Origin of the sequence: Maribacter algae, assembly GCF_047345745.1 — a bacterium.
Classification (GTDB): Bacteria; Bacteroidota; Bacteroidia; order Flavobacteriales; family Flavobacteriaceae; genus Maribacter.
Window position 1 is genome coordinate 1211102 of sequence record NZ_JBLFES010000001.1, and the last position, 57671, is coordinate 1268772.

At 40.3% G+C, this 57671-nt stretch carries 50 protein-coding genes and 1 tRNA gene (1 of these 51 cut by a window edge); 31 read left to right on the plus strand and 20 right to left on the minus strand.

From position 1 onward, the window contains the following. The 4 genes from ACKWBX_RS05375 to ACKWBX_RS05390 form a co-directional block, all read right to left on the minus strand. Positions 1-218, minus strand: partial view of a hypothetical protein gene (locus ACKWBX_RS05375; protein WP_413967622.1) — the start only. It extends 547 nt beyond the left edge of the window; the window shows 218 of its 765 coding nt (coding positions 1-218); it begins with the start codon at positions 216-218; its stop codon lies beyond the left edge, outside the window. Beyond that, positions 215-1447, minus strand: a complete 1233-nt coding sequence (locus tag ACKWBX_RS05380; protein ID WP_413967623.1) for an MFS transporter — start codon at positions 1445-1447, stop codon at positions 215-217. Before ACKWBX_RS05380 ends, ACKWBX_RS05375 begins: the two co-directional genes overlap by 4 nt. Positions 1448-1483: 36 nt before the next feature. Beyond that, positions 1484-2542 (minus strand): CpcT/CpeT family chromophore lyase, encoded by a 1059-nt coding sequence (locus tag ACKWBX_RS05385; protein WP_413967624.1) that lies wholly within the window; start codon positions 2540-2542, stop codon positions 1484-1486. An 83-nt stretch (positions 2543-2625) separates the two neighbouring features. Beyond that, complete coding sequence (locus ACKWBX_RS05390; protein ID WP_413967625.1) at positions 2626-5313, minus strand: TonB-dependent receptor; 2688 nt, start codon at positions 5311-5313, stop codon at positions 2626-2628. Between the two features lie 440 nt (positions 5314-5753). On the opposite strand from ACKWBX_RS05390, the gene ACKWBX_RS05395 reads away from it, so the two are divergent. Next, positions 5754-6608: a DUF1838 family protein gene (locus ACKWBX_RS05395; protein WP_413967626.1), complete on the plus strand. Its 855-nt coding sequence runs from the start codon at positions 5754-5756 to the stop codon at positions 6606-6608. A 48-nt stretch (positions 6609-6656) separates the two neighbouring features. Here the strand turns inward: ACKWBX_RS05395 and ACKWBX_RS05400 are convergent, their stop codons facing one another. Continuing rightward, complete coding sequence (locus ACKWBX_RS05400; protein ID WP_413967627.1) at positions 6657-7109, minus strand: c-type cytochrome; 453 nt, start codon at positions 7107-7109, stop codon at positions 6657-6659. A 370-nt stretch (positions 7110-7479) separates the two neighbouring features. Here ACKWBX_RS05400 and ACKWBX_RS05405 point away from each other — a divergent pair, with 370 nt between their 5' ends. From ACKWBX_RS05405 to ACKWBX_RS05415, 3 genes are read left to right on the plus strand one after another with little or no spacing between them, the layout of a single operon-like run. Beyond that, positions 7480-8370: a DUF1838 family protein gene (locus ACKWBX_RS05405; protein WP_413967628.1), complete on the plus strand. Its 891-nt coding sequence runs from the start codon at positions 7480-7482 to the stop codon at positions 8368-8370. Next, entirely contained in the window at positions 8367-9866 is a 1500-nt protein-coding gene (locus ACKWBX_RS05410) for a flavin monoamine oxidase family protein (RefSeq protein WP_413967629.1), read from the plus strand. Before ACKWBX_RS05405 ends, ACKWBX_RS05410 begins: the two co-directional genes overlap by 4 nt. A 14-nt stretch (positions 9867-9880) precedes the next feature. Beyond that, entirely contained in the window at positions 9881-10603 is a 723-nt protein-coding gene (locus tag ACKWBX_RS05415; RefSeq protein WP_413967630.1) for a CpcT/CpeT family chromophore lyase, read from the plus strand. Positions 10604-10828: 225 nt separating this feature from the next. On the opposite strand, the gene ACKWBX_RS05420 is transcribed toward ACKWBX_RS05415, so the two are convergent. From ACKWBX_RS05420 to ACKWBX_RS05440, 5 genes are all read right to left on the minus strand, one after another. After that, complete coding sequence (locus ACKWBX_RS05420) at positions 10829-11662, minus strand: hypothetical protein (protein WP_413967631.1); 834 nt, start codon at positions 11660-11662, stop codon at positions 10829-10831. Positions 11663-12009: 347 nt separating this feature from the next. After that, complete coding sequence (locus ACKWBX_RS05425; RefSeq protein ID WP_413967632.1) at positions 12010-12321, minus strand: hypothetical protein; 312 nt, start codon at positions 12319-12321, stop codon at positions 12010-12012. A 115-nt stretch (positions 12322-12436) separates the two neighbouring features. Further along, positions 12437-13120 (minus strand): helix-turn-helix transcriptional regulator, encoded by a 684-nt coding sequence (locus ACKWBX_RS05430; protein ID WP_413967633.1) that lies wholly within the window; start codon positions 13118-13120, stop codon positions 12437-12439. A 398-nt stretch (positions 13121-13518) separates the two neighbouring features. Then, the gene (locus ACKWBX_RS05435) at positions 13519-14325 is read right to left on the minus strand and encodes an alpha/beta fold hydrolase (RefSeq protein ID WP_413967634.1); all 807 of its coding nucleotides are present in this window, start codon (positions 14323-14325) and stop codon (positions 13519-13521) included. Positions 14326-14331: 6 nt separating this feature from the next. Beyond that, complete coding sequence (locus ACKWBX_RS05440) at positions 14332-15798, minus strand: amidohydrolase family protein (protein ID WP_413967635.1); 1467 nt, start codon at positions 15796-15798, stop codon at positions 14332-14334. A 129-nt stretch (positions 15799-15927) separates the two neighbouring features. Here ACKWBX_RS05440 and aceE point away from each other — a divergent pair, with 129 nt between their 5' ends. The 3 genes from aceE to ACKWBX_RS05455 all read left to right on the plus strand — a co-directional run bounded on the left by aceE (position 15928) and on the right by ACKWBX_RS05455 (position 20882). Beyond that, on the plus strand, positions 15928-18606 hold the full coding sequence (gene aceE, locus ACKWBX_RS05445; protein ID WP_413967636.1) for a pyruvate dehydrogenase (acetyl-transferring), homodimeric type: 2679 nt from the start codon (positions 15928-15930) through the stop codon (positions 18604-18606). Positions 18607-18625: 19 nt separating this feature from the next. After that, positions 18626-20251: a 2-oxo acid dehydrogenase subunit E2 gene (locus tag ACKWBX_RS05450; RefSeq protein WP_413967637.1), complete on the plus strand. Its 1626-nt coding sequence runs from the start codon at positions 18626-18628 to the stop codon at positions 20249-20251. Positions 20252-20369: 118 nt separating this feature from the next. Further along, complete coding sequence (locus ACKWBX_RS05455) at positions 20370-20882, plus strand: DUF3598 family protein (protein WP_413967638.1); 513 nt, start codon at positions 20370-20372, stop codon at positions 20880-20882. 44 nt (positions 20883-20926) lie between these two features. Here the strand turns inward: ACKWBX_RS05455 and ACKWBX_RS05460 are convergent, their stop codons facing one another. Further along, a complete protein-coding gene (locus tag ACKWBX_RS05460) occupies positions 20927-21574 on the minus strand; it encodes an NAD(P)H-dependent oxidoreductase (RefSeq protein WP_413967639.1) in 648 nt (215 codons plus the stop codon). Between the two features lie 3 nt (positions 21575-21577). Next, entirely contained in the window at positions 21578-22852 is a 1275-nt protein-coding gene (locus ACKWBX_RS05465) for an MFS transporter (protein ID WP_413967640.1), read from the minus strand. A gap of 250 nt (positions 22853-23102) precedes the next feature. Between ACKWBX_RS05465 and ACKWBX_RS05470 the strand changes: the two genes are divergently transcribed. The 18 genes from ACKWBX_RS05470 to ACKWBX_RS05555 all read left to right on the plus strand — a co-directional run bounded on the left by ACKWBX_RS05470 (position 23103) and on the right by ACKWBX_RS05555 (position 44288). After that, on the plus strand, positions 23103-24365 hold the full coding sequence (locus ACKWBX_RS05470; RefSeq protein WP_413967641.1) for a 3-isopropylmalate dehydratase large subunit: 1263 nt from the start codon (positions 23103-23105) through the stop codon (positions 24363-24365). Between the two features lie 3 nt (positions 24366-24368). Then, entirely contained in the window at positions 24369-25715 is a 1347-nt protein-coding gene (locus ACKWBX_RS05475; RefSeq protein WP_413967642.1) for a flavin monoamine oxidase family protein, read from the plus strand. Positions 25716-25727: 12 nt separating this feature from the next. After that, on the plus strand, positions 25728-26252 hold the full coding sequence (locus tag ACKWBX_RS05480) for a 3-isopropylmalate dehydratase small subunit (protein WP_413967643.1): 525 nt from the start codon (positions 25728-25730) through the stop codon (positions 26250-26252). Between the two features lie 8 nt (positions 26253-26260). Beyond that, the gene (locus ACKWBX_RS05485; RefSeq protein WP_413967644.1) at positions 26261-27037 is read left to right on the plus strand and encodes an HpcH/HpaI aldolase family protein; all 777 of its coding nucleotides are present in this window, start codon (positions 26261-26263) and stop codon (positions 27035-27037) included. Between the two features lie 3 nt (positions 27038-27040). Next, positions 27041-27352: a hypothetical protein gene (locus ACKWBX_RS05490; protein ID WP_413967645.1), complete on the plus strand. Its 312-nt coding sequence runs from the start codon at positions 27041-27043 to the stop codon at positions 27350-27352. A gap of 11 nt (positions 27353-27363) precedes the next feature. Next, positions 27364-28197: an SDR family NAD(P)-dependent oxidoreductase gene (locus ACKWBX_RS05495; RefSeq protein ID WP_413967646.1), complete on the plus strand. Its 834-nt coding sequence runs from the start codon at positions 27364-27366 to the stop codon at positions 28195-28197. A gap of 82 nt (positions 28198-28279) precedes the next feature. Continuing rightward, positions 28280-30352: a hydantoinase/oxoprolinase family protein gene (locus tag ACKWBX_RS05500; protein ID WP_413967647.1), complete on the plus strand. Its 2073-nt coding sequence runs from the start codon at positions 28280-28282 to the stop codon at positions 30350-30352. Beyond that, a complete protein-coding gene (locus ACKWBX_RS05505) occupies positions 30353-31780 on the plus strand; it encodes an FAD-dependent oxidoreductase (protein WP_413967648.1) in 1428 nt (475 codons plus the stop codon). A 122-nt stretch (positions 31781-31902) separates the two neighbouring features. After that, entirely contained in the window at positions 31903-33522 is a 1620-nt protein-coding gene (locus ACKWBX_RS05510) for a hydantoinase B/oxoprolinase family protein (RefSeq protein WP_413967649.1), read from the plus strand. Between the two features lie 11 nt (positions 33523-33533). Next, complete coding sequence (locus ACKWBX_RS05515; protein ID WP_413967650.1) at positions 33534-34721, plus strand: methyltransferase domain-containing protein; 1188 nt, start codon at positions 33534-33536, stop codon at positions 34719-34721. Positions 34722-34886: 165 nt separating this feature from the next. Beyond that, entirely contained in the window at positions 34887-35249 is a 363-nt protein-coding gene (locus ACKWBX_RS05520; protein ID WP_413967651.1) for a hypothetical protein, read from the plus strand. Further along, complete coding sequence (locus ACKWBX_RS05525) at positions 35249-35662, plus strand: nuclear transport factor 2 family protein (protein WP_413967652.1); 414 nt, start codon at positions 35249-35251, stop codon at positions 35660-35662. The genes ACKWBX_RS05520 and ACKWBX_RS05525 overlap by 1 nt, the downstream gene beginning before the upstream one ends. Before the next feature lie 233 nt (positions 35663-35895). Then, positions 35896-36375, plus strand: coding sequence for a biotin/lipoyl-containing protein (locus tag ACKWBX_RS05530; RefSeq protein WP_413967653.1), 480 nt, complete (start codon positions 35896-35898; stop codon positions 36373-36375). Between the two features lie 33 nt (positions 36376-36408). Then, complete coding sequence (gene accC / locus ACKWBX_RS05535; protein ID WP_413967654.1) at positions 36409-37881, plus strand: acetyl-CoA carboxylase biotin carboxylase subunit; 1473 nt, start codon at positions 36409-36411, stop codon at positions 37879-37881. Between the two features lie 23 nt (positions 37882-37904). Beyond that, positions 37905-39446, plus strand: coding sequence for an acyl-CoA carboxylase subunit beta (locus ACKWBX_RS05540; RefSeq protein WP_413967655.1), 1542 nt, complete (start codon positions 37905-37907; stop codon positions 39444-39446). Between the two features lie 48 nt (positions 39447-39494). Then, positions 39495-40856: a methylmalonyl-CoA mutase subunit beta gene (locus ACKWBX_RS05545; protein ID WP_413967656.1), complete on the plus strand. Its 1362-nt coding sequence runs from the start codon at positions 39495-39497 to the stop codon at positions 40854-40856. After that, the gene (scpA, locus tag ACKWBX_RS05550; protein ID WP_413967657.1) at positions 40849-43023 is read left to right on the plus strand and encodes a methylmalonyl-CoA mutase; all 2175 of its coding nucleotides are present in this window, start codon (positions 40849-40851) and stop codon (positions 43021-43023) included. Before ACKWBX_RS05545 ends, scpA begins: the two co-directional genes overlap by 8 nt. A 17-nt stretch (positions 43024-43040) precedes the next feature. Next, on the plus strand, positions 43041-44288 hold the full coding sequence (locus tag ACKWBX_RS05555) for a tetratricopeptide repeat protein (protein WP_413967658.1): 1248 nt from the start codon (positions 43041-43043) through the stop codon (positions 44286-44288). Between the two features lie 44 nt (positions 44289-44332). Here the strand turns inward: ACKWBX_RS05555 and ACKWBX_RS05560 are convergent, their stop codons facing one another. Both ACKWBX_RS05560 and ACKWBX_RS05565 read right to left on the minus strand, forming a co-directional pair. After that, positions 44333-45604: a hypothetical protein gene (locus ACKWBX_RS05560; protein ID WP_413967659.1), complete on the minus strand. Its 1272-nt coding sequence runs from the start codon at positions 45602-45604 to the stop codon at positions 44333-44335. 5 nt (positions 45605-45609) lie between these two features. Then, positions 45610-46338, minus strand: coding sequence for a phosphatase PAP2 family protein (locus ACKWBX_RS05565; RefSeq protein WP_413967660.1), 729 nt, complete (start codon positions 46336-46338; stop codon positions 45610-45612). A gap of 244 nt (positions 46339-46582) precedes the next feature. Here ACKWBX_RS05565 and ACKWBX_RS05570 point away from each other — a divergent pair, with 244 nt between their 5' ends. The 3 genes from ACKWBX_RS05570 to ACKWBX_RS05580 all read left to right on the plus strand — a co-directional run bounded on the left by ACKWBX_RS05570 (position 46583) and on the right by ACKWBX_RS05580 (position 48331). Next, entirely contained in the window at positions 46583-47725 is a 1143-nt protein-coding gene (locus ACKWBX_RS05570) for a DUF2254 domain-containing protein (RefSeq protein WP_413967661.1), read from the plus strand. Positions 47726-47826: 101 nt separating this feature from the next. Next, positions 47827-48129: a ribosome hibernation-promoting factor, HPF/YfiA family gene (hpf, locus tag ACKWBX_RS05575; protein WP_413967662.1), complete on the plus strand. Its 303-nt coding sequence runs from the start codon at positions 47827-47829 to the stop codon at positions 48127-48129. A gap of 49 nt (positions 48130-48178) precedes the next feature. Further along, the gene (locus tag ACKWBX_RS05580) at positions 48179-48331 is read left to right on the plus strand and encodes a YqaE/Pmp3 family membrane protein (protein ID WP_413967663.1); all 153 of its coding nucleotides are present in this window, start codon (positions 48179-48181) and stop codon (positions 48329-48331) included. 292 nt (positions 48332-48623) lie between these two features. Here ACKWBX_RS05580 and ACKWBX_RS05585 read toward each other — a convergent pair whose 3' ends face one another. Further along, the gene (locus ACKWBX_RS05585; protein WP_413967664.1) at positions 48624-49109 is read right to left on the minus strand and encodes a YciE/YciF ferroxidase family protein; all 486 of its coding nucleotides are present in this window, start codon (positions 49107-49109) and stop codon (positions 48624-48626) included. 408 nt (positions 49110-49517) lie between these two features. Between ACKWBX_RS05585 and ACKWBX_RS05590 the strand changes: the two genes are divergently transcribed. Further along, positions 49518-49655, plus strand: coding sequence for a hypothetical protein (locus ACKWBX_RS05590; RefSeq protein ID WP_413967665.1), 138 nt, complete (start codon positions 49518-49520; stop codon positions 49653-49655). Positions 49656-50209: 554 nt separating this feature from the next. Here ACKWBX_RS05590 and ACKWBX_RS05595 read toward each other — a convergent pair. The 3 genes from ACKWBX_RS05595 to ACKWBX_RS05605 form a co-directional block, all read right to left on the minus strand. Then, entirely contained in the window at positions 50210-52849 is a 2640-nt protein-coding gene (locus ACKWBX_RS05595; protein WP_413967666.1) for a TonB-dependent receptor, read from the minus strand. After that, a complete protein-coding gene (locus ACKWBX_RS05600; protein ID WP_413967667.1) occupies positions 52846-53598 on the minus strand; it encodes a GLPGLI family protein in 753 nt (250 codons plus the stop codon). The genes ACKWBX_RS05595 and ACKWBX_RS05600 overlap by 4 nt, the downstream gene beginning before the upstream one ends. A 358-nt stretch (positions 53599-53956) precedes the next feature. Continuing rightward, a tRNA-Arg gene (locus ACKWBX_RS05605) sits at positions 53957-54030 on the minus strand. Between the two features lie 73 nt (positions 54031-54103). Here ACKWBX_RS05605 and ACKWBX_RS05610 point away from each other — a divergent pair. Next, complete coding sequence (locus tag ACKWBX_RS05610; protein WP_413967668.1) at positions 54104-54616, plus strand: adenine phosphoribosyltransferase; 513 nt, start codon at positions 54104-54106, stop codon at positions 54614-54616. On the opposite strand, the gene ACKWBX_RS05615 is transcribed toward ACKWBX_RS05610, so the two are convergent. Both ACKWBX_RS05615 and ACKWBX_RS05620 read right to left on the minus strand, forming a co-directional pair. Continuing rightward, complete coding sequence (locus ACKWBX_RS05615) at positions 54613-54765, minus strand: SsrA-binding protein (protein ID WP_413967669.1); 153 nt, start codon at positions 54763-54765, stop codon at positions 54613-54615. The two genes, ACKWBX_RS05610 and ACKWBX_RS05615, sit on opposite strands and share 4 nt — an antisense overlap. Before the next feature lie 71 nt (positions 54766-54836). Further along, the gene (locus ACKWBX_RS05620) at positions 54837-56177 is read right to left on the minus strand and encodes an SPFH domain-containing protein (protein WP_413967670.1); all 1341 of its coding nucleotides are present in this window, start codon (positions 56175-56177) and stop codon (positions 54837-54839) included. A gap of 476 nt (positions 56178-56653) precedes the next feature. Here ACKWBX_RS05620 and ACKWBX_RS05625 point away from each other — a divergent pair, with 476 nt between their 5' ends. After that, the gene (locus ACKWBX_RS05625) at positions 56654-57592 is read left to right on the plus strand and encodes a calcium/sodium antiporter (protein ID WP_413967671.1); all 939 of its coding nucleotides are present in this window, start codon (positions 56654-56656) and stop codon (positions 57590-57592) included. The last annotated feature ends 79 nt before the right edge of the window (positions 57593-57671 follow it).

The following is a 57671-nucleotide window of genomic DNA, read 5'->3' on the forward strand; positions in this document are numbered from 1 at the left end:
ATTATGGAATCACCATCCTTGTAAAAAATACCATAACCTTTCATAGTCAAGCTTTCGGGCCTGCGCCAAAAATCACCACCTGCTTTTTTATGGGCTTTCTGAATAATTTCTGTTGCCGTTAATTCAGGCTTCGTTATTTTTTCAGTTTTGTTTTTAGAGCCGCAACTACTGCTCAATGCTATAATAAAACAACCCATAAGGTTTAGGATTATTTTCATGGGGTTAGGGTTTTAATTTTTGGAATGAACAATGTGACCAATATGGCAGATATAATGTGCAAGAAAGCAACAATGACGAAAATGGGAGAGTAGGAGATAGTATCTACCAACCAACCGATTACCGGAGTAAATAGCATGGCCCCAAAACTACCTGCCGATCCCGTAATACCCCAAACGGAAGCTGCCTCGTTTTTTGGGAAAAGATCAATAGGTAAGGTAAACAAAGCGGCCTGTTTAAATTGTGTCGCGAATAGGGCGAAACTGATAAGTGCTATGGCCCAATAGGCAGATTCAATATACAAACAGCCCAAAACGGGGATAACACCTATGGCACCGATCCAAATAATTCGCTTTCTTGAAGTATCCAGGGAGACTCCGTTTTCCAACAATTTGCTGCTGGCCCACCCACCGGTAAAACTGCCTATATCCGAAAGTACGAAAGGTATCCAGGCGAAGAGTCCAATATCCGTTAGGGAAAATCCTTTTACATCGGCAAGCCATGAGGGTAACCAGAAAACAAAGAAATAAAAGGCCCCGTCCGAAACAAAACGGGCTAAAGCAGCTCCCCAAACTTCTTTGTATTTAAAATAGTGCAGCCAAGGCGTTTTTTCCGCTATCGCTTCGAACGGTCTATCGGACAGAATATAGGCACGCTCCGCTTCGGAAATTTTAGGGTGATTTTCAGGTGGATGATATATCCATCTCCATAAAAATAGCCATAGAAATCCGATAGCTCCGGTAATGACAAAAGCCATTTTCCAACCAAATGATAGTATCAACCATGCCATTAAAGGCGGGGCGATAATGGCACCCATGCCCGGCCCCATATTTAGAATGCCCACCGCTTTGCTACGCTCCTTTTTGGGAAACCATTCCGATACGGCCTTCATGGCCGCAGGATAATTTCCCGCTTCCCCAATGCCCAATAAAAAACGAAATGCACCAAGGCTAAAAAGCCCTCTGCCAAATGCATGGAGGATATTTGCAATGGACCACCATATTACCGCAATGCCGAATCCTTTTTTGGTGCCTACTTTGTCTATTAATCTTCCGGATACAACTTGCATAATGGCGTACGCGAGGAGAAAAGCACTAACGATCCAACCATATTGCTCGTTGTTAAGTCCTAAATCTTTACGGATTACGGGCGCGGCTACAGATAAAGCCTGCCGATCAATATAGTTAATGGTGGTGGCCAAAAAAATGGTTCCGGCGATGTACCACCTCAAGTTATTGCCATATCGCATAGGGTATGCTGGATTTAGTTATGACCCGGGACGAAGCCTTTTTTGGAATGCAACATTTTTAGGAGTATTTAAATCGCATTGTACTCGGATCCACCCGGGGTTGAATCCTATACGATCTGCACCAGGTTCTCCCCAAGAGTAAATCAGGGTTTTTCCTTTCTCATCTCCTTCCTGAATAAAGATAACAAAGGTTTCCCGTTGCATCCCCAATGACCAAGTGTTTCGCATACCCAAAACCATATGCCTGCCATCATCATAATCGAATTCAAATTTACCGCCTTGATCGTGAATGGTGATATAATGCTTGGTTACCGTAGGTCTGCCTCTTTCCTCTTTTGGGAAATCTATCATACAGGCAAAACATCGTGCTTTTTCGAGCATATACCATGAGGTTTGTTGATTATCGGGCAACAGTTCTTCTTTATTGACATCATATCTTGGTAGCTTGAATGCAAAAAGATTTTCTCTGATCCGCATCTCAAAATGCATCACTATTCCGTTACGGGCCATATCTTTATGGCAAGCTAAGGATGGCGATTTACCCACAAATTCATCGCCGACCCTTTCAAAAATAAGCTCACAACGTTCGTTCAATCTGTTGTCATCAGGAGTTAGGCTTTTAAGAAAATCCATGCCCTTATTTTCTAGTGCCCTTTGCGGATTCGCTTCTCTAAGATTAAAACGCCTGGCCTTGATTCGTTTTGCTTCCTCATCGGTACTAAAAATATAGATACTTTGCCCGAATACCTTGTTAAGGTCATTATCAACATAAGCTTCCGTATAAATAACATGTTCACCTAGAGCGGGAACATCAATTCTTTCAACGATAGCGTGAAAACGCAGATGTCTTCCTAGTTCCCCTTCTTTTTTTGCATAATAGGAATCAAAATCCAATTGTTCTACATTGTCATATTCGCCGGGCATGATGTTCATCAAGTATTCCAATTCACGTTCCATAACGGTGTAGCTACGTTCCTGTTCGGTCGTATCCAATACTTTTCCGTAAAAAACACTAGAGGCAAAAATAGTTTGACAATATATCAGAACAATGAGCATAAACATTTTAGACTTTTTCATTTTACTTTTTTTAGTATTTATCCGATAAAAAAAGGCACCACTATAAAGTGATGCCTACTACTTAAACTAACTCAAACTTGACTTTAAAATCTGTACCCTACCGTAAATAATACCCTTTTCGGGTTTTGGAATACGGCAGTAGTCAAACGCCCTTCGCTAGTGGGATTAGCCTGTCTTTCAATCAGTGGGGCATCCGTATTTTGACCGCCGACCACAAGTTGCCTTGCATTGGCCCCATCAAAAAGATTCTTGATACGCATACTAAACCTCAACTCATCTGTACCAAGTGGAAAGGCATAATAGGCGCCAAAGTTGTATTCGGAAATATTGGGCAATTCAAAAAGGTTCAATGCATCTGCAAAACCTCCTGAATATGTGAAACCGCCAAAATCAGCTCCCCATCTGTCCGCGTTATAGCCTATATTAATATTATATATGGCATTGGGTCTATTTTGTGCTTTTAGTCCATTCAAGTTAATACCCGCATTTACTCCGCTTCCAACAAGGTTAAGGCCAAATAAATCACCGTTTTGATCCACTGTAGTAGCGTCCGGTATTCTATCTCCATCTGTATCTACAGTAGTCAACGGAACAAAGAAATCCTCGTATTGCGAATCTTGCAGCGTGAGTGCACCACGTACGATCAATCCTTTAATACTTTTGGGCGTAAAGGTAGCGGCAAACTCTCCCCCCAGTATTTTGTTAGAACCAGCAGGTCTCTCTACGAATTCTCCTAGATTGCCATCAAAAACTGTAGCAATTCTATTATCTATTTTTGTGTTGAAGAAGGTAAAATCCAACGTTAAGTCGCCTAAACCGGCTCTATATCCTATTTCAAGATTATTGACCACTTCGTTATCCTCTGGAACGATACTGGTCGCATTTATAGATCCCGGTAGGGAAAACGCCCTGACATAGTTGGCATAAATTGCGGAAGATTGTCCAATCAAATAGTTCGCACCTAGGGAATAGGAGAAATCGTTGAATTTTAGTTCGTTTTCTACAACATCGTCACTAGGATCAAAATCTATTCCAGAATTTGGGATTTCTTCAGGGTTGGTATCAAAACGTGATTTTAACCAGTCATAACGAAAAGCAACGTTTACGCTCAATTTTTCATTGAAAACCATTTCATCTCCGATGAATATTCCAGTGGCCGATTCACCACGGTTAGATGATGTGTTTGATATATAGGAAGTTGGTGCGGGCTGTGGGAATCCAAAGGAACCTGTACTAAACCCGAACGAAGGACCAACATCTGGATTTCTAAAATCCACGCTAGACCCATAAACAAAGTTAAGTCCTAAACGATCTCTTTCCGCGGTACTGTAATACAGACCGCCACTAATATTGTGCTCAGCTTTTTCGCCTTTTATTTGTTTTGAAATCCTATGTTCGGTAATCAACTCCACGTTTTGATTAAAGGCCTGTCCGTTAAAGCGGCTGACCGTGTCGTCTGCTTCGTAAAAGGTTGAAAAATTGAACTCATTGATGTCTTCGTAAACAAAGTTATTATATCTAAAGCGCTCACTCCAAAACCATCCACCGCCTAAATCGATATTGAAGTCAACACCAACGTTTCCTCCTTTGGTCACCTCTCTGTTGGCACCGGGAGCATCTGTAATTGATGAACCGTCTGCTTGAGTAGCTGGAGTTGTATTGAAAAAACCCTGACGAACGTTTAGAACACCAAAGGCCCTATCTAATGGTCTGGCGTCATTGAAGAAAGTGTTCGCCGGGTGCCATCCTTCTAGAATTCGACCATTTTCCAAATCCCAAGGCGAATCTGTAATGTTTTGGAATTGGTTATTGAAAACACTTCCATATAAACGTATAGAGGATGTTTCAGAGATTAAATAGTCAAAATTTGCTCTAACTTGTGAACCTCTATCCTTTGCAAACTGCTCTTTTACACCTGAATCTTCAAGTACATAACCTCCTATATTATAACGTAGTTTTTCTGAGATGGGTCCGTTAAAATTAAAATCGGCCCTAAAATCTACTTCACCTTCAAACTGATGGCCTTCTCGCGAATTATTGCTGTATTTTGTAATTTGAAAGTTGCCATGATGTTCGGTACCACCCGTTTTTGAAATAATATTGATAGCACCGGCGGCAGCGGCCCTACCGAATAACGTGGCGGCGGCACCACGTACTACCTCTATGTTTTGTATATTCTGGTCTATGCCAAAAAATTCTTGTTGACTACCGGATTGGGAAGCTACAGCAGATACGGGCAACCCATCTATTAGGGTCGTTGAATAGATAGATCCACCAGGAAAACCCCTGATGTTAAAACCACCTTTTCTACCTTGGGTCTCATCTATGATTACACCGGGCGTGTTCTGTATAGCTTCAGTAAATGATTCTGCCTTTAAGGTCGCTAACTCCTCAGAGCCGATGTTGTTAATAGCTGTAGTAGCTTGTAGTTTTCGAACGGGTTTTCTCGTGGAGGAAACTACGACCTCATCCAACAAACTAAGTTCAGGTTGCATAGAGATGTTTACTACGTTACCATTAACCTCTTTTTTTGTGTTCTTAAAGCCAATATATGAAAATACCAATATATCACCCTGATTAGCTTCTATGCTATAAGCTCCGTTTTCATCGGTGACAACACCTTTGTTTGTACCCTGTACTTGTACCGTTGCTCCTAAGATTGGCAAGTTGTTTTCATCGGATACAGTACCTGTAACCGTATTTTGGGCAAAAACCCCTGCCGACACCAGTAAAAAACTGAATAAGCAAATAAAATTTAAGATTTTTTTCATTAGTTCTAAGTTTTAGTTATTGGTTTTCTATTTCGTTAAAAATGTTTTAGTTAATTGGTAATCAGTTATTTTAACATGTAGAATCTTTAAAAAGAAGATAAATACTTTCCGAATATAATAATTAATTACATTAATGGTTAACATAATTAACTATTTTTTTCAATTTTCTAATGAAATCCAGTTAAATTTTCATTATAGGAGAAAATGTAAGCCTTTTTCTCATATGTCAAGACAAGCACAGAGCTCTATAATATTGGATTTTTTAGTGTGTTTTTTATAGGATTGATTGAAGCTCGACTATTCATTTACATTATATTTTGAGAAAAGCAACATAAATTAGTTAATGTTATTAACTATATTTGAAAAGAGGATTAAAAGAGCTAACACATAAAGATTGACTTATGAAAATGATGGGTTTTAATTGTATAACGATAGTGTTTTTGGGATTGTCCTTAATAGGATGTAAAGAGAACAATCAGAATAATTTAGGGGAGAATATGACAGTCTCTGATGAGAGACAACACCCTTGGGCAGAAAAAGCGTCCTACCAAAATGCACCGGAAGTTTTGAAAAATTGGGTAGACGCGCGTGCCGGTACCGGAGAGTCCGTACATTGGGTGGCCGATGGCGCTGTTTATGAATATCCGTCAGGAAAAAAGTTGTTCGGGATGATCGGCTTTGATAGTTCTACCGTTATTTGGCCAGATGAGGCCGATGGTAAGGTAATACACCTTACCCGAAAGACATTTGCCTATACAGATCCGGAAAGTGGCGAAGTGTTAAAAGAATATAATGGACAAGAAGTAGAGCCTATTGCCTATCCTTATCAAATGATTACTTACCGATTAGAGAACGATAGAATATATGGTGATGTGGAGCAGGGAGTTGGGGAACGGGTTCAGATAATCGAATCCAAGGATGGTATTCCATATCGTAAAATGGGGAGCGGTTATATCTATAATGCGCAGGTATATTTGGATTTTCCGCTACCTACGGGAAAGCAATATCAGGCTTGGGAGAACTATGACTTCTTTATTCAACCGGAGGGAAGTGTGGACGAACCACACCAGATGGCTTGGCAACGCTATGGTGCCTTACCGCCATGGGCGGGAATGCCGGATAAGAAAGCCATTATACAATTGCATTCCTGGAGGGTGGAGCGTCATGATGAATTCCCTGAAAAGCTTTTGGCTTGGGCCAAAGCGGATAAACCCAAATGGTTGAATCCACCAAAAGATGTAGCTGAGGTTCGCGCATTACAAAAAGGGGAGGCCGGTGCCGGTTGGGGAAGATGATTTATAACGATACGGAAAAATACCATTCTATTTTGTTGAAGAAAGAGGTTATTTAGTTTCTTCCTTTAAATAATCAATCAGGGCATTCTGTTGTTTTTTATCATTGATTCCAATAAATGCCATAGTGGTTCCGGGCACGAATTCGGTTGGTTTTGCAAGCCAATTACGAATGTTGTCTTCGTCCCAAACAATTCCGGAGTTTTTTAGTGCTTCGGAATAATTGAAATTTTCCAAGGAACCGGCGGGACGTCCAAAAATCCCATAAAGATTAGGACCAACTTTATTAGGCTCCCCCTTTTTTAGGTTGTGACAAGCAGCACACTGAATAAAAGCTCTGGCACCTGTCGATAATTTCTGGGCAGCTTCTTTTTTTAATTTTTCGATCTTCGGCTCTTTGATACTTGAGCCCTCTTTTTTATTTTTTCCTTCGCCGCATGATACAATCAACAAAAGGCCGCTGATCAGATAGATTACACTATAGTTCTTTCTAAAGATTTTCATTTGTTTGTATTAATTGATTTTTCCAAACGCTGATTTTTAAATAACGAATACTTCTTTATGAGTATTTTGGATATATAAGCTCAATATTCATCCAATTTAGAAAAATAATAGTTAATTTAATTAACTATTAATATAATTAATTACTTTTAATGAACTCATTCAGACTTTTTGTGTTAAAGCGAACCTGCCTGCCGGCGAGGCAGGAATCATACATTCTTTAACCGATCGAAAGCTTTTTCCAGTTGCATAGCAGGGCTACGAAAGCAGAAAAAGATAAAAATCGGGTGAAAAAGTGCAATTTTTAGCCAATTGAAAAAGTCTAAATAAGTTCAATAAGTGGAATTGTCCAAAAAATTTAATTATAGGTAACATGAAGACATCTCTTAGCATATGCTTACCGTTGATTCTTATTGCGATTTCTTTGAGTTGCAAAGAGAAAAGTATGGAAAGTACTCCGCCAGAAACTCCTTTAGATGAGAAGGTGAATTTGGACTACGATTTAGAGGATCCAATGGACCAACTTCTAATCTTTCAAAAGTTACAAGGGGATATTTCCGGAAAAAAAACATATTCCTATTCGGAAGGTCGTGTTTTTGGTATTCGCACCGACAGACCCGACAGTTTAAATGTTTTTGGAAAAGAGATCTTTAAATACTCAGGTTGTGGTATGAAAATAATGCGACAATTGGATAATGGCAATATTGAAACCAAGTCCAAAGGTTGGTTGTTGTACCAAGATCCTAATACAGGGGAATTCTTGGATAAAATGACCAACCCTTACACAGGGGAAGAAATAGAAGTACCTCCCTTTAGAGCGGGCATTAGGGGTGGCGTTATGACTCCAAATGGCCCCGAAGTAGATGCTAATTTTAAAATGGAGAGCACAGCAATTAGAGCACCTTTAAATTTAGAGTTTACAGAAATTGGAAATCGTATGCATGTTACAAGGCATGCTTTTACCAAATGGTTTGAGGGCAGATCGCAGACATGGCGAATTGAAATGACCTTGGATACCTATGATTTTGACATGGCTTACCTAGGGAACCGTTCATTCACGCATATTCCATCAGATTACCATTGGACCAGTCAGACCTCATGGCTATCGTTATTGAATATGGCTGGCACTCCTGGACATATGATTTGGACTTCCAGTGGGCAGACCTTCTACGATATGAGTGATTTACCCGAAGCTTTTGTAAAAACAACGGAAGAAAAGCAACCAAGTATATTTAGTGAACCATTAGAATGGGAAGAAGAATGAAAAAGGAACAGGATAAGACCCGGATAAAAAGTATGAATCGTCGTGAGATGCTTCGGAAAACAAGTCTTGCAGTTGCTGCAGCGCCATTTTATTTTGGATTGAAATCTTGTGTAAGCGGTGGTAAAAAATCTTTTGATGCCGATGTAATCATTGTAGGTGCCGGACTATCTGGATTAAATGCAGCACTTACCTTGGAAAATACTGGGTATAAGGTCATGGTTGTTGAAGCGACCGATAGGTTTGGCGGAAGGGTGCATACCGCAAAAGAAAGTGATGTGCCTGGCCATCCTGAATTAGGAGCCAATGGTATAGGTGGAGGGTATGCCCGGTTATTGGATGCTGCACAAAAGTATGGTGTTGAAATAGGGCCTTATAGACCTAGAACAGAGCCCAGAAAAGGAGAGCTATTGTACGTGGTCAAAAATGACCTTATTCTACCAAAAGATTGGAGCACCCATACTGCCAATCCAATGCCTGAAGGATTTAGGGAAGGCTCGCCCACGTCACCCGCTTGGGCCGTTTACAGTAAATTAAATCCTTTGCCGAAAAACGATTTGACCGCATGGCAAAATCCGGAGTATGCCAAATGGGACAGATCGGTCTATAAAATATTGAAGGAAAATGGTTTCTCCGATGAGGCTATCAAGTTAGCGGTCTCAACCAATTCAAGTTATGGGGCGGATGCGAAAAGCATATCGGTATTAGTGTATTTCCAGATTTTGAATTTTATTACACAACAAGCGGCTTCATCCGGTAAAGGAGGTGCGGCCGTAGGTGGGAATCAGCGAATCCCCGAAGCTATGGCACAGGCCTTTAAACAGGATATTTTATTGGAATCCCCTGTGAAATCGATAGTTTCTGAGGCTGACGGGGCCACTGTTACGCTAACGGACGATAAAAAATTGAGGGCACCTTACATACTATGTACGCTGCCGGTTTCTGCATTGCGCAGAATAAAAATGTCTCCTTCTCCAGAAGGGAAACAGGGAAAAGCCTTTCAAAATTTATCGTACACCCCATGTGTTCAAATACACTTTGTACCTACCAAAAAATATTGGGAAGAAGATGGACTGCCGCCCAGCATGTGGTGCGATAATTTAGCGGGGCGTTTTATGGCCTTGAAGAATGATAGTACCGACCCGGACAGAGTAACCAGTTGCGTAGCTTATCTCAATAGTCATGTTGCGCTGTCCGTTGATAAAATGAAACAACAGGATGCCATTGCCGCGGTGACCAAAACTCTGGAGGATATGCGGCCAAGCTTAAAGGGAGCATTGAAATATGTCCACTATTGGACTTGGGTAAGCAATCCCTATGCCGGGGGTGCCTATGCGTATTGGAAACCGGGTGAGATAACGGAGTTTTCTAAGGAAATAGCAAAACCAAATGGTCGTATTCATTTTGCCGGGGAGCATACAGCGGTTTTGGCCAGAGGTATGGAAGGTGCCATGGAATCTGGGGAACGTGCCGCTTTGGAGATAATGAATTTAATCTAAATGAAATTGATACTATGGGAACTTTTATAAAAAAAATCACTGTAGCTTTTTCTATCGCTTTGGTACTGGTTATTTCCGGGTGTAAAGAAAAAGCAAAAGAAGTAGGGAAGACGGAAACCCAAGTAAGCGAGAAACTTACTCTTGATGAACAAATTGATGAAATCATGCGCATGTGGCCGGGTAAATATAACAATGACAAACAATGTGCAACGGCGGAAGCTAACGGGGAAGCTGTATGGCGATTGGATGATTCCGGTGAAAATGGATATTTAAATGTAGAATCGCACTACATTAAATTGGACAAACCGGAAATTGCCGAACATGTATTGTATGTTGAGGAATACAGGGACCATCAACCGGACGCTATATATAGGCAACGTATTTATACCATTTATGAAAAGGACAGCGTAATCCAGGTGAAAATGTGGCCATTTAAGGATAAGAAAAAATACTTAGGGGCCTGGAAAAATCCTTCTATGCTGGATAGTCTTTCCGTAGAGGAAATAAGTTCCTATCCGGATATCTGTGATCTTTTGGTTAAACAAGTAGATGGTAAATACAACATGAAGATGAATGGAAAGGATTGCACCCTTGGGACAAAGACGTTTAATTACGAAGTAATGTTGAGTGAGGATGTTTTTGCCTATCGCGATAAAATCACCGATAAGGAGACAGATTCCGTTATTTCAACGGCGGCCAATTATGCCTTTCATAATTTGAATCGAATAACACAATAATTACGTTCCTATTTTTTAGTAGAAAAAAATTCAGACAGCAATATCGATGGTTTTCTGACGGTTTGGCTAAACGTAGTGCGGAGTCAAGTAAACTTTCCGTTTCCGTCTGGTCTACGAGCAAAGCTTTTTGTTTTGTAATTATTTTTTCTTTTTTACTTGCCAAATCCAAAAGATTTGGCGGACTTAATAAACACGCCCAAGCCTTTAGATAAAGTATTTACCGCTCTATTTGCTATAGGTATTATTTTTCAATTTCTTGATTATCAGCTCGTTAAAATCACTTTTATTTAAAATTCTGTTTTCGTTAGTGTTGGTATTTCTTAAGAAAATAAAGTCATTGGTTTGACCAAAGAAAATCAATTCTTTAGTGGTCTTTATCTCTTTTTTATCATTTATTAAATTAATAGAATAGTCAGCATCTCCATTTCTAATTCTCTCTGCACGTTTTAAATTTATATCTGAATAAACTATAAATGCTACAATCATTAAGATGAAATATACAAATAGTATAACCTTGGGGTTCTTTTTATTTTTAGAGTGTTGATAAAGTTTAAATTTTAAAAGAAATATTATACCCCAAATAATCATTAATAATACTATCATTTTTGAGTTTGGTAAAGACTTGCCGATTTTTCTAAATATTGCAAAGTATGCAACAAGAAGTATAGGTATTAAATTCAAATATAGACTTGTGGCTATTGAAATTATCCAGTAAGTGTGTTTTGAGATTTTTTTGAATGTAGCGTGTTTGATTTTATTAATTCCCTGATAGGGATTAAACCTGTCCATTTCCATCTCTGAATCAATATCCTCATTACTCCCGAATACAACCATTGGAGCTGATATTATAATCATGAAAAGCAACGTTACAATAATTGCAGAACCTACTGGTATAAAGGAAAAAGCTAGTTCTTGTACTGTTAGGTAATATAAAATATCAACTCCGAATTTATCGTAATATAGGCTTTTATCAAAGTAGCCAAAACAAACTAAAATAATATAGACTATTGGTATAGATTCTTTTAAAAAACTTAATGTAGATTTTTTATTTTCAGACATTTATTAATCGGATATCCTCTTTTTATAATTATCGCCAATGCCGCACTATGTGGAGTCCGGCGAATTTCACGGAAATATAGCAAAATCCGTTCAACAATGATTAGTGAATCGGGCTTCCGTGCAATCACATGTCATTGTTCGTCAAGGAGTCCGCGCGAGCGGACGTTGCCTTGTGGGGTTTTGCGGTATTGGGAGTGAAATTCGCCGTACCGGATTGCATACCCGCCTACCGGACGGGCAGGTAGCGTTTTGATATGTCGAGTAATCGAGCTGTAGCGGCGATATTGGCAAAAGAGTCCCTTATCCTACGGATTTTGAGATCTGGTATAGCGCGACGTTGTGCCCAGTTATTTTTCTAGTTTATTGAATATTTCAAAATGCTGAAATATAAATTCTTTTTGATCAATCGTGCTAAAAATCGGAATTAATTCTTTCGCTTTCATAGCTTTTTCAGATGCATTTTTTGCCGACTTTAAATCAGTCCAGTAAACAATATCTAAAAATCTTCCGTCTTCCGCTAATGCCGTTTTTCTTGAAATAAATCCAGGTTGTTCACTTACAAAGTCATTTAGTTTTGTAATTGATTCTTTGGCTTCTTTAGGATTTATTCCGTCTACTGATTTCCACATCACCATTTCAATGATTGTTACTTGTTCCATATTACTTTTCTTTGTGTCTGACTGTTTACAACTGAATACAGTCAAGACTATTAGTCCAATGATTAAATTTTTCATAAGTCAAAAGTAAAATAGGTCGGTGACAGCCCTATGTCAACTATGCTTGGAAACTTTCAAAATATTCTTGAAGATTGAAGTGTTTTAGCTTTTCAAATGGTATTAGAGTATTATTTAAATGAGAGATTCTATCTAACCTAAATTCCCTCAATTCATCTCGCAGGTGGCAAAAAGCAATAACAATCCATACATTATTGGTAAAATAAACAGCTTGTGGTTCAATATTTCGTTTGGTAAGTTCTTCTTTATACAACGAATTATAAGTGATGGAAGCTTGAGTTTTTGAAGAAATAGCATTCTGAATATCTGAAAGCCAATTACTTTCAATGATGTCACCTTTGTGAAAGTTTAAGGTTCTTGACGAAAGCAATTCCACATTTTCTTTCTGAAAATTTTTGAGCGTTGATTTTATTTTGATGAGTAATGAATTGAAATTCTTAGATAGTGATTTATCTCCTTGTTTTTTAATGAATGTCTCGGATATAATTAAACTGTTCGCTTCTTCTTCAGTTAAAGATATCGGTGGCAACCGATAACCATCAACTATAAAGTAACCAACTCCATTTTCTGAGCTAATTGGAACTCCAGCGTCTTGTAATGTTTTAACATCTCTGTATACTGTTCTTAGACTAATTTCAAAACGTTCAGCAATTTCTTTAGCCGTCACTATTTTTTTGGATTGTAACTGCATTAAAATTGCTGTTATTCTTGTTAGTCTATTCATTCGGTTCTAATTGGGCACAACGTGTGTATAATAAATATATGTTGATTATAATCAAATATAATGTATAAACCACATATGCAGTTTATACCACTTATGACGATGGTTCAATCTAACTTTGGTGTGATTGGCTGTGGAAAAGTTTCATATTAAGCCGCCGTTTTAGGAAACGACATATTTAAGAAACTGACTATTTAGTTTCCAGTTCCATTTGTCGTTCTTTTTAACAGTTCCGTTAATTCACGTTTTTCACACGCTTTCTTCGCAGGATTTTAAATAAAAAAGCTGTCCGCTAGTAGTTTATGATTTTTATGACCCGAAACTCGTATACATTTTAAACTTAATAGTTCCGGGTGAGGCAAAATATTTTATCAGTTACAATGGTCTTACTTCAGACTGAATTACTGTAGAAAATCGCGAATGACCTCTGTGCATTTTTCAGGTAGCTCATAAAATAGGAATGCGCCACCTTTGGGGATTGTTACCCGTTCACTATTCGGAATAAGCTCCAATAGTTTTTCCTGCCGACTTACAAAGGTGTCATTTTCGCCTTGAATAAGAAGTACAGGACATTTTAAGCTTTGCAAAGCCGGATTTCGATTCCATCCTAAAACCCCGTAATGGGCATCATAAGGTCTTAGTTTGGACCACATAGTGTTCAAAAAAGGGATAAGCACATCCATGGTCCCGCTATTGGGTAGGTATTGAACAAAACGTTTCCAAGTGGACAGTAAACTGGAACCATCTTTTTCTAGCTCATGGTGCCTTTTTATGGGAAGATTCTTTTTAAAGGCTTCGGACTCTTGTTTGGTCTTGGGTCCACTTGTTCCGGAAAATATAATTTTTGAAACACGATGGGCTTGTAGGTGTGCAATATTCATCGCTAATAATGCACCTCCATGATGTCCTAAAATGTGGCACTTTTCAATTTTTAAATGATCTAGAACGGTTATTGCGGCTTTGGTATATTCTTCTACGCCCAATTCAAAGGCTGGATCATCGGAATTACCGTGGCCCGGCCAGTCAAAAGAAATTAATTGATAACGATCTTTTAAATAAGGAACGAGCCCCGCATACTCTTCCGAAGAGGAGGAAGATTGATGGATTAGAAAAAACGCTTCCCCGGAACCAATGGTCCAATAATGCAATTTTCCAAACGGGCCTTGAACATATCCTTTTTCTATTTCTTTGATGGCGGTCGTGAGCATAGGATTCTAATTAGCTGTTTTGAGCTTTTGACGTAAACGGTTCAAATCATTTTTATCATGAAGCTTTCCGTCTCGTATTACGGCTTCGATCTCTTTGGTATTTTTGATATTTTTTAAGGGGTTGGCATTCAACAAAACCAAATCTGCCATCATACCTTCTTCAATGCGCCCTAGTTCATTTTCCATCTTAAAATATTTTGCAGGCTGTAGGGTAGCGGCATCCAGGGCTTCCAACGGTGTAAGCCCTCCCTGTACCAAGAGTTCCAGTTCTTTATGAAGGCTATGGCCCGGGGTCAAAAAAAAGATAGGCGCATCGGTCCCTGCCATCATTTTCACATCGGCAGCCTTTAAAGTCATGATCATTTTGAACATCCATTTGGCATACGTATCAAAGGCTTCGCTTTTTGGAGATTTCAGATAGCGCGATAAACGTACATTCCAACCCGTGAAAACGGAATCTGGCAGTAGCTCAAAAGAAGTTCTCCATTCCTCCGAACCAAAAAACCGGGAAGAAGCGACCGTCATAATGGTGAGGGTGGGTACTTGCCAAACATGGTTATCGGCCAGTTTTTTAAGCACCAATGCCTTTCTTTCCGCATCTTCGTTATTAAGGGCATAATTGCGCTGGGCATCGTGTATTTGGGTCCTCAGTTTAAAACCGGATTCATTCCTCCCCTCTTGCAATAGCGCCCTACGGACCTGTAGAAGACTATCCCAGTTTTTGCTGAAGGCCAATTCCAAATTCCTTAAATGTTCCATGCTTCGGATGCCGGCCTCGGCAACATCAAGAGCATCCAAACTTAAGGGCACATGCCCTGTAACGGGTATTTGAAGGCTATCTGCCATTTTCATAATATGCATAAAAACGTCTGGCGAGAGCATTTCGTAGAGTTTTAGTACATCTACACCGGCTTCGTGGAGCCTTGAAACTTGATTTTTTGCTGTTTTATAATTGGCCACGGTAACACCAAGTTTTGGAAAACTGCCATTACCGGTATACACGGTGGGTTGCCCATCGAGCAAGGGACCGGTAATTTTTACTCTAGGCGTATTTTTCGGGTCTTTGTCCGCCGCTTTTTTCAACGGGACCGTTAAGTGCAATTCTCCACCGGTATCACGGATACTGGTAATACCGTGGACCAAAAATAGGTCGAACATAGCGGGGGCCAGGTCCCTATTATAGGTCAAATGTACGTGGGTGTCCCACAGACCGGGAATCAGAAATTTACCAGTTCCGTCAATAATTTGGGCTTCTTTGCTAATGACAACAGCTTCTTGCGCGCTAAAAACCTTGGAAATGATATTCCCTTTAATTTGAACAGTTTGCGCTTTTCTGCTACCATTTTGCGCATCGATTACGGTAACATTTTTAATAATCGTTCCACTGAGCGGCTCGTCCGTTGAACAACTAACAAGGAGCGTAGCTGTCAACATAATCGCGCTTAAGAAGTATTTTTTAATCGGTACAAACATTCGTTAAAATTTCACATCCTAAATATAGTTAATATAATTAATAATTAATATTGTTAACTATTTTATTTATATTTGATTTCTTTCCTAAATGGAATTTTCTTCAACTATAGTAAAGATAGTTTGATTGTTATGAATGATACAGCTCAAAAGACCGATTCAGATTGGCAATTGGAATTAACCGAATGGATTGCCTCGTTAGAAGAATTTATTAACGATCAAGGCGATGCCAAAACCACCCAATTAATACACGAACTGCGTTCGTTCGCACAGCGAAAAGGAGTAAGACTTGCGGGAGAAGCGCTCAACTCTCCCTATATAAATACCATCAATGCCAAAGACCAGCCACCTTATCCGGGCGATACGGTAATGGAGAAAAAAATCGAAAACATTAATCGTTGGAACGCCATGGCCATGGTTTTACAAGGCTATGATAGCGGAGAAGGGGTAGGCGGACATATTGCGACCTACGCTTCTGCGGCGAGCATGTACGAGGTAGGGCAAAACCATATTTTTAGAAAACAATCGGAGGAATACGGGGGCGATTTGGTTTCCTTTCAACCACATGCCGCACCAGGAGTCTATGCGCGTGCGTTTTTAGAGGGAAGAATATCAGAAAAACAGCTTAAAAATTTTAGGCGGGAGTTACAGCCCGAAGGCGGTTTACCTTCGTATCCGCATCCGCGGAGAATGCCCGATTTTTGGGAGATTCCATCGGCCTCCATGGGATTGATAGGTGTAAGCTCCATCTATCAGGCCAGATTTCAAAAATATTTGGAAAACAGAGGGTTAAAACCTAAAAAAGGAGGGTTGATTTGGGCCTTTGTAGGCGATGGTGAAATGGATGAACCAGAGACATTGGGAACGTTGAACATTGCCTCTAGGGAACAACTGGACAATTTTGTTTTGGTCGTGAACTGTAATCTACAGCGCCTGGATGGTCCCGTCCGCGGTAATGGAAAAATTATCCAAGAATTGGAGCGTAGCTTTTTGGGCGCCGGATGGAACGTGACCAAGGTTATTTGGGGCAGTGAGTGGGATGCGCTACTGGCACGTGACGATAAGGGGATTTTAGTGGACCGTATGAACAAGGCACTGGACGGTGATTATCAATTGTATTCCGTGCTTCCAGGGGATAAGGTCCGTGAACACTGGGTGAAGGATAATCCAGAGCTGGAAAAACTGATGCAATCCCTTTCCGATGAGGAAATACGGACCATTCGTAGGGGAGGCCATGATTACAAAAAGATTTTTGCCGCATTCGAGAAAGCGGCAAGGCCCAATGGTAAACCGAGTGTTATCTTGATGAAAACGCTAAAAGGCTATGGTATGGGCAGTTCCGGTGAAGGAAAAAATACCACGCACCAGAAAAAGAATATGAATGCCGAGGAACGAATTGAAGCCGCAAAACGATTTGGGATTCCATTGAGCGAAGAAGAGGCGAAACAGGCAAAATTCTATAAACCTGCGGACAATAGCCCAGAAATGCAGTACATGCGCCAAAGACGGGAGCAACTGGGCGGTTATATTCCCGAACGTAAAGACGAAAGCAAACCCATTCAAACGCCTGATGATTCACTCTTTGATGAGTTTTATGCGGGTACGGATGACCGTGAGGTATCCACTACCATGGTTTTGGTACGTATCATTTCCAAACTGCTGAGGCATGATGGTGTAAAGGACTACATAGTTCCGATTATCCCAGATGAAGCAAGAACGTTTGGAATGGACGGCCTTTTCCGTCATGCAGGAATATACCAACCCAAAGGGCAGTTGTATCAACCTGTAGATACGGGAAGTATTTCATATTATCGAGAGAGTACGGACGGGCAAATTCTCCAGGAAGGTATTTGTGAAGCGGGAGCTCTAGCGTCATTTATGGCAGCAGGTTCGGCTTACTCGTTACACGGCCTGCCCATGATTCCGTTCTATATTTTCTACTCCATTTTTGGTTTTCAGCGAGTCGGTGATATGATCTGGGCCTGCGGCGACATGATGGTGAAAGGGTTTTTGATCGGAGGTACTTCCGGTAGAACAACCCTGAACGGCGAGGGCGTACAGCATCAAGATGGGCACTCTCACGTACTGTCTAGCATCGTTCCCAATATGAAAAGTTACGATCCTACTTTTGCCTATGAACTGGCGGTCATCATAAAAGACGGTATCTATCGTATGTATGAACTTCAGGAGAAGATTTTTTACTACATCACGGTAACCAATGAAAATTATGCCATGCCCCTTATGCCGGAGGAAGTTACCAATGGTATAATTAAAGGAATGTATCGCTATCAGAAATCCAGCAAAAAAATTACCAAAGACAGAAAGGTGCATTTAATGGGGAGCGGTTCTATTATGATGCAGGTTATCGAAGCCAAAAAGATGCTGGAGGATATGGGTATTTCCACGGATATCTGGAGCGTGACAAGTTATACCGAATTACAACGGGACGCGTTAGCGGTAGAACGAGAGAAACTACTCTCCACGGCCGCAAAAAAACCAAAAAATTACCTGGAGACCCTGTTGGAAAAGGAAACCGGGGTATTCGTTTCCGCATCGGATTATGTGAAACAGTTGGGTATGGGCATCTCCAAATGGATGCCGGAACGCTATCATGTTTTAGGAACCGATGGCTATGGGTTAAGCGAAGGAAGGTCCGATTTACGAAACTATTTTGAGATAAGCGCCAAATACATTGTGTTGGGTGCCTTGCAATTATTGCATGAAGACGGTTCTGTATCGGTGAAAGAGGTAAAGGACTTTATCAAGGCCCAAAACATTGACCTGATGAAAATGAACCCGGCAGAAGTGTAATGCTAAAAGAGAAGAAAACATGACCGAGCTTAAATTACCGTCATTGGGCGAAGGCATAGAAAAAGGAACCATCATATCCATTTCCGTGAAAGTTGGCGATACCATCGCAACGGAGCAAACCTTGATGGAAGTGGAAACGGATAAAGTGGTGGTTGAGGTACCTGCTGATGCTGCTGGCACCGTTACTGAAATTCTTGTGAATACGGGTGATGAAATTGCAGAAGGCACCCCAATACTAAAACTCTCATCCGATGAAACTGCGGAAAAAGAACAAAAACCCGTTGCCATTTCTGCTGAAGAGGAAGCAGCGGTCAGGACGCTCATAAAAGATTCAAAAGTAGAAAATAAAACATTACCGAAAGTCGCCCAAAAGCCTCTAGTTTCCAACACCTTGAAATTACCCTCGTTGGGTGAGGGAATCGAGAAAGGTATGGTCATCTCCATACAAGTAAAGTCGGGCGATACTGTTGTTGCAGAGCAGACTTTGATGGAAGTAGAAACGGACAAGGTAGTGGTTGAAGTACCGTCCGATGTCTCGGGTACCATAGAAGAAGTTTTAGTGGCCATTGGCGAAGAAATTGGGGAAGGCACACCCATCATAAAACTGAAAAGTGCTGAAAGTACGCAACAGGGAGAGGATGAAAAATTGGAGGTTGTTCCGCCAAAAGCGATAAGAACAGAAGACCCCATTCCGGTTAAAAACCAAGCAAATACCACTGAAGCAACACCTACGAACAGCACAAATAAAAAAGGAAAATTCAGGGCTTCCCCCTTGGCGCGGAAAATGGCCAGGGAGATAGGTATTGATATTACGATGGTTACTTTGTCTAATGGCAGAAGTAGGATTTCGGTGAATGATGTGAAGGAATACAGTAAGGCTTTGAATACGAATAGGACCAAAAACGGTACACCTTCGGTTGAGTTTGATCTACCGGACTTTAGCAAATGGGGGAGCATCCATAAGGAGCATATGTCCAGTATAGCACAGGCTACGAGCAAAAACATGACAATTACCTGGAGTCAGGTTCCCCATGCTTGGTTGCAGGAAAAAGTAGATATTACGGACTTAGAGGCTAAAAGACAGGAACATAAACATCAAATAAAGGCAAAAGGTGGTGCACTCACTATTACCAGTATTTTAGTAAAAGTGCTGGCCAAAGCCCTTGAAGAGTTTCCTGTTTTCAATACCAGTTTGGATACAGATGCTAATGAAATTATTTACAAAGACTATATTCACATAGGCGTAGCGGTAGATTCTGACCGGGGTTTAATGGTGCCGATAATTAGGGATGCCGACCAAAAAGGCATTCTGGAGATTTCCCAGGATTTGGTATCGCTCTCGCAAAGTGTCAAAGAGAAAAAAATTAAACCCGAAGAACTGCAAGGGGGAACCTTTACGATTTCTAATTTGGGGGGTATCGGGACTTCGGCTATTTTTCCTTTAGTGAATCACCCGCAAACGGCTATTTTGGGTGTTGCGGCAAGCCAGACGGAGGCAGTTTGGAGAGATGGAAATTTTGAACCTCGTTTACGCATGCCCCTGACCATAGGTTTTGACCACCGGATCATTAATGGTGCCGATGCTGCTAGATTTTTAAAGTATGTAAAAACACTTTTGGAAGATTGGTTTCTTTGGAATTTGTAATTTTTATTTTTAGCATATAATGATAAATGTCATGTTTTTGAAAAAATTTAATAGTTAATATTGTTAATGATTAACATAATTAACTATATTTAAAACATATCAATTAATACCAAATACCATGAAAGAATTAAAATTATTTCCAAAACATGCCGGAATTTGGGAGGGCAAGTATAGAAGAATTGATGCCAATGGCAAATTGATTGACGAATGGAACAGTAGATTAACTTGCGCTATGTTGCCAGGGAGGAAATACCATCAAGTAAATGAATACATGTGGGACGATGGTTTTAAGGAATGTTTGGATTTTGGGGTATGTCCGTTTGATGACGATGGAAATTTGATTTTTGAAAATCCAAGATTATCCGGGAAAGCATGGGAAAGCGGGGAGAGCGTTATTCTGATTTGGGAATATAAGCACAGACCCGGGTTAAAACTTTTTGAACAGATTGATTTAATTGGGAACGACGACCACCGTATTCGGGTCTGGAAATGGTCCGAGGGCGATAAATTCAATGGAGTCACTATGATCGAGGAGCGTAAAGTTTGCGGACAGGATGGTATTGACCCTCAATTCTGGGAAGATTTACCAAAGAACAGGACTAACGGCCAGGAGTCAAGGTCGGATAATTAATAGCAGCTACCATAACATAAAAAAGACCTTGCAAGAGGTCTTTTTTATGCAAAGTGCTTTTCTAAATAAGTGTTATAATCCAATAAAATTTTCTTTCTTTCCGGGTCGCCGATCCTAGAGACACCATATGCGGCAAAGTCCGGTAATACTTCAAACCCTACCAAACCCAATACCCCTTGGTGAATGTTTTTTAGGATATCGGATAAAGTTCTTCCGTGTACACCTTTTGGAGTATAAAATTCGGCAGGGCTTCCTGTTGTCACACATAAAAACGCTTTCTTTCCTTTAAACCTACCCTTGTCAAAAAAACCGTACGCACCACCATAGGCGAATCCGTAGGCAAGCACGCGGTCTATCCATCCTTTTAGAATAGCGGGCACATCAAACCACCATAGCGGAAAGTTAAAGATAAGTACGTCCGCTTCGAGCAAAAGTTGCATTTCTTTTTTCAATTCAGGAACAAAGCTATCCGTTTCATGGGCATGTAGTTGCTCACTGGCGTATTTGTAGTAATCCGCATCGGATAGCTTAATAAAATCATGTTTACCGCCTACGGGATTAAATTTATCGGCATATAAATCGGACATACTTACTTGGTGTCCCTCTTTTTCAAAATAGGTTTTGGCGGTTATTGCCAATGATGAACAAAATGATTCTTTATTCTCATGGGCGTGAACAATACAAATGTTCATAGGCTATACTTTTTCAGATTCCAAGGGTTCTGCATGAAATTCACGGTATTTGCCCAATAATAGTAGCGGTACGGAACCTACTATAAATGCGATCATGGCGTATCCCAAAATAGTGTCATAACTACCGGTGTTCGCAAAGAATTTTCCAAAGATTACTGGACCGAATCCGGCTCCCATAGCAAAGAAACCATACAAAAAGCCATAAATGGCGGCATAGTTTTTCATACCAAAATAACGCGATACTAAATAAGCCATTAAATCATATTCCACACCGGCGCCAAAACCTAAAATAATGACTGCAATCAGGGCATTGGCATAAGTTAAATCCGCACTTTGCAAAAGATAACAGGAGAGCGCCGGGATGCTAAGCAGGAAAAAAGCGACGGCCGGTGCCCAGAAACGGTCCAAAAGATAACCGCCTACCAATCTGCCCACCAATACGGCATAACCAATGATGCTGGCCAGTACAACGGCATCGGACACCTCAAAACCTTTACTGCTGAGCATCCGCTCCAGATTGGGAATAGGCCCGCCTACAGCAAAGGATATCAGGATAAAACAAAAAGCGAGTATCCAAAATCGCCAGTCTTTTAACGCTTGGGATACGGTCATACCCGCTTTGTTGGTTTTGGTCGGGTTGGTCACCGTTTTACGCATTTTTGCTACTTTATCGGCAACTTTTGGGTCATCGGTATCCCTAAAAAAGAAATAGGCTAGGGGCAATGCGATCAATAATGGGAGTAGGCCAACACCAAGATAGGCCAATTTCCATCCAACAGTATTGATAAGCGAAAAAGCATATAGCTTGGCCAGTGCACCAAAAAGTCCGGTGCCCAGCAGCGAAAGCCCCAATGCCAATCCCCTGTTTTCATTGAACCAATTATTGATGGCCCTAGTCCAGGTCATGGGCAGGGTACCTGCGCCCGCAATGGCCAAAATACCCCATAAACTGTAATAAAGCACCGTAGAACCTGTGTTGAAATTGAATGCGATAAAACTAAGACCGAACAGAAAAAGCGACCAAAGTGCGGTTTTGCGCGCGCCAATTTTATCGGCAACATATCCTACCAAAGGGCTTGCAAACAATGCTACGATGGTGAAAACAGTTATCCCCCCCATAACGGTACCCATATCCCATCCAAAATTTTTGGTCAACGGAATGGCAAAAACACCAATCGTATAGAAAGGTAACGGAGACATGCCAAGGCCTATCCCAAAGGTGGACGATAGTATTACAGGCCAACCGAACTTGAATTCTTTAAAACTTCGCTTTTTCAATATAATAGTTTTTTAGGTTGATGAACTCAATGAACCAACATGGCCGAACATCAGGTTTTATAAGTGGTTGATTAAATTAAGAATAAAATGGACGCTACCTATTTTTAAGATAACATACTTGTTTTCAGGGAACAATCGCTTTTTGAAATCCAAATGATTAACTTTATTAATAATTAATATTGTTAACTAAAATAAAATAAATATCTTAGACCGAAGAAGTTATTGGACTAAATAATTAAAAATTATGGGAATGACCATTACAGAAAAAATAATGGCGCGTAACAGCGGTCGTGAGAAGGTAGTGCCAGGAGAGTTGGTATGGACAGATATTCATACCGTGATGACGATGGATTATTTAGGAAAAACTTGTTTTGATAAATTCAGGTCTTTGGGTAAAACGGAAGTTTTTGATAAAGACCGTGTAATTTGTGTTTCGGATCACTTGGTGCCGCCCCCAAATCAGAAATTTGCGAATATGTTGAATGAATGGCGTGAAGTTGTCAAAGCACATGACATCACCAATTTTTATGATTTGGGCAGACAGGGCATCGCTCACCAGATTATGGTAGAGCAGGGTCATGTGCTGCCGGGTACCATAAGTATAGGGACAGATTCCCATGCCAATACCTATGGAGCCGTAGGGGCCATGGGAAACGCTATCGGGGTTACAGATGCGGCTGTGGCCATGGCTACCGGGAAGGCCTGGTTTCGAATTCCCGAATCGGTAAAATTTAATATCACCGGTACGTGGCAGCCTTGGGTAATGGCCAAGGATTTAAGCCTGCACATCATGGGGATGATGCACTGGAACGGTCATTTGCTATACAAGGCCTTGGAATTTACCGGCCCCGCGATTGAAAGTTTGAGCATGCCGGGCAGGATGACATTATGTAATATGACCGTTGATTTAGGTGCTAAAAACGGAATAGTGGCCCCGGATAAAATCACGGAAAGATACTTACGGAACAGAACTACGGACAAGTGGGATTTTATAACGAGTGACGAAGATGCGCACTATGACCAGGTTTACGATATTGATATTTCTGACTTGGCGCCCACGGTGGCTTTGCCTGGAAAATTGGACGATACGGTTACCGTAGATCAGCTGATCGGTAAAAAATTCAACAAGGCTTTTGTGGGTACTTGTACCAATGGGCGTTTGGAAGATATTGCCATCATGGCCGAAATTATGAAGGACAAACAGGTACACCGTGACGTGAATATGATTTTGGTTCCTGCGAGTCAGACCGTGTATTTGGATGCACTAAAAGCCGGCCATTTAGAAACCTTGGTCAAAGCGGGTGTAGCGGTTGATACTCCTAGTTGCGCGGCCTGTGCAGGCATTCATACCGGTGTTGCCGGGGATGGTGATATTGTGTTGAGTGCCGGTAACCGAAATATGACAGGACGTATGGGCAGTAAAAAAGCCGAAATTTATTTAACCTCTCCTTCGGTGGTTGCCGCTTCGGCAATTAGGGGAGAAGTAACAGATCCAAGAACTTTTGATATATAAGTTGTGAAAAGAAGAATCTTTATACGAAATTCGGCGATGGCGGGTGCTGCTTTGGGCTTGTTGCCCATTTCATGTGCCAAATCCGCTCCAGATACGGAATATTTGATTCTGGGCGGTGGAATTTCGGGGCTTTTCTTGGCAAACTTATTGGAGAAAGCTGGCAAGGATTATATGCTTTTGGAAGGAAGTAATCGGCTAGGTGGTAGAATGTTCACTAGGACGGATATTAATCGTGATGTTGGCGGAAGAGGTATTGGGGATAAATACCACAATCTACTTCCTTTGATAAAGGAGACCGGTGTGGAGATGATAGACATTACGGACTTTATGAATTCACCAACTGCTATTTACATGAACGGGGAATTGCAACATCCATGGCCTGAGGATAAGGTAAAGCCCTATATGCATCAATTTATGGCCTTGGGCAAATCGGATTACCTGCCCAGTTTGGATGCATGGTATCAAAGTCCAAAATGGGACGAGCCTTATGCACAATTTCTTATGAAAAATGGCTTGTCAGAAGAGGAGGTTGCGGTGGCGGACATCAGTCTAAATTATAATGACGTTTATAAAACTTCGGCAATAAACGCACATCACAGTAGGGCTTTCGGAAAATACAATGGTTCAAAAAGAGCCCTGAATTTTAAGGGAGGGACAATCGCTTTTATCAATAAAATAGTCAAAACTCTGAAGAAACCCGTACTGACCCATAAAATGGTAACCCAAATCGATGATGGAGAAAATGCCGTAAAGGTAACCTGTAAAGATGGTTCGTCCTATAGCGCAAAAAAAGTGATTTCTACTTTGCCGTTTACTACATTACGTGATGTGAAAATGAATATGGGCCTAAATGCAAATCAGGCCAAGGCCATACAAAACTTAGTGTACACGAACATTACCCAGATACATTTGGCACACACCGAAAACTATTGGGAAGAAGATGGTATTCCTTTGGATATGTGGACGGACACCTCCATTGAACGTGTTATGAACGTAGGTTCATCGCCTACCGAAAAACAAATAGCATGTTGGGTCAATGGAAAAGGAACCGCTTTTTTTGATGCGATGTCAGAGACTGAAATAGCGGAGTATACCATAAAAAAAATGAATGAAATACGACCTGCATCCGTTGGAAAATTGGAATATCTGGGAACGCAGAATTGGGGAAAATACGAATACAATAAAGGGGCTTATGTTGAATTTGCTCCAGGACAAGCGGAGTGGTTTTTGGATATGATCAGGCCAGCAGGCAATGTCCATTTCGCAGGAGAGCATACAGCTCATGAAAATCGGGGTATGGAAGCAGCCGCGGAGTCCGCGAATAGAGTTTACAAAGAATTAATAAGTTAAAACAAGTACGAAATGATAAAAGGAAAATGTTGGGTTGCTGATGATTACGTGATGGCCTATGATATTATCATTCAGGAATATTGGACATCTCCCATAGACCCTGCCGAAAATAGTAAATGGGTCATGGCAGGGGTAAAAGAGGAGTTCAATAAGGAAAATGGTTTTAAGGATAAGGGATATACGTTTATTGTGGCAGGACACAACTTTGCCGGAGGAGGAAAATCCATTGAGCACGTGATTACCGGACTTATGGGCGCAGGCATAAAAGTGGTTTTTGCGACAAGTTTTGCACGGCTCCAATTTAGGAACGCCATTAATTACGGTATGCCGTTCGTGACCAGTACGGATATTGATAAAGGCTGCGAAACTGGCGATGAACTGGAGTATGACCCGGATACGGGCATTATTAAGAATCTGACTAAAGGAACGGAGTTTAAATCGGTTCCCGCAGCACCTTTTGTTGCCGAAGTAGGCGAAGCAGGTGGATTGATGAATTATGTGCGTGAAAAAATAGCAAAAGGGGAACCCATAGAATAATCGATAGGATGAAGCAGAATAAACTAAAGAAGATTATAGGAGAAGGTGGCGCCGGTTTTGGAGTAATTTCACCGACTACCGATCCTATTATTTGCGAATATATTGGATTGATGGGCATGGATTTTTATATGCTGGACGCGGAGCATGGGGCCATTACGGCTTCGGATGTGACCAATATGGTACGTGCATGTGAACTTAGGGATACAACCCCTTTGGCAAGAATAAGAAGTGTGGACGCAAAACTCATTCTACAATATATGGATGCTGGTGTTATGGGCGTAATGATGCCAAGTATTGATAATGTGGACGATGTAAAAAGACTGGTAGCGGCTATAAAATACCCGCCTATGGGTAAAAGAGGTTTGGGACCGGTACGTGCGGCGGATTATATGCAGGGACCTATGGGCCAAGAAAAATATGTGTCTTTTTCCAACGAACAAACCTTGGTGCTGCCACAGATAGAATCCATGGAATGTGTTCGCAATCTATCGGAAATGTGCAAAATAGATGGGGTAGATGGTTTTATTATCGGACCAAGGGATCTGGCCATGTCCATGGGCTATTATGACGGGCCGGGGCATGATGAGGTAAAAAAAGTGCTGGATGATATTTTTAGTACAATCAAGGCTTCGGACAAATGGTTCGGGACGGTTGCAGGAACGGCGGAACAAGCTTCCGGGTTAGTGGAAAAGGGAGCATCATTGGTGATGAATTCCGTTCAGGGATTACTAAAGACCTCAGGGAACGCTTTCCTGAAAGGAAGAAAAGAACTCATAAACAAATAAACTATGGCTGCTTTGGTAGTGCTTTTTAATTTAAAGGATGAATCGGCTCGTGAAGCCTATGAAAAATGGGCAAAAACTACCGATGTCCCTACGGCTTCGGCAATGGAATCCGTAGACAGTTTTAAAGTCTTTAAAATGGGAAACATCATGGGTACGGAAAATCCATCTCCATACCAATATTGTGAGGTTTTGGAAATTAACGATATGGGAAAGTTAGGTGAAGAAGTTGGTTCTGAAGCTATGAAGAAAGTAGCGGCGGAATTTCAGGAATTTGCGGATAATCCCATGTTTGTCATCTCGGAACAAATAGCATAAATATTCTTGACATGTACAATTTAAAGGGTAAAACAGCAATTGTCACGGGTTCGGGCCGAATAGATGGTATTGGTGAAGCCATTGTTTTAAAATTGGCGGAGAATGGTTGCAATGTTGTGATTACGGACATTGGAGAGGCACAAGGAGAGAATTTCAGCAAAGAACATATTGGCACTACGGACGATATGGAAACTATCGTTAAAAAAGCAAAAGTAAAGGGTGTAAATGCCATGGCCGTTGCTTGCGATATCCGTTTTGAAAATCAAGTGGCCAGTTTGATAAAGACTACCAGGGAGGCTTTTGGCAGTGTGGATATCATGGTAAACAACGCTGGTGTAGGGTATATTATGGAACCTTTCACGGAATTTAAAGAGGAGAGTTGGGATGCAGTTTTGGATGTAAACCTGAAAGGTGCTTTTTTATGTTCCAAGCATGCAGCGATTGCAATGATGGATCAAGGCAAAGGAGGCGCAATTATAAATATCGCCAGTCAAGCAGCTAAATCAGGTTTCCCCTATGCGGCCGCTTATACGGCATCCAAACATGGTATGATAGGCCTTACGCGATCCAATGCGGTAGAACTAGGCCAACATAAAATACGTGTAAACGCTGTTTGCCCCAACCATATCACTACGGGTTTAGGCCATTGGCAAAACAAGTTTTTCAGTGATAAACTAGGCTTGGAATATGATGATTATCTACAAAGTATCGTAGATAAAAATCCTCTGAAAAGAACGGGTTTGGTCACCGATATCGCAAAAGCAGTGGCTTTTTTGGCCTCTGACCAAGCGGATTACATTACCGGGGAAGCAATGAACGTTTCTGGAGGGGAAGAATACCATTAAGCATTAAACTCAAATACAAATACAAAAATCAAATTCAAAATAACAGAATTTTGAATTTGTATTTGACACTTGAACTTTAAATATGAAACTAGGAATAGACATAGGTGGGACATTTACGGATTTTGTGCTATTTGACGATGATAGCAACCAACTGTATTTTGCGAAGACCCTGACCACATATCCGGACCCCACAGTGGGTATTTTCAACGGAATAAAGGAAATTGAGGATAAATATAATTTTCCGGTCAAGAATATGGAAGGTATCGTGCACGGTACTACTTTGGTGACCAATGCGGTCATAGAACGAAAAGGGGCTAAAACGGCATTTATTACCACCAAAGGATTTGAAGATGTTTTGGAGATAGGCCGTGAAATGCGTTACGATATTTACGATATTTTCTTGACGATGCCCAAACCTTTGGTACCAAGAAACCAAAGAATAGGTGTCGCTGAACGTGTGGATACCCATGGTACTATTTTAACGCCCTTGGATGAAGATGCGCTCGGAAGTCTGGCAAAAACATTGAAAGATAATGGTATAGAAGCCGTTGGCGTATGTTTATTGAACTCGTTTGCCAACACTGCGCACGAAAAAGCTTTGGGAGACTTTCTATCCAAGAATGTTCCCGACATCTATTATAGTCTTTCTTCGGAAATAATGCCGGAAATACGTGAATACGAGAGAAGTTCGGCCACTGCGATGAATGCCTACGTTCAACCCATAACGGATAAATATTTAAAGGATTTTGAAACGCAGTTGCGGGAATCCGGTTTCGATGGAAATATAAATATCATGATTTCCAGTGGAAAATTAACAACGATCGATGGGGCGCGAAAATCCCCTATTCATTTGTTGGAATCGGGTCCTGCGGGTGGTGCCATGGCGGGTGTTTTCTACGGGAAGCATTTGCAGGAGGAAAACCTTTTGTGTTTTGATATGGGGGGTACCACGGCAAAAGCCTGCGTTATTTATGAAGGCAAACCGGAGATTACCAATCATTTTGAGGCGGGCCGTGTAAAACGGTTCAAAAAAGGAAGCGGGCTTCCTGTACGTATCCCGGTAATCGATTTAATTGAAATTGGGGCCGGTGGTGGCAGCATTGCCCGTGTCAATACTATTGGGTTGCTAACGGTTGGTCCGGACAGTGCATCGTCTACGCCGGGACCTGCTTGCTACAATTTAGGAGGAGAAGACCCTACCGTAACCGATGCCGATTTGGTATTGGGGTATTTGAATGCGGATTACTTTCTTGGAGGCGAAATGAAATTGAGTGTTGAAGCCGCTCGAAAGGCTATCGAAAATAAACTGGCAAAACCCATGGGCATCTCTGTTGAAGAAGCAGCTATGGGCGTACATAAGATCGTAAATGAAAATATGGCCAATGCCGCTCGTGTGCACGTACTGGAAAAAGGGATGGATCCGCGTCATTTTAATATGATAGGTTTCGGTGGTGCCGGCCCGGTACATTCTTTTGGTGTCGCAAAGTTGTTGAACGCAAAACGCTTGATTATTCCCGTAGGTGCGGGAGTTACTTCTGCCTTGGGCTTTTTGGTCTCGCCCGTGGCCAGCGAAAAAATACATTCCTTCATTGGGGAACTGGACAGTTTGGACTGGGGAGAAGTGAATGCCTTCTTGGAAGATATGGAGCAGGACGGTTATCATTTCTTGGCGCAATCCGGTATTGATAAAAAAGATGCAAAAGTAGAGCGCGTGGTAGAAATGCGCTATGCAGGTCAAGGACATGAAATTACTATTGAACTTCCCGAAGGAAAATTAGATGCAGGTCATATCAAAGAGATTGAAAAGCGTTTTGTCAAGGAATATGAGTTTCGTTATAACCGTTCCATAAAAGGTATGGCTATGGAAATGGTGACTTGGCGTGTCATCGTACAAGGGCCTACCCCGGAAATGAAGGTAAAACAGTTTTCCACTATCGCTTCGGATGCCGAAGCATACAAAGGAACCAGAAAAGTATATTTTGAAGAAACAGGTTATTTGGATTGCCCCGTATATGATAGATACGCGCTTAAACCTGATGAAGAATTTGACGGCCCTGCCATTATTGAAGAAACGGAAAGTACCACTGTGGTAGGAATTAACAGTACTGTTCAGGTTGATAAGGATAAGAACATTCTCATAGAGTTAAAATACTAGATGCAATACGATATTCTTATAGTCGGTGCGGGAACAGCTGGAATGGCATGTGCCATTGGTGCCGCAGAGCGCGGCTTAAAAGTAGGCGTGGTAGAGAAGGTAGATTATGTGGGCGGAGCCTTACATTGGTCAGGGGGCCACATGAGCGCGGGTGGCGTGCGTATTCAGAAAGAGAAGAATATTGAAGATTCCCCCGAAAAACATTTAGAGGATATCTTTCGCATCAACGGAAAGTCGGGAGATTTTGATTTAATTGAAAAAGCGGTGTATGAAGCACCCAAGACTATTGATTGGTTAGACAGATTGGGGATGGAATGGGCAAAGGATTGCCCTAGAATCATCTACGGTCATGTAGCTTATGAAACGCCAAGGACCATTTACGGACCCGAAAAAGCCATGAGCATATATAAGGTTTTACTTCCCGAATGGGAAAAATACATAACGACCGGTACTATTCAGATCCACTTTAATCATTCGTTTATCGGTCTTTCTAAAATTGATGATAGATACGATACGGTAATATGTAAGACTCCAGAAGGAGAAAAAAAATATACCGGGAAACACATCGTCATTACCACTGGAGGCTATGGTAGCAATCCCGCTTATTTTCAAGAAAAGCATGGGGATATTCCTTTGGTGAGCAGCTGTTATCCAACGGCTACCGCAGACGGCCATATGATTATCGAAGCGCAAGGGGCACAGTTCAGGTTTGGCGAGCATCACTTGCCCAGTCTTGGCGGTATGGAAGAAGAGGAGGGCAGTGGTCGTGTTGATTTTAACAAAGCCTGGGCCATGGTATTGACTTCCGTATACCGCCAACCTCGCGATATTTATGTGAATGCGCATGGGAAACGGTTTATTAGGGAAGACGAAGTAGATGCCGAAACCCGGGAATTGGCTACAATGAAACAACCCGACTGGTGTTTTTGGGTAATTTTTGACGAGAAAGCACTTGTGGCCAAAGACCAAAATGGAAATCATAACCCTTTGATTATTGGTTGGGCGGTAGAGGAGATTCGGGAAGAAGCCAAAAAAGGACGCTCTTTTAAAGCTGCCGATTCTATTGAGGAATTGGCTCAAAAAACAGGTTTGCCCGTTGGGAATCTTAAACAGACCATAGCTGATTATAACCGTATGGTAGAAACTAAAACGGATATGGAATTTGGTCGTGAATACTTGGAAGACCCTATATCCGAAGCACCGTTTTATGCTTTAAAGGTGCATGCTTCGGTACTGGTCACTTTTGGCGGAATCAAGGTTGATAAAAATTTACAAATATTGGATGCCGAGGGCAAACCTATGAAAGGGCTTTATGGAGCCGGCGAGTTTTTGGGACTTGGCGCTACGAGCGGAAGTTCATTCTGTAGCGGAATGGCCATAACACCTGCGCTCGGTTTCGGTCGGTGGTTGGGAAAAACACTCACTTAGAACTTTATATCAGAAACATAGGAAAAATCGATATTACGATCACTAAGTTTTGTGATAAATCAATTCATATATTAATCAAAATTAGTTAACTTAGTTAACTAATTTGAAGCATACACATCAATATGCAAGTAACACAAACAAAATTTGACCCTATTGCCCTGAGTATATTGTGGTCAAGGCTGATAAGTATCGTAGATGAGGCAGGTACAACTCTGCAACGTACTTCTTTCTCAACGGTAACGCGCGAGAGCAATGATTTCGCCGTGGTTTTGATGGATAAAAAAGGACGCTCCATAGCACAGTCCAGCGTTTCCGTACCTTCATTTTTAGGGGTATTGCCCATGTTGACCAAAGCGTTGTTGAAGGATTATTTTCCCGAGGACAGTTGGGAAGAAGGAGATGTAGTAATGACAAATGATCCTTGGCTTTGCGCAGGCCATAAACCGGATATCGGTATCGTATCCCCTATATTTTATGAAAAAAATCTCATCGGTTTTATAGGTACCATTGCACATTCGCCGGATATGGGCGGTGTACTCTGGGGAGCCGGTTCTAGGGATTTGTACGAAGAAGGATTGATGGTGCCGCCCACCAAATTGATTTCCAAAGGGAAACCTAATCAGACACTCTTTACTATTCTAGAGGTAAATGTCCGCGCTGCGGACCAGACCATCGGGGATATTCGCGCGCAGATCGCGGCGAACGATCAAGGTATTAAGTCTTTGATGAAATTAATGGAGGAAAATGATTTAACGGACCTTCAGGATTTGGCAGATGCCGTTATCAACGCCTCGGAAAAAGCGATGCGCGAAGCATTGTTGGCAGCTCCGGACGGAAGCTATACTTACGAATACGATACCGATGGCGATGGTAAAGGAAACGGTTGCCATTTTGAGATTACTATAAATATTAAAGGCGATGAAATTCATGCGGATTATACCGGAACTTCAGGCGCACATCCGTTGAGCATTAACGCGGTATTAAATTACACCTATGCCTACACGGCCTATCCTATTAAATGTACCTTTAGTCCGGATGTTCCCAATAATGACGGTTCATTTTACCCCATAAAGGTAACGGCGCCCAAGGGCTGCTTGGTAAACGCGCAGAAGCCCTCTCCCCTTGGGGCAAGAAATATTACAGGGAATATGTTGCATTCCGTGGTATTCGGAGCTTTGGCCAAAGCGGTGCCGGAACAAGTACAGGCGGACTGTGGCAGTGCCTGTTGGTGTATTGTCTTGAACGGGGAACACAAGGGTAAAGAGTTTGTGGAGTATTTCTTTTTGAACGGTGGATATGGTGCACGGCCTAATATGGATGGCGAACACGTGCTCAGTTTCCCGACCAACGTAGCCAATGTGCCTATAGAGGTGTTGGAAACCGATGTGGCCGTTTTAGTTACCGAAAAATCCCTGATTCCCAATTCAGGCGGAAAAGGACAATTTAGAGGTGGTCTTGGACAGCGTTTTAGTTTTAAGAACGTGGGTGAAAACTCTTTGAATATATCGCTCTTGACCGAAAAAACCCAAACACACGCCAAAGGAATATTGATGGGGCAAGACGGTGAAATGGGGTCAATGGAAATTATTCCACACCGCGAATTTCCACCAAAAGGACTGGATAAATTACATCCGGGTGAAGAGTTGATACTAACGTTGCCGGGCGGCGGCGGATATGGAGACCCTTCAAAAAGGGATAGGAAGGCAATAGCCGAAGATAGAATTTTAGGATATATTAGTTAAAAAGAAAACATATGAGCGTACGAAACTTACCTCCTGTTTATAATAAAATAGCCCAACACGCTGTTTTTCCGGAGATGAACCATGATGAGCGGGCCAGATACAATTTTTTGGCGAATTTGAACAAGCATTTGGCGCACGTATCTACAGGCAATAAAGTAGCTTTTGAAAATCGGGTGGAACCTAAATTTGAAAAGGAGCATGGCAGAAAAATTGCATCCACTGAGGAATTAAAAGAAGCCATTAGTAAAGATTCGCATTACCAAATGTGGTCCTCTTTGCGAAGAAGCACTATGGAAATGCGACAGCAAGCCGGTCGCTCAATTGTTTTGCGTCAGGCCGAAGCATTAAGGGATAAAGTAAAGGCACTCAATAAGGGCAGAGATTCCTTGGTTTTGGATGAGAGTGTTGAGGTGCCTGCTTATTTATTGGCATGCGATAACCATATTATGCCAGGGAGTTATCATACGGAGCTTATCGAGGATGACGTTACGCCCGCGGCAAATTATGACACCGGTCTTTTTGTAACCACGGCTGGCCTTTTAGGACGCTACAGTGATGGAGGTGGAAAAGCTATTGTCAGCTGGGTAAAGAAAACCTATCCCGATTTCAATCCAAAACGAATTTTGGATATCGGTTGCGGTATGGGGCATAATGTCTTGCCAATCGCTAAGGCATTTCCGGATGCTGAGGTCATCGGTATCGATACCGGAGCACCCATGTTGCGCTATGCGCACGCTCGGGCCATGGATTTAGGTGTCACAAACGTCAAGTTTATGCAAATGGATGCTGCCAAAACAACCTTTGAAGATGAATCTTTTGACTGGGTACAATCCACGATGTTCTTTCATGAAACCGGAGGTAAATCCATCTATAAAATTATGGATGAAGTATACCGAGTGTTAAAACCGGGCGGACTCACATTACATATTGAGCAGCCTCAATACACGGATGATATGAGCCTTTTTGAAAAATTCATTCGTGATTGGGATGCATTGTACAATAACGAACCGTACTGGTCAAAAATGCACGATATAGAACCCTTGGATTTAATGAAAGCTTCAGGGTTTAGAGCCGAAGATTTTATGCGAATTGGGGCGAAGGCCGAGAACGATTTGGATGATGGTTCGGAGAAAGCTAATGAACCCGAGGACCATGGCCGTTCCCCGATCTGGAATGTATTTGGGGCGATAAAAAACTAGAGCCTGTTTGAGTTTTTATGATTAGAATTGGTATAGGTCATTTTTGTGACCTTTTAGGCAAAATTTTTAAGCATAGCCTAAGCTACGATTCAAAATTTTAACGCAGAAGGGCGCAAAAAGGGACATAACAAAATAATTGATAAAAATTTAAACAGGCTCTAAACAATGGAAGAAAAACTAGATTACATTAAACTGGCCTCTAACAAGCCCAAGGGAAAACGCCCTTATTTTCATGATGATCCTGCGGTAGAGCGTGTTCTGAATATCACTATGGCGGTAGCCGGTGAATTGGCCGTAATGCGCGAACGTATGGATAGTATAGAGCGTTTGCTGGAGAAAAAGGGCGTCGTGACCCGTGAGGACATAGAAACTTTTGTTCCCGAAACCAAGGAACAGGAAGAACAGCGCCAAACATGGCATGCGGAATACATTGGCCGTGTCTTACGTATTGTTCAACAAGAACAAGAAGAACTGGAGAATCCTGATAAATCTTTGGAGGAGATTGCGAACGATATCAATGAAATGTAATGGAACTACAAAAGAGAATACGTAAGTTCTGGAATGCAATATCCGAGCGTGACATCAATGAAATCAATAACGGCTATTGTCAAGATGAGGACACTTACGTAATTCTTGAAGGTCCGCGTTTAGCGACCAAAGGGATTAAAATGATTTCCAACGGATGGAAAGACTTTGTGCAATCCCCTATTTCCCTTGATAAAATTGTTTGGACGGAAGGTCCTTTTGAGGAAATCGTGGGTGACATGGGATGGATAGGTGGTGTGACTGATTTGTACATCACTGTAAACGGAAAAGAAATCAAGAATACATTTCGTTCTTCTTTTGTCATGAAAAAGATTGATGGAGATTGGAAGATACGCCATGAACATGTTTCCGCAGCACATTCGGACCCCTATGGAATCGGGGATTGGAAAAAATAAGAATAGTTAAAATGCTGGAACCAATCCCTAAAATACTTCATACAAATTTGGAATGCTCAGCTACTATAAAGATTGGAAAACTTTATTAATTCTATCCGGAAAATAGAAATCAAAAGTATGATTATGAACAATTGTTTTTACCTTAACGGCATGATAGCAGAAAATTTTTTAGACGTTGCAATTTGATATTGAGCCAATCATTTTAACAAATCAAAATAACCCTAATTGAAAATATGACAAAATTCCTTGTTAGCTCCGGTGATGAAGAAGTGTATTTATCAAAAGAAGATGCCGCCGGATTGGATGTACTCCACATAAACAATACTCATTACCACATACTACAGGACAATAAGGCTTACGACGTAACGGTACATAAAGCTGATTTTAATACCAAAACCTTGCTGATAGAAGTCAACGGCAATAGATATGATGTAGCCATTTCAGATGCTTATGATCAAATGGTCAAGGAAATGGGCCTATTGATCAACAATGCAAAAAAAGAAAATGAGGTGAAGGCACCTATGCCAGGCCTTATTTTAAATGTTTTGGTGAAGGAGGGACAGGAGATTCCAGAAGGAACACCACTTCTAGTACTTTCCGCTATGAAAATGGAAAATATTATTCTTGCCCAAGCTGATGGCATTGTAAAATCAATCAATGTAAAAAAAGATGACGCCGTTGAAAAAGGGCAGCTCATTATTGAAATGGAGTAAGGGAGTTTAATAGTCAAGCATAAATCGGCATACATGAAAAAAGTATTGGTTGCGAATAGAGGTGAGATTGCACTTCGGGTGATGAAGACGGCGCGGAAAATGGGAATCAAGACCGTTGCGGTATATTCGGAGGTCGATAGGCATTCCCCCCACGTAAAATTCGCGGATGAGGCCGTGTTGTTGGGAAAGGCTCCATCCTCAGAATCCTATCTGGTGATGGATATAGTAATAGAAGCGGCAAAATCCACCGGAGCGGAAGGCATACACCCTGGTTACGGCTTTTTAAGCGAAAATGCGACCTTCGCCAAAATGGTGGAGGATAACGGAATTACCTTTATAGGCCCTAAACCACATGCCATCAAGGTGATGGGAGACAAACTTGCCGCCAAAGAGGCGGTAAAGGATTATGACATTCCCATGGTACCGGGTATCGAAGAAGCGATTACCGATGTGAAATTAGCCAAAAAAATAGCACAGGAAGTGGGTTTTCCGATTCTTATAAAAGCATCTGCTGGTGGTGGAGGGAAAGGAATGCGTATTGTAAATTCTTTGGAAGAATTACCGGAGCAGATGGAACGTGCCATTAGTGAAGCGGTTTCGGCCTTTGGCGATGGTTCTGTCTTTATTGAAAAATATGTAGGTTCCCCACGCCATATAGAAATTCAGGTACTTGCCGATACCCATGGAAACGTAGTGCATTTGTTTGAAAGGGAGTGCAGCGTACAGCGTAGGCATCAAAAAGTGGTGGAAGAAGCACCTTCATCAGTACTGACCCCAGAAATTCGAAAGGCTATGGGCGAGGCAGCGGTAAGGGTCGCGAAAGCATGCGACTATGTGGGAGCAGGAACCGTGGAATTTTTACTGGACGAGAACAAGAATTTCTATTTCTTGGAGATGAATACGCGCCTTCAGGTAGAACATCCGGTTACGGAATTAATATCGGGGGTCGATTTGGTGGAGCAACAGATAAAGGTAGCCCGTGGTGAACGTTTGGAATTTACCCAGGAAGACCTCAAAATAACAGGCCATGCCCTGGAAATAAGGGTATATGCGGAAGATTCCTTGGATAATTTTATGCCGAGTATCGGCACGCTTTCGGTTTATACAAGACCCGAGGGGAAGGGAATACGTCTGGATGACGGTTTTGAGGAAGGGATGGAAGTTCCCATTCATTATGACCCCATGCTATCCAAATTGATAACCTACGGTAAAAATCGCGAAGAAGCCGTACAGTTGATGATTCAGGCTATCGGGGACTATAAAATCGAGGGCGTTGCGACCACGCTTCCGTTCGGGAAATTTGTCTGCGAACACGAAGCTTTTGTTTCAGGAAATTTTGACACCCATTTTGTAAAGGATTATTATTCACCGGAACAGTTAAAGGCGGAATATGCCAAAGAAAAGGAAATTGCCGCGTTGGTAGGGCTTCATCTGTATTTGGAGGATAAGGAAAGGCTTCGGGTGACTAACGCATCCGGTTCAACTTGGCGAAAAAATAGAACATAGACCATATTAGGAAGAGGTATAGGATGAAAGATAAAATACGGACACTTGAGGAAAAACTGGAACAATCCAGGTTAGGGGGTGGTCAGGCCCGGATAGACAAGCAGCATGCAAAGGGCAAACTAACGGCCAGGGAACGGGTTCACTTTTTGCTGGACGAAGGCTCCTTTGAAGAAGTGGGTGCTTTGGTAACCCATAGGACCAAGGATTTTGGTATGGAAAAGCAGATTTTCTATGGCGATGGTGTAGTCACGGGTTATGGAACCATAAACGGTAGGCAGGTATGTGTTTTTGCCCAGGATTTTACGGTCTTTGGTGGCGCGCTGTCCGAAACCCATGCCGAGAAAATATGTAAGATCATGGACATGGCGATGAAAATTGGTGTGCCCGTTATCGGTTTGAACGATAGTGGTGGCGCACGTATACAGGAGGGTGTGCGTTCCTTGGGCGGTTATGCCGATATTTTTCATAGAAATGTGATGGCTTCTGGGGTAATACCCCAAATATCCGCCATTATGGGCCCCTGTGCCGGTGGTGCCGTGTACTCCCCAGCGATGACCGATTTCACCCTAATGGTCGAAAATTCCAGTTATATGTTCGTAACGGGACCCAACGTGGTGAAGACCGTGACCAATGAGGAGGTTACTTCCGAGGAACTGGGCGGCGCTTCCACGCATGCGACCAAATCCGGGGTAACCCATTTAACGGCAGCGAACGATATGGAATGTATTGCCCAAATCAAGCAAATGGTGAGTTATATGCCCCAGAATTGCGAGGAAATACCGGCCGATATTCCGTTTGAAATAGGGGACGAAATTCGGAAGCAACTGGATAGTATCGTACCTGAAAATGCGAGTCAGCCTTATGATATGCGCCACGTCATAGAAGGTATTATAGATGAAGAAACCTTCTTTGAAATCCATAAGGACTATGCGGATAATATTGTGGTAGGTTTTGCACGTTTGGGTGGAAAAAGTATTGGTATTGTGGCCAACCAGCCTATAAGTTTGGCCGGCGTTTTGGATGTGGAAAGTTCAAGAAAAGCAGCACGATTCACCCGTTTTTGTGATTGTTTCAATATTCCGTTATTGGTTTTGGTAGATGTACCGGGATTTCTTCCGGGTACCGATCAAGAGTGGAACGGCATCATCACCAATGGCGCAAAATTGCTGTATGCCCTAAGTGAGGCCACGGTCCCTAAAGTAACGGTAATCACCAGAAAAGCTTATGGTGGTGCCTATGACGTGATGAATTCCAAGCACATCGGTGCCGATTTAAATTATGCCTGGCCCGGTGCGGAAATTGCGGTCATGGGGGCAAAGGGGGCAAGTGAGATTATTTTTAGGAAAGAGATTACCGCTTCGGACAATCCTGTAGCCAAATTAGCGGAAAAAGAGGCGGAGTATGCGGAAAAATTTGCCAATCCCTACAGTGCTGCGGAGCGTGGGTTTATAGACGAAGTGATCCTCCCGAAAAATACGCGTAGAAAATTGATGAAGGCCTATAACATGCTCCAGGATAAAGTAGTTACCTTGCCCAAGAAAAAGCACGGCAATATTCCATTATAATTGGTTTAAAACTTAATTATTCAGCATCACACATCAATAAGCTATAAAATGAGCGAAAAAAAGCTTTTTGAGAATTTTAATCCAGTTTCCGCGAAAGAGTGGAAGCAAAAGATTCAGTTCGATTTAAAAGGGGCGGATTACAATGATACCTTGGTCTGGGAATCTCCCGAAGGTATCAAAGTAAAACCTTTCTATCATGCTGATTATGAGGTGGCTCCCTTTCATCATTCAAAAAATTCGACGTGGAATATTGGCCGGTCCATTTATGTGAAAAATGGCAGATCGGCCAACGATAAAGCAAAACTAGCTCTTGAAAAAGGAACCGAAAGCCTCTATTTTATCGTTCCTTCGGATGAAATAGATAGTCAAGCCCTTTTAGAGGGATTGAACAATGTAGCCATCTATTTTGAGTTTCAATTTCTGTCCGTGGAATATGTAAAATCGATTTTACAATCGGCGAAGAATACTTCAATTCATGTCTTTCTGAATATCGACATCATTGGCCATCTGGCAAAAACGGGCAATTGGTATGAAAACCTACAAAGCGACCATAAAAAACAGTATGCCATTTTAGCTTTAGAAGCAAAACACTGCATTTCGGTAGACATGGGACTTTATCAAAATGCAGGTGCCAATATGGTTCAGCAATTGGCCTACGGAATAGCCCATGCCAATGAATATTTGAACCATGTTTCGGACGGAGTTTCCTCAGCCCAACAATTCACGTTTAAAGTGGCGGTCGGGACCAATTATTTTTTTGAAATTGCCAAGCTTAGGGCTTTGAGACTGCTTTGGAAAACCTTGGCAGCTTCTTATGATATGCATACGGACTGCCATATTATTGCTACGCCCACAAAAAGAAATAAAACCTTGTACGATTACAATACCAATCTGTTGCGTACTACGACCGAATGCATGTCGGCCGTTTTAGGAGGCGCGGACATGGTCTTGAATATGCCATATGATGCTATTTACCATAAGGAAAATGATTTTGGAAATCGCATCGCTTTAAATCAATTGTTATTGTTGAAAGGAGAGAGTTATTTTGATAAAGTGGAAAATGCGGCGGAAGGAGCATATTATATAGAATCCTTGACACGGCAATTGGCCGAAAAGTCCTTGCTGCTCTTTAAACAGATAGAGAAGGACGGCGGATTCTTAAAGCAGCTTAAAAATAATGCCATTCAAAAAAAGATAAAGGAGAACGCCCAAAAGGAAGAAGTAAGGTTTGGTGAAGGAAAGGAAGTTTTAGTAGGGACCAACAAATACGTTAATGGGGCGGACAGGATGAAAGATAGTATTGAACTGTATCCTTTTGTAAAAACGAAGCCCCGAAAAACGCTTTTAGAACCCATTATTGAAAAACGATTGGCTGAGGACGTAGAACAAAAAAGGCTGGATGATGAGTAGGAAAGATGTTCAACAACTGAAATTGGAGTGCAACGCACAAAGCACGGAGGACGAAGTAAAGAATGAAAAAACGCATACTGCCAATCAGGTACCGCAAACCGCCAACTTTGAGACTGCCGAAAAAATATTTTTGAAATCGGTTTTTGATGAAAATGATATCGAAAAAGCGGAACATTTGGATTTTGCTGCGGGTATCCCTCCGTATTTAAGAGGTCCCTATTCCACGATGTACGTTCGTAGACCTTGGACCATACGGCAATATGCAGGTTTTTCAACGGCAGAAGAAAGCAATGCCTTTTACAGAAGAAACTTGGAGGCCGGTCAAAAAGGATTATCGGTGGCGTTTGATCTGCCTACCCATCGCGGGTATGATAGTGACCACGAACGGGTAATCGGGGATGTAGGGAAAGCCGGTGTCGCAATCGATTCCGTCGAGGATATGAAAATTTTGTTCGATGGTATTCCGTTGGACAAGATGTCCGTTTCCATGACCATGAACGGTGCGGTGTTGCCCATTATGGCCTTTTATATTGTAGCGGCTGAAGAGCAGGGAGTTGACAAATCGCTTTTGGCGGGCACTATTCAAAACGATATTTTAAAGGAATTTATGGTGCGGAATACCTATATCTATCCACCAAAACCTTCCATGCAGATTATTGCCGATATTTTTGAGTACACGAGCCAATTTATGCCCAAATTCAATAGCATTAGTATCTCGGGCTACCACATGCATGAAGCTGGGGCAACAGCGGATATTGAACTGGCCTATACCTTATCCGACGGATTGGAGTACATAAAAACAGGGTTGAAGGCAGGGCTCAAAATCGATGATTTTGCGCCTCGTTTATCGTTCTTCTGGGGTATTGGAATGAACCATTTTATGGAAATTGCCAAAATGCGGGCCGCACGAATGCTTTGGGCCAAATTGGTAAAACAATTCGACCCAAAAAATCAAAAATCATTGGCATTACGGACCCATTGCCAGACCAGTGGTTGGAGCTTAACGGAACAGGACCCATTTAACAATGTGGCCCGTACCACAATTGAGGCCATGGCCGCAGTATTTGGCGGGACCCAAAGTCTGCATACCAATGCCTTGGATGAAGCCATAGCCCTGCCTACGGATTTTTCAGCGAGAATTGCCCGTGAGACCCAGATTTATATTCAAGAAGAAACCAAAGTGACCAAAACGGTAGACCCATGGGCTGGGAGCTACTATGTAGAATGTTTAACGGACCAACTTGTTAAAAAGGCTTGGGCCTTAATGGAAGAGGTAGAAGAACTTGGAGGTATGACCAAGGCTATTGAAGCCGGGATTCCCAAGATGCGGATAGAGGAGGCCGCGGCCAGAAAACAGGCGCGGATCGATAGCGGTCAGGATAGTATTATTGGGGTGAATACCTATAGATTGGAGGAGGAAGACGACCTGCAAATTTTGGAGGTGGACAACGATGTCGTTAGAACACAGCAGGTAGAACGGCTTCAGCGGATACGGAAGGACAGAGATGAAAAAGCAGTAACTTTATGTCTGAAGCGATTGGCTGATACGGCCAAAGAAAAATTGAATGGTAAAGGGCAAAATTTATTGGCCTTGGCCGTTGAAGCTGCCCGTAAAAGGGCAACCTTGGGAGAAATCAGCGATGCCATGGAAACCGCCTTTGGAAGGCACAAGGCAGAAATTAAATCCTTTACCGGAGTATATGCGAAAGAAGTGAAAAAAGACCCCTCTTTTGAAAAGGCCGTACAGCTATCCGATGAAATAGCCGAGCAGGAAGGCCGCAGGCCTAGGATCATGATCGCTAAAATGGGACAGGACGGTCATGACCGCGGTGCCAAGGTGGTAGCAACGGGGTACGCGGACATTGGTTTTGATGTGGATATAGGCCCCCTTTTCCAAACACCGGAGGAGGCGGCAAAACAAGCGGTAGAGAACGATGTACACGTGCTTGGCGTATCTTCATTGGCGGCCGGACATAAAACTTTGGTGCCCAGAGTAATCGAGGAACTTAAAAAATATGGACGCGAGGATATTATGGTCATTGTAGGTGGCGTTATTCCCAAACAGGACTACGACTATCTTTTTAAAGCGGGTGCCATGGGAGTGTACGGTCCGGGAACCAAGATTGCCGATGCGGCCATTGACATTTTGGAGATGTTGAAAGAATGATATTTCAGTCTTTGAATATGCGAAAGCTGATTCTTATTCTATGCTCTATTCTTAGCACTTGGGCTAGTTCCCAAAGTTTAAAAGAATTATATAATCAGAGTGTTAACGCTTATGAGACCAAAGATTATAAGAGATTTTTAGAACTCAATTTAAAAGCGTTAGAGTTTCATCCTTCGCAGCCAACGATTCTCTACAATACGGCAATAGCCTATGCTAAGAATAATGACGTTTCGACTAGCAAAAGATATGTTTCAAAATTACTGAGCTGGAACGCAGAGCTTCCCTTTGAGAAAGACGCCGACTTGGAAGACCTATTGGAAGACAAAGTTGTTTTGGATTCCTTAATTCAATTAAAAAACCTTTACAACACAACAAAAAGCGTTAGTGAGCTTCAATATACGATTCATGGGAAATATCATTTTGAAAGTGTTTTAGAAGTAAATCATCAATTATGGTTAACGGACATACATAACCGTCAGTTAATGGTATTCCATATGGAAAATCAAAAGTTATACGCCAAAAATAAATTTGAACTCCCGCCATTAGCTATTATTGGTGACTTACAAAACAATTCTGTTTGGGTATCTACGGGCAATGTTCTCAACACTCTCGAAGACAGGCGATATCCACCCAGACTGGTAGAAATAAGCATGGAAAACCATCAAGAATCAGCTGCTATTGAACTTCCCGAAAATTCAATTATCGGTGCTATGATAAAATTGGATACCAGCCATATTATGGCAACGGATTCTTCTGAGCCTAGATTATTCATTATAGATATAGTCGAGAAAAAAATAACGAGGACGATTCAAGTGGAAGAAGGTTTTAATTTACAGGGAATTTCTTTGGATGCTAAAAATGCCATGGTTTATATGGCCGATTACATAAAGGGAATCTGTTTTTTTAATATAAATACACCTGAGAAGAGATTTTGGATTTCTTCGGATAATTACTTGTTAAAAGGAATAGATGGGCTTACCGTGCTGAACGAGCATCAACTAATTGCGGTCCAGAATAATTCGACACCAAAAAAAGTCATTTTGATAACGCATGAAAAGTCCAAAATAACGGGCATTGAAATATTGGATTCTGGTATTTTTGACGGGGGAGAACCTACTAATGGGGAATATCTTAAAAACAAGGGATTCTTATATATCTCCAATACTCCTTGGCCACATTATGATAAGGAAATGAAGCCACAAGAGGAGAAATGGGAACAGCCCGAAATTAGACTGATATCGGATAAGATATTAATTAAGGAATAATCTCTTATTATTGAATTGGTTATTTACGGATTTGTGTTGATTCCTTAGTCGCAAAAACATTGAGACAAGTTTTCGGGTAGTTCCAATTCTTCCGAACCTATCAAAATGATATTTTTTTGAGGGCTTTGCATCATCGTATTGTAAAACCTTTTGGCTAGAACTACAATTGAGTCGCGTCTGGATTTTATGATTTTTCTGATGGCCGGACCGTTTAAACTGTCAATGGATTTGGGCCAAACGTTAAAAGATGCATTGATTGTTTTATCGTCCAATTGCCGTTGTAAGTATTTAGCCTCGTTGGTAAACTGTTCCAATTTGGAATTCCTTAGAAAATAAACATCAAAATCTATGACCAAACCTTGAATATAATCTATCTCTGCTTCAAAGTTCTGTATTTTCGGTAGGGTTTGATTGTTGGTGATGAGGTTAGGCAAGATTCCATTTTGGTTGAAAAAAGCGTTGTCCCTATCCGTTGGAATAGGAATGGCCAATAACTCCGTTCCATTTTTCTGTATTGCCCAGCCCCATTGTTTGGGGTGACGGTCCCAATCGCCTATAATCAGGTCGAATAAACGACATCGGATTAACTGATTTTCATCTATTTTCAAAAGTGGTCCCTTTTCAATTTTTAGTTCTTGAAGGTCTTCGGTATCCAAGAGTTCATCAATATGTTTTAAATCGGTCCAATTTTTTTCTCCTTCGCTTTCGTATTCTAAAAAGTAGAGTCGGTTACCATATTTATCATTGATACCGCTCAAGATTTTCTGCTTCGGCACAAAATACAATGTCGGGTGAGTATGCAATATATTCACTTCACGGGAAAGCTCTGCAACAACTAGTGCCGCGTAAGGGTGTTGTGCGGAAATCCCATCTACGACGATATTTTCCAATCCCAAGTTTTTGGCCATTTTGGGAATTAACTTAGATGCATCTTTGCTTAAACTTCTAAGCGTATATCGTATTCCAAGGCTATCCTCCAATTCTAAGGAGTGCGTTTGCTTGCCACCGCCTTCTTCAATAAGTTTTAATCCACCCTTTAAGGTGTCCAGATATACTATGGGAACCATAACGGGTTGTGCCCAAGCATCTCTATACTGTTCTCCCTGCATTATCTTTTTAAAATCGCTGGCCTCATAAATTGTATTGGCGGCCACAAGAACAGAATCATATTTTTTAAAATCATGTTGGTTCATATCAGCAGCGCTCAGAACCGTACAAGTGTCAAACGTCTTTTTGGTCTCAGAAACTGAGATATAGGTCAAAGCAATAAATATGATGACGATAACTATGGCGGCAATCAATATTTTTTTCATCATCGTAATTATGTTTTAGGGTCTTGACGAAAGGTTTCAACGAGATTAAATATGAGCACACAAAAACATATCCAAATAATACCTGCTATAAAACCTCCGATTACATCCGACGGGAAATGAACGCCCAGATATATTCTACTAGTACCAATACTTATTATGAGAATGGTCAATAATGCTATAATGAGAGTTTTCCACAGCCTATGGATTTTCAACCTATGCACCAGATAAACTAAAAAACCGTAAAAGGCCATGGCGCTCATGGCATGACCGCTTGGATAACTTAACGTTTTAACGGTCACCAAGTGTTCTATTCCCGGTCTTGCTCTATTGATAATTTTTTTCAATACTATATTTGAGAGTGTCGCCAAGGCAAGTACCAATACAATTTGTACTATAAACTTCCAGTTTTTAAAGACGATAATGGAAAGTACGGTACAAATGGCAAGTACAACTAGATAACCGCTTACATCACCAATATCCGTTACGAATTTAAAGTAGCCCGTAAGGGCCGGACTTCGCATAGAAATGAAAAAATCCGTTATATTTTTATCAAAGTTGGCCAGCGTATCAGTCTGAAGGGTTTTGGTCAATTCTACAAATAATTTTATGCCCACCAACACTATGACCAATGATGTCATAGCAGTAATAAAATAAGGCAATCTTCTGTGATGTCTTTTGGTCAAGGTAGACAACCCATTTCGCAATCGGTTTATGTAGGTAAGGAAGGTTGTGTTCATGTGTAGCTGAATGACTTTTTTAAAATTATCTCAATAAATATTGTAGGCTTACCGGTATTGTACCAAATTAATTAGAAAAGTCCGTGACAGTTATCCTTTATACGGTTTTGGTTGACTCTTTCGGAAACTATATTTCTCGTATTCGTTCTTTAAAGTCAATCATTGGAGTGAACAAGTCAAACGGTATAACTACCTGCAACTAAATTTATAATCTGGTTTTAAACTAATACTTAATCGGTTGAAAATGCTATCGGTACTTATTCGCATTTATAAAAGTATATCATTTTTAACTTTTTTTATTGCGGTTAGTTTTGGACTTATAGGAGTACTGATCATTCTGTTTCCTGTGAGACTGAACGAACGTTTTCCGGTGTTGGCCATCACCGATAAGGAGCATATTAAATTCATACTAACCTTTACAATAGGTGGAATATTTACCCTTACCGTTTTCAGCTATACAATGGTCATGAACGTTCTCAATAGGAGTATAAGTAATTATTCGCCTAGATTGATTCCTTTGATTTTGTATGAAAGACCACACCAAATAGTATTGGGGACAACAAGCGGTACCATTATTTATAGTCTATTAATGTCCGCTTATCTTTCCGGGAACAGTGAGGCGGATTTTCCGGATATTGCCGCACCGCTCACCATTTTCTTCGTCATCATCTGTGTACTGTTGTTCATCTATTTCATACATCATGTATCCCAAAGCATACACGTTAATTATGTGATTCATGAGTCCTTTGTAAATACAAGGAGAAGCATTTTTAACGTTTTAAATATGAAAGAAAATCTATTTCTGGAAACTAAAAAAAATAGAGAATGGGGTACAGCTATAAGTTTTGATCATTGTGGGTATTTGAACAAAATTAGGCTTCAGAAATTATTGGCCATTTCCAAAACTCATGGCATAGATTTTAATTTACCTGTAAAAGTGGGCACTTTCGTATTGGAGAACCAAAATGTGCTGGAAAGTTCAAAACCTCTAAATGAGAAATTGGTCAAACGCATAAAAAGATGTATCAGTATTGATAGGTCGGAACCTATTAATGTAATCGAAGTAGGGTTTAAACACCTGACCGAAGTTGCCATAAAGGCAAGTTCCCCGGCCATAAACGACCCCGGCACATCATTAATCGCAATTGATTATTTAGCACAGCTATTTATCCATAGAAAGAATATACCGGAATTTAATGGTCTAAAATTGGATGATGGAGGTATTGTTTATTTTGAATTGATACCAACTGAAACACTTTTTAAACATGTTCTTGAAGAAATGGAGCGTTATATGAACGAAGACCCTATTTTAAAGAAGAAGCTCCAATGGTTTAAAACAAAAGTAGGCTTGCCTCATTCATTAGAATCGAAAGTTTCACTAGCCTGAATAGTTCCAATTTTTTTCCGTTCTTAATGCATCAAAACTAATGTTTATAGAACAAATCATTACCGGGTTTGAACTTTAAATTTACTTACTAAATATTGAATATGGAGATTGTCTATGAATACCACGACGTAACGCGAAGCGAACGTTTAGAAAAATTATCGGAGGAGAAATTACTGCGATTAAAAGAAAAATACGATATGGTCATACGGGCCGATGTCTTCTTTAAGCAAGAAAACACAAGTTCTGACCGAACGGGGATGATTTGTAATATTAGACTTAGTCTGCCCGGACCAAGACTTTTTGCGGAAGCTAGTCACGATACTTTTGATAGTGCTTTGTTAGAATCTGTGAACGATTTGGAAAAGCAGCTTAGAAAACGAAAGGAAAAAATGACTCCATATTAGTATGCTGTATTTTAAAATAATAGATGAATAATAATTAAATCATAAAAGTATGTCACTGTTAACGATTATCCTGAATATTTTACTGCCACCTCTTGCCGTCTTTCTAAAGCATGGGGTCGGAACTACATTGCTCATAAGTATTTTGCTTACCTTGTTAGCTTGGTTACCGGGCGTTATACATGCTTTTTTGGTCAATGGATAATCAAGTTGATTATATATAAAAACTAAACAGGCTCATTCAATTGAGGGTAAGGTTTCCTTCTGGATTAGGAGCAAAAGACACCATTTTGATTTAGTTGGAATGGTGTCTTTTTTAATTTAACACTTTTAGGATTTATTAAATGTTAATCGTGACGCTATAATACTGGAAAGTTTTCGCCAGATTTTATTTAGAAGATATAAGGAAAATGAAAAATGCCGCTAAATGAGCGGCATTTTATAAACACTTACTTAACATAGCATAAGAGACTTAAGCTAAGGTGTAAGTGGTTTTTTTAAGCTATTGCCTTCTCATTAATTCTACTTTCCGCCAATTTATCCAATCTTTGGTCACAATTATATTCTTCGTCCAAAGTTTCTTGAAGTTTAGATGCGATATTTTTGTGTCCCAGTTCTTTAGCATATCTTACAGCTGTACCATAACCGCTAATTTCATAGTGCTCTATTCGCTGCGCCTCTGCAATGAGACCAGCATCCATAACATCTGAGCTTTCCGGTTCGCTGAAGAAACCTTCGGCCTCTTCGATGAGTCCCTCCATAGCATTACATGTTTCTCCGGTAGGTTCAATATTCAACTCAGAACAAATGTCAGTTAGTCTATTACGTTGTTCTTTGGTCTCCTTAAGGCTGTTTTTAAACGCTTCCTTGAGCTTATTATCATTGGCATGATCAATCATTTTTGGTAGTGCATCCAACTGTTGGGTCTCTGCATTGTACAAATCTTTCAATTGATGTTCGAATAAATCTTTTAATGTTTTCATACTGTTCTTTTTTATTAATAATTGTTTAACTGTAAAAGGATATAGAGCCTAATAGATATTACAATCTTATCCTTCGTTAACATCTAAATTAAGACCGTAAGAAAAGCCCGATTATCTCGTTTCCCAATATTCTTAGTTCAAAAAAATGAATGGATATTTTTAATAGTGCATTAACATTTCTTTTGATATTTTACTTAAAAAATAATGGATATAGAATACTCATAAAGAAACGTGTAGCCCATGTATTAATACCGAATGTTCACTGCCAGAACTACGCCTATAACTTTTATGGACTTATTAAAAAGTTCACCATAGTCATCTTCACATTCCCGAAAAGAGCATCTTTTGTTTTAAACTAGTACAAAAGGAAAGTAGTAAATTCATATTTTTAGTGACAAATAGAACAGTATGAAAAACATTGTTAGGGCAGTGCTTGCAGGATGGGGAGCTAAGAAAATTGGAGGAGGACGTTGTGGTTGTATCGGTACCGTTATAGTATTCCTGATTCTTTATTGGTTATTGGGTTTTGTATTCAACGTAATTTAGTCCTTTGGGCGTTTAAATTTTTATGACTTTCTAGTATTTCTTCGCTTTCTTTTATTTGAGTTTTTCTTGTAGAGACTATAACCATATTTGATGACTTTGTACCCCGCGTATAACAGTCCTAATTTTTTATTTCTACGAACAATATTGTACAATAAAAATTTTTTAATCGCCATGAATTCTGCTTATTGATAGATTTATATGAAGAATTAAGTACACTGTGATTCAATACTTTTATCATATTATAGATACAAGAACGTATTAAATATCAATATGGGTTGACACCTTTAAATAATTCTTTGCCATTTTTACTACAGTAACCAATATATTGAAGTTTGGTAGAAAAGAAGATGAATGGCTTTTCAATGGCAAAAGAAACTTTTTTTAATAAGTGACCTCGGTAGGAGTAACTCTCTATATAACATTTGTGTGCATGAAAATATATATGGACTAACCGTAATAAAAGAGTTGTTATCAAGACTCTTTTAGGAGAGGTAAAGCTTTAGGGCGAGATGCTCGCCGGTGCAAATAGGAAACGATGAGGACTCGTACCTACCTTAAAGAATATCAAAGGAACACTTGAGTAAGACGTTGAATGACAAGATGTCCTGTGAATAAATGGACCTGCTAAAATCAGTAACTGCTATCCTTTCAAATTTTTGTTCATTTGTCAAATTATTCAGAGAGAGGGAAAACTTGTAGTTTTTTTCTACAGGCCTAAAGTCGATCATAGCGCTCAAAAGAAATAGATTCTCTTCTAAATTGTCCATATCTGGAACGTAGAGCTTGGCATCAAATCTAGCTCGTAAGGTCTTGTTCGGTTTTAAACTTAGCATAAAGGTATTGTCTATAAAACCATTGTCGAAGGTATTTTGAGAGTTTTTACTTTGAACCTTACCGTATATTAGATAGTTGCTGAAATTAATGCCACCTGAAAACGTACTTTGATAATTGAATTTGAGATTATAGTTGCTAAGCTCGTTATTCCTAAGTATTGATTGATTAATTCTATTTTGATATTTATAATGGTAATAATTAAACCCCAACTGAATTTTTGAAGAAATATCGTAGAATAGTTTTTCGCCCAGAAAATTTATCTTGAACCTATGGTGACGGTTGTCATCTATTATTTCCTTGTTATCTATAATGATATCTTCATCAAATATTGAATTAGATACAAATGGGTTAAAATCGGTGCCGTAGCTTATTGATGAATTGATTCCAAGAGCTTTTAAAAGATCATAATACCTGAATTTGAGTCCCATTTCTTGGGTTTTCAAGAAAACAGGCTCATCTGACAAAAAGATATTGGCGACATACACATTGTTGAATACAGGTTGTTGGTAGGTTTGATTGATCAGTATTGGATTTTCTTCATATTTATAAAAACTTTCTATATCAATTTTTGAAGTAGCCCTGTATTTTAAAGAGCTAAGAAAATTCAGTGATACTCTTTCATTGTGTTCGCCATTTAGCTGTAATTTAGCAAGTCTGGCCTTGCTTCTTGCATTGATTATGAGTTTATTGAATGTTACACCATAATCAATATTATACGCAATGAAATTATATTCTCTCGAATTGGCGTTGCTGACTTGCGGCTGGTTTGGATTGAAAACACTCCCTAAACCAGAGCTAAACTTTGAATTTTGATAATTTAGCTCTAAACCATGCGACAATTTTGATTTATCATTTGATTTCAAATAATTAAAAAGCACATTGGAACCAAAGGTTTTCTGCACAACTTGTTGATTGTTAAAGAATAGGTCTCCCAGAAAAATCCGTTCATTTATATAGGTATCATTTTCATTTAGTGAACCATAATTGAACCTTCCTAAAAATTGTATGGCACTGTTCGCCTTGATTTTATGTATGTATTCTAATTCTTGGACCGAGATAGCATCCTTTTGCCCAGATTCAATTCGGTTTCCTTCCAAAGAATTGAAGCTATATTCAAAATTTGCATTATTTTTTTCAAATCTGTTCTTACTTTCAAAATTAAATGTGGTGCGATTGTTTAAATCGGTACTCAGTTTAAAGTCAGCATTGAATACATTTGGCTTGTTACGGATTGAATTGATTTGATCGAACAAAATGGAATCATTCGTTGAAAAATATGCTTCCCTGGTACGGTTCCGAGTCTTTAACAAATCATCAAATTTATTTACGTTAATGGTCAGATTCGTTCTATGGGTCAATTTAAGTATTGTATTGGTATTTAACCACGAATTACGATTTCGAACCGTATATTCACTATCAACATTAGATAGGTTGATGCCCTTTCTTAGAAGGTGTTCCAAAGAAGGTTTCAACACCGCTTTTTCCAAAGCTGTAGATATACTATAATCATATGGTGAAGTATTGATTCCCGAATTATTGTAATGAGCAATAGAGAGACTTTTATATTTTTTTGAAATACCCAAAGCTACTATATCTGCATATAAACGAGATTCATGACCCACGCCCAACGTAGAATTTACACTAAAATCGAACTCATTATCCTTGAGTTTTAAGTTTAATGCGATTTTATCGGTATTCTCAAGACCTTTTAAAAGAGGATTTTCAGAATATCTTTCTATTGCTTGTACTTCATCTATAATGTTGGCAGAAATATTCTTCGTACCTATTGAATAGTTATTGTTAAATAAATCATCATTTTCAATGAGTAGTTTTGACACCTCTCTTCCTTTAAACTTTAATCTTCCGTCTTCTTGTACTTCTATGCCAGGCATTTTTTTTAGCAGATCTTGAATTTTTGACTCTGTTCCGTCCGCAAATTTTTCCGCTTTATAAACAGTGGTATCATTTCTAATTCGAATTCCCCTATCTGTAGCCGTTACTTGTACCTCTTGCAACTCATTGAAGTCTTCGACCAGAACCATTACGGGCATTTCAACTTTTTCCCCTGTAGTAATGATGACGGGATATGATGCCTTTTTAAAGCCTAGAAGTTGTATTGAAAGCTTTATGTTGTTCATATCTGTATCAGAGGGCAGAATTAGATTGTAGCGCCCTTTTAGATCGGTCAAAGAATATGTGATTATTTCTTCAAGAGCGCTCTTGACCAATACCGAAACATTTGATAGAGGCTGTTGGTCTTCGTCAACGATTTTTCCATTGATTGATTTTGTGACTTGACCCAATAGATTTAAAGGAAGTGACAACACCAAAAGAAGTGCCAAGAATTTAGCAAGTTTCATTCGTTCAAATCATACTTTTCTACACCATTGAATGTAGTAGTAGTTGTTCCACCGTATTTCTGTTCAACCTCTTCTTTCTTAGCTCTATGCAATTTAGTTGCCCTTCTTAAAATTTCGTCCCAACTTGAACTTCTATTTTCCTTTAACGGAGATTTTATTTCTGTCTTTTCATTGATAACCTTTATATCGTAAGCTTTATAATGTATTCTTTCATCTTTTTCCTTTACTTCAAGAATCAGTCCGGGTAGGCCATTGAATTTCCAAGGTCCATCGGATACAGCCAATTCAGGAGTATAATATGCCGTATACTTTCTGCCGCGAAATGTGCTACTTGCTGTGTTGCATTTAAAGCCCAAAATTTCTTTGGTATCATTATTGTTCAACTTCCAGTCAAACAATTTGAGGGAATCTTTTAAAATGGCTTTCTTTTGATAATTAACATTGGAATAACAAATAATGTGATTCGCCGTAAAATCTTTGAAATATGGCATATCTACATCTACTTTTTCACCTTGAAACTTATCATTATCATCAAAGTAGGTAGTGCCTGGTACAAATTCTTTCAATCTATCGATATAAATTGATTTATCTCCAGAGTAGATAAGTGTACCCTGAACGGTTTTTACGTCTTCAAGATTATAATAAGCATCGGTAAAATCGTAAGAAACTTTAATCGTTTTTTGGGCCGAGGCCAAAAAAACGAAGGAAAAGGCAAAAAAACAGCATTTGGGAATTGATATAATTTTCATAGCTCTTCATAATCTTTAGTAAATATCTGAAAATAAGAAAGGGTATTTTGTGAAACATTTCACAAAATACCCTTTCCTATACTAGTTTTACTGACCGTCTGGGGAATTAGAATTATAAATTATATCCTGAAAAAATATGGATGAAATCTTACTTCTGAGTAATCTAATTTAATAAGTACATGAAAAAAAGACCTTTAAAATCAATCAAAAATAAAACCCTATAAAGTATAGAGTTTTTTGGCAGTTTCCTCTACAGGATTGACTTTGTTTTTCCTGACAAAGCTCCGCTTTGAAAATCAAAAATCCACAAAATCAAAAAAGCAAGCTTTATAATTTTGCTTGCTTTTCGATTTATTCGTGACCTCGACAGGATTCAAACCTGTAACCTTCTGAGCCGTAATCAGATGCGCTATTCAGTTGCGCCACGAGGCCATTCTACCCTTCTAAAAGGGATGCAAATATATTTCTTTTTACATTTACCGCAAAATTAAGACGAACGTATTCAATGGATTTTGAAAGTTATATAAGAGATGTTCCCAATTTCCCCAAAGAGGGTATTGTTTTTAAGGATATGACCCCCTTGCTAAGCGATAAAAAAGTATTAAAAAAGACTGGAGAAGCTTTAAAAGAAATGGTTGGGAAACATAAAATTGACAAGGTGGTAGGAATGGAAAGCCGCGGATTTATTTTTGGTCCTTTGTTGGCGGAAAAATTAGATGCGGGTTTTGTTCCGGTCAGAAAACCGGGTAAGCTCCCAGCGAAACGTATTAGTGAATCCTTTTCACTTGAATACGGCACAGATATTTTAGAAATACATGCGGACAGTATTCAGAGTGGAGACAAAGTATTGATTCATGATGATGTCTTGGCTACGGGAGGAACGGCCGGTGCTACGATCAAATTGGTAGAAAGATTGGGAGGCGAGGTAGTACAATTAAACTTTTTAATTGAATTGGGATTCTTAAAGGGCTCGGAAAGATTAAAAGGGTACGAGGTAAAGTCCTTGATTTCTTATTAGCCCAAAGCCTGTGTTGTTACATAATACCGCCACCCGATAATGGCAAGCTGTAATTTTGAGGCCTTGGATAAATCCAATCTTTTTTTGGAATAGGAGGGAAGCACTGCTTTGTTGACTTTGGCCAAAAATTTAAAAAAAGACTTTTTCACTGGTTTGGTTTTTTCAAAAATACAAAATAAAAAATGCGGTCCATGGACCGCATTTTTTGTAGTTGAATGGTTTATTTCTGAGTTTTGGAATCCATCATTTTCTTGGCCAGATCGGCACCAATTAAAGATTGTAACAGGTTTCCGTCCGTATTGGATTTACCGTTACCTCCTTCAATGAATATTTCGGGGAGACTCAAATCCTTCAATTCTCTGGCTACGTGCACCGATGTTTTGTATTCCCACTCCGCCCTTTCTTGAGGTGTAAGACCTGCGCTCACCAATTTGGCATTTTGATAGGATTCGGCATCCGCAGCTACTTTTTTGCTCATCGCTTTGAACTTTTCTACCTCAAATTGTTTTTTCTCTTTTACAAGATTAAATTCGGCCACTTTGGCTTCGGTTTCCGCAGCTATGGTTTTTTGGATCTGCTCCTTTTCCAATCTGGCTCTTTCCGTAGCTTTATCCGCTTCCCCACGAGCTTTTTCTTTTTGGGCCCTGTAGAACTCTCTTTCGGCCTGTTGCTTCTCTAATTGTGTTTGGGCAACCTCTTCTTTTTGTAACTGTAATCGTTTATCAAAGGTTTCCTCCCAATCAATTTCGGTAACAACGGCTTGTATCACGGTTAATCCATATGCCCTTAAAGAATTGCCCTTTTCGCGAACGGGTTCACCATTTCTAATTTGAATACGAAAGCGTTTGTGTTTCGTCTCCTTGTTGATGATAGTTCTCACCGTACTACTATCACCAATGATTTCCCGAGTTTGGTTATCCGCATATTCTTCGAGCACATACATTCCGTTTTCAAGCTGATCTTTAAAATATCTATCAAAATCAGAAGCCTGTCCGGAAATATAGTCTTGGGCATCCATCAATTTACAAGTATTCTTGATGGATTGGTCTATGTTCGGTATAATGCGGGAACGAATCATATTTTGCTCGGTTTTATTCCTATCCGCAACAGAAAGGAACTGCCCCTCGTTATCGGTATTGATGCTAATGACTACGGAAGTCGCTATACGAGCTTTAACCGCATCGCTAAACGCCCAATATTTTGCTTTATCAACATTGGCATATTCACTTTGCTCTCCCAATTCCCCAGCAGTATTGGGGATAACATATTTAATAGGAAGCTCAAATTGAATAGGAATCAATCTTCCCCACATTTTAGTATGGATGCCTTGTCTGAATATGGCTTTTTGACCGCCCCACGGGTATTGTACGGCATATGCGGTACCAGGTTCCGCATAAAAAAATGCTCCGGTAACAATGCTTAATATAATTCCGATTAGGGTAATCTGTAAACTACGTCTTGTGGAAAACCAAGAAAGTAGTTTATTGTTTTTAAAGATAGGTTTGGTCAGCAATGTTATCAATCCTACCATTATAATAAGTATTCCAATGAATGTTAGCATAGTTAAAAATTTTAAAGGTTGGACAATATGATGGTAATGAATAAGTACACTACAAGTTTAATCAAGGTTATCATTTATCATAGTTTTAAGTTATACAAAAGTCATTTATAATCGATTATCCAAATAAGATATAGAAGAAGGAATCATATCTGCAAGAAATTTTAGTTAAATCGATACAAGTGAATACATAATTGAAAGCTTAATAATGAGATATGTTTTAATATTTATAGATTTATCTTCAAATAAGTATTAAAATGTAATTTTATTTAAAATTATGTATTATAGATTGAAACAATTGTAGGGGCTTTTCTTGTCTATTTTCAGATTGCTAGGGATATTTCGTTTGGAAAAGAGGAAAAAAACGGGTTTTCATTTTTCAACACTACTGTCTTGGTTGTTTTTATAGCACTTATTAAGCATTGCGATTCCACTAGCTTAAGTGGTGAGGTTCATATATATTTGTGCAAAGCGGTATTATGCAAAATTTTCTTTTTGTCCTAGCTGGATTGGCGCTACTGATTGCAGGTGGAAACTGGTTATTAAAAGCCGCGGTTGACCTTTCGCTCAAACTGAATATTCCAAAAATCGTCATTGGGATGACGGTAGTATCTTTTGCAACTTCCGCTCCGGAGCTTATTGTAAGCGTAAATGCTGCATTGGATGGCTTTCCCGATATGGCTTTGGGGAATGTTGTCGGTTCTAATATTGCAAATCTGGGCCTTGTTCTCGCTGTAACCATCATGTTGGGCCCTATCGATGTAAAAAAGAGTTTTTATACTACGGATTGGCCTGTTATGATCTTGGCTTCCTTGCTGTTCTTTTTCTTTATTTATTTTGATGGAGTACTGACCACACATGAAGGAATAATTATGGTTGTCTGTCTTTTTGCTTTTTTGATATATCTCTTACGATTCCAAAAACCGGCTGTGGAAGAAGGGGAGGAAGAGATACAAATAAACCTACCCATTTATAAAACGGTATTGTTTTTGGGTTTGGGCGGAGTAGCGCTCTGGGGCGGTTCCGAGTTGTTGATCAACGGTGCAGTAGGTCTGGCCAAAGCTTTTGGAGTAAGTGAGCGTATAATTGCGATTACTATTGTGTCCGTAGGGACCAGTATTCCAGAACTGGCAGCCTCTATCATCGCTATTCTTAAAAAGGAAAAAGCAATCTCATTGGGTAATCTTATAGGGTCCAATATTTTCAATATTCTAGCGGTGTTGGGAATAACCTCGATCATTACCCCAATCCAGGTTATGGATGACGGACTTTTAAAGTCGGACATTTTTTGGATGCTGGGCATTTCCTTTATTCTGCTTCCCTTGGTGTTCTTGCCCAAGGGACTCCGATTGGGATGGCGAGATGGTATTGTTCTCGTAGGAATTTATGCGGCATTTGTGTATTTTGCTATAGGCTAAATGGGATACGGGAATGCGCTCTTTTACTTTGGTATTATTTCTTTGTTTGGGTCTTTTTTCATCACTTAATGCTCAATCC

Excerpts from the sequence above, each read along its gene's own strand:
- ACKWBX_RS05425 (WP_413967632.1), bottom strand. The coding sequence starts at position 12,321 with ATGGAACAAGTAACAATCATTGAAATGGTGATGTGGAAATCAGTAGAC.
- ACKWBX_RS05405 (WP_413967628.1), top strand. The coding sequence starts at position 7,480 with ATGAAGACATCTCTTAGCATATGCTTACCGTTGATTCTTATTGCGATT.
- ACKWBX_RS05440 (WP_413967635.1), bottom strand. The coding sequence starts at position 15,798 with ATGTTTGTACCGATTAAAAAATACTTCTTAAGCGCGATTATGTTGACA.
- ACKWBX_RS05455 (WP_413967638.1), top strand. The coding sequence starts at position 20,370 with ATGAAAGAATTAAAATTATTTCCAAAACATGCCGGAATTTGGGAGGGC.
- accC (WP_413967654.1), top strand. The coding sequence starts at position 36,409 with ATGAAAAAAGTATTGGTTGCGAATAGAGGTGAGATTGCACTTCGGGTG.
- ACKWBX_RS05525 (WP_413967652.1), top strand. The coding sequence starts at position 35,249 with ATGGAACTACAAAAGAGAATACGTAAGTTCTGGAATGCAATATCCGAG.
- ACKWBX_RS05470 (WP_413967641.1), top strand. The coding sequence starts at position 23,103 with ATGACCATTACAGAAAAAATAATGGCGCGTAACAGCGGTCGTGAGAAG.
- ACKWBX_RS05620 (WP_413967670.1), bottom strand. The coding sequence starts at position 56,177 with ATGCTAACATTCATTGGAATACTTATTATAATGGTAGGATTGATAACA.
- ACKWBX_RS05500 (WP_413967647.1), top strand. The coding sequence starts at position 28,280 with ATGAAACTAGGAATAGACATAGGTGGGACATTTACGGATTTTGTGCTA.
- ACKWBX_RS05385 (WP_413967624.1), bottom strand. The coding sequence starts at position 2,542 with ATGAAAAAGTCTAAAATGTTTATGCTCATTGTTCTGATATATTGTCAA.
- ACKWBX_RS05415 (WP_413967630.1), top strand. The coding sequence starts at position 9,881 with ATGGGAACTTTTATAAAAAAAATCACTGTAGCTTTTTCTATCGCTTTG.
- ACKWBX_RS05590 (WP_413967665.1), top strand. The coding sequence starts at position 49,518 with ATGAAAAACATTGTTAGGGCAGTGCTTGCAGGATGGGGAGCTAAGAAA.
- ACKWBX_RS05460 (WP_413967639.1), bottom strand. The coding sequence starts at position 21,574 with ATGAACATTTGTATTGTTCACGCCCATGAGAATAAAGAATCATTTTGT.
- ACKWBX_RS05585 (WP_413967664.1), bottom strand. The coding sequence starts at position 49,109 with ATGAAAACATTAAAAGATTTATTCGAACATCAATTGAAAGATTTGTAC.
- ACKWBX_RS05570 (WP_413967661.1), top strand. The coding sequence starts at position 46,583 with ATGCTATCGGTACTTATTCGCATTTATAAAAGTATATCATTTTTAACT.
- ACKWBX_RS05520 (WP_413967651.1), top strand. The coding sequence starts at position 34,887 with ATGGAAGAAAAACTAGATTACATTAAACTGGCCTCTAACAAGCCCAAG.
- ACKWBX_RS05430 (WP_413967633.1), bottom strand. The coding sequence starts at position 13,120 with ATGAATAGACTAACAAGAATAACAGCAATTTTAATGCAGTTACAATCC.
- ACKWBX_RS05600 (WP_413967667.1), bottom strand. The coding sequence starts at position 53,598 with ATGAAAATTATATCAATTCCCAAATGCTGTTTTTTTGCCTTTTCCTTC.
- hpf (WP_413967662.1), top strand. The coding sequence starts at position 47,827 with ATGGAGATTGTCTATGAATACCACGACGTAACGCGAAGCGAACGTTTA.
- ACKWBX_RS05420 (WP_413967631.1), bottom strand. The coding sequence starts at position 11,662 with ATGTCTGAAAATAAAAAATCTACATTAAGTTTTTTAAAAGAATCTATA.
- ACKWBX_RS05595 (WP_413967666.1), bottom strand. The coding sequence starts at position 52,849 with ATGAAACTTGCTAAATTCTTGGCACTTCTTTTGGTGTTGTCACTTCCT.
- ACKWBX_RS05610 (WP_413967668.1), top strand. The coding sequence starts at position 54,104 with ATGGATTTTGAAAGTTATATAAGAGATGTTCCCAATTTCCCCAAAGAG.
- ACKWBX_RS05450 (WP_413967637.1), top strand. The coding sequence starts at position 18,626 with ATGACCGAGCTTAAATTACCGTCATTGGGCGAAGGCATAGAAAAAGGA.
- ACKWBX_RS05515 (WP_413967650.1), top strand. The coding sequence starts at position 33,534 with ATGAGCGTACGAAACTTACCTCCTGTTTATAATAAAATAGCCCAACAC.
- ACKWBX_RS05545 (WP_413967656.1), top strand. The coding sequence starts at position 39,495 with ATGAGCGAAAAAAAGCTTTTTGAGAATTTTAATCCAGTTTCCGCGAAA.
- ACKWBX_RS05540 (WP_413967655.1), top strand. The coding sequence starts at position 37,905 with ATGAAAGATAAAATACGGACACTTGAGGAAAAACTGGAACAATCCAGG.
- ACKWBX_RS05400 (WP_413967627.1), bottom strand. The coding sequence starts at position 7,109 with ATGAAAATCTTTAGAAAGAACTATAGTGTAATCTATCTGATCAGCGGC.
- scpA (WP_413967657.1), top strand. The coding sequence starts at position 40,849 with ATGAGTAGGAAAGATGTTCAACAACTGAAATTGGAGTGCAACGCACAA.
- aceE (WP_413967636.1), top strand. The coding sequence starts at position 15,928 with ATGAATGATACAGCTCAAAAGACCGATTCAGATTGGCAATTGGAATTA.
- ACKWBX_RS05560 (WP_413967659.1), bottom strand. The coding sequence starts at position 45,604 with ATGATGAAAAAAATATTGATTGCCGCCATAGTTATCGTCATCATATTT.
- ACKWBX_RS05580 (WP_413967663.1), top strand. The coding sequence starts at position 48,179 with ATGTCACTGTTAACGATTATCCTGAATATTTTACTGCCACCTCTTGCC.
- ACKWBX_RS05390 (WP_413967625.1), bottom strand. The coding sequence starts at position 5,313 with ATGAAAAAAATCTTAAATTTTATTTGCTTATTCAGTTTTTTACTGGTG.
- ACKWBX_RS05555 (WP_413967658.1), top strand. The coding sequence starts at position 43,041 with ATGCGAAAGCTGATTCTTATTCTATGCTCTATTCTTAGCACTTGGGCT.
- ACKWBX_RS05480 (WP_413967643.1), top strand. The coding sequence starts at position 25,728 with ATGATAAAAGGAAAATGTTGGGTTGCTGATGATTACGTGATGGCCTAT.
- ACKWBX_RS05485 (WP_413967644.1), top strand. The coding sequence starts at position 26,261 with ATGAAGCAGAATAAACTAAAGAAGATTATAGGAGAAGGTGGCGCCGGT.
- ACKWBX_RS05410 (WP_413967629.1), top strand. The coding sequence starts at position 8,367 with ATGAAAAAGGAACAGGATAAGACCCGGATAAAAAGTATGAATCGTCGT.
- ACKWBX_RS05510 (WP_413967649.1), top strand. The coding sequence starts at position 31,903 with ATGCAAGTAACACAAACAAAATTTGACCCTATTGCCCTGAGTATATTG.
- ACKWBX_RS05490 (WP_413967645.1), top strand. The coding sequence starts at position 27,041 with ATGGCTGCTTTGGTAGTGCTTTTTAATTTAAAGGATGAATCGGCTCGT.
- ACKWBX_RS05505 (WP_413967648.1), top strand. The coding sequence starts at position 30,353 with ATGCAATACGATATTCTTATAGTCGGTGCGGGAACAGCTGGAATGGCA.
- ACKWBX_RS05495 (WP_413967646.1), top strand. The coding sequence starts at position 27,364 with ATGTACAATTTAAAGGGTAAAACAGCAATTGTCACGGGTTCGGGCCGA.
- ACKWBX_RS05565 (WP_413967660.1), bottom strand. The coding sequence starts at position 46,338 with ATGAACACAACCTTCCTTACCTACATAAACCGATTGCGAAATGGGTTG.
- ACKWBX_RS05530 (WP_413967653.1), top strand. The coding sequence starts at position 35,896 with ATGACAAAATTCCTTGTTAGCTCCGGTGATGAAGAAGTGTATTTATCA.
- ACKWBX_RS05625 (WP_413967671.1), top strand. The coding sequence starts at position 56,654 with ATGCAAAATTTTCTTTTTGTCCTAGCTGGATTGGCGCTACTGATTGCA.
- ACKWBX_RS05435 (WP_413967634.1), bottom strand. The coding sequence starts at position 14,325 with ATGCTCACGACCGCCATCAAAGAAATAGAAAAAGGATATGTTCAAGGC.